The following is a 57,671-nucleotide window of genomic DNA, read 5'->3' on the forward strand; positions in this document are numbered from 1 at the left end:
CAGCCACACCGCGGCATACGGCAGGCGCCCGGGAAGGCGCTGCAGTGCGGGGCGCAATTTGCACAGCGCCACGCCGATGACCGTTGCCATCCATTCGGCGAACAGCATGCCCACGCAATAGCCGCGCCAGCCGCGGCTGCTGTCCGGCGCCAGCAACATCACCGTGACCGTCAGTGCGGCCACCACCAGCAGGGTAAACAGCACCGGCGGACTGCAGAAATCCGGCAGTGGGCTCTGGTCGAGGCGTCGGTGGGTGGCTACACGCATGGGCGCACAGTATGCCCAAGCGCACGGCCATCATGCCGTGATTCAAGGCCTGTCCCGGATCTAAGAGCCTGTTCTAAGCGCTCGTCAGCCCGCCAAACGGTGTCCCAGCCACCGGCTCATGTCGCCGATTTCTTCGGCGCAGACCGAGTGCGGCATGGGATAGGTATGCCAATCCACGTGATAACCCAGCGACTGCAGAGCGTCACGCGACTGCACGCCGCGCGTCAGCGGCACGATCGGGTCGCCCGTGCCGTGGCCCCAGAAGATCGGCGTATCCGCATTGGCCGCGCTGCGTTCGGCGGCGAACGAATTCTGCATGGGCAGGTAGGTGGACAGCGCGATCACACCGGCCAGCCGCCGCGGATGGCGCAGGGCGCCGGCCAGGGCGATGGCGCCGCCCTGCGAGAAACCGGCCAGCACGATGCGCTCATCCGGCACGCCGCGCTCGTTCTCGCGCGCGATCAGCGCTTCCACCGAGCTGATCGAGGCACGCATGCCGGTTTCGTCCTGGCGCGAGGTCAGATCCACGCCGACGATGTCGTACCACGCGCGCATCGGCATCCCGCCGTTCAAGGTCACCGGGCGCACCGGCGCATGGGGAAACACGAAGCGCAGGCCGGGCCATTCCGGCGCTACCAGCTCCGGCACGATGGGTGCGAAGTCATGACCATCCGCACCCAGGCCATGCAGCCAGATCACGCTATGGGACAGACGGGTGGCGGTTTCGTGCTCGACGGTAGGCAGGGGCATGCGGTGGACTGACAGATAGGGGAGGGGAGTGAAGCACCATGGCAGCGAACGCACCCGGTTGCTGAGTGTGGGAACGCGCCATGCCGCGCTCCGCTTACGGGAAGCGGACGACGCGTTGCCACGCGGCTAATGGGCCGGCGGCATCGTCTGATAGGTAACGAAACAGCCACCCGCCAAGGGTGTGAACAGCGGGCGGGCGAGCTCGCGCATGGTGCCTCCTGGCGATGCGGGTATGACGGGTGCGGGGAATAGATCAGAGCATCCTTAGCGTAGTCGTCAGTGTGCTTTGCGGATACAGGACCCTTGGCGCTTGCCAGCAAGGCGCGCTTGGCTATGCTGACCCGTTTCGATTGCGGAGCGCCCTATGCGCCGAATGATCCTCGCCGGGCTCGTCGCCCTCGCCGCTGTGCCGGCCGCCATGGCCCAAGCGCCAGCCACCGACAGCCTCGACCTGGAAACCATCATGGCCAATCCCGAGTGGATCGGCGCGGCGGTGGAATCTCCCTATTGGAGCGTGGACGGGCGCAGCCTGTACTACTCGCTCAAGCGCGACGGCAGCAAGGTGCGCGATCTTTACCGCGTCGACGCCGCCAGCGGGCAAAGCGTGAAGCTGGCGCCGGAAGCGGTGTCGCAGGCCGACGGTCCGGCCGTATTCGATCGCAACCATCGCCAGGCTGCCTATATCCGTCACGGCGATGTGTTCCTCGTCGAGCTGGCCAATGGTCGCCGCGTGCAGGTCACGCGCACACCGGAAATCGAGTCCGCGCCGCGCTTCTCCAGCGACGGCCGCAGCCTGCAATACCGCCAGGGCAACCAATGGTTCGTCTATGACATCGCCGCCGGTGTCGCCGCGCCGGCCGCCGTACTCCGCCTTGCCGACGACCCGCAGGACAAACAGCCCGACGCACTGGGCGCAGACCAGCTGCGCCTGTTCAAGACCCTGCGCAAGATCAAGTCGGATAAGGACGCCCAGCGTGCCGAAGACGACACCTTGGCCGCCACCGATCCCGGTCGCTCGCCCAAGACGTTGTGGCTGGGCGAAGTTGGCGACCTGGTCGACACCGAGCTTTCGCCCGACGGCCGCTGGATGCTGGTGGTCACTCAGCCCAAGGACTACAAGCCGGGCAAGGCACCCGAAGTCACCCATTACGTCACCGACTCGGGCTACTCCGAGCAGCAAGCCACACGCGTTTACGTGGGGCGCAAGGACCCGGCACCGCAGTCCTTGCTGCTGGTCGATCTGCAGGGTCGCAAATCCTATGCACTGAAGACCGACGCACTGCCTGGCATCAAGGACGACCCTTTGAAGGAGCTGCGCGCCGAGGCCGTCGCCGCCCTGCAGAAGGCCGGCAAGGCCGACGACGCCAAGGCATTGAAGGCGCCGGAGCTACGCGCCGTACGCATCATCTCCAGCGCCGATGATGGCGGTGGTGGCGGCATCGCATGGAGCGAGGACGGCCAGAACGTCGCCATCCAGCTGCGCGCCATCGACAACAAGGATCGCTGGATCGCCACCGTCGATTTCGACAAACACGCCCTGCTCAATCAGCATCGCCTCACCGACAAGGCGTGGATCAACTGGAACTTCAACGATTTCGGCTGGCTCAAGGACAACCGCACGCTGTGGTACCTCAGCGAAGAAACCGGCTGGTCGCAGCTCTACAGCAAAGCCCCCGGCGACAAGGCCAAAGCGCTCACCAGCGGCAGGTTCGAAGTCAGCCATCCGCTGCTGAGCGAGGATGGCCAGTGGTTCTACCTGCGCACCAACCAGGTCGCACCCTATAGCTATGACGTCTACCGTCTGCCAACCAACGGCGGCGAGCTGAGCCGCGTCACGCAGTTCCAGGGCATGGACGACTTCGTGCTCTCGCCCGACGGCAAGCAACTCGGGGTGCTGCATTCCTCACCCTATGTGCTGGCGCAGCTCGCCGTGCAGGACGCTGGCGGCGGCACACCGCGCGAACTCACCCAGACGATGAAGAGCGCCTTCAGCTCGCGCGCATGGATCGCGCCGCAGATCGTCGGCGTGCCTTCGGCGCATGGCGCCGGCACCATCTGGGCCAAGTATTACGGCCCGAATGATCCCGCAGCAGCGGCTTCGCGCCCCGCGGTGATCTTCGTGCACGGCGCCGGCTACTTGCAGAACGTCACGCTGAACTGGTCCAACTATTTCCGCGAGCAGATGTTCCACAACCTGCTCGTGCAGCAAGGCTACGTGGTGCTGGACATGGACTACCGCGCCTCCGAAGGCTACGGCCGCGACTGGCGCACCGCCATCTATCGCCAGATGGGCCACCCCGAGCTGGACGACCTGCTCGACGGCAAGGCCTGGCTGGTCAAGCACCACGGCGTCGATCCCGCGCGCGTGGGCATCTACGGCGGCAGCTACGGCGGTTTCATGACCATCATGGCCCTGCTGCGCGCACCGGGCGAATTCGCGGCCGGTTCCGCCTTGCGTCCGGTCACCGACTGGACCACCTACAACCACGAATACACCTCCAACATCCTCAACGACCCGCAGCTCGATCCAGCCGCCTATACGGCCAGCTCGCCGATCGAGTATGCCGACAAGTTGCGGGATGCCTTGCTCATCCAGCACGGCCTGATCGACGACAACGTGCTGGCCAGCGACTCCATCCGCCTGTATCAGCGCTTCATCGAGCTGCACAAGAAAAACTTCTGGATGTCGCTGTATCCGATGGAGCGACATGGTTTCGTCCATCCGGATTCTTGGTACGACGAATACCGCCGTATCGACGAACTGTTCGAGACGTATGTGAAACCCGTGCGGCAGCCGGCAGCGGTTATCGGCCAGTAACCGATCGTCCCAGCCTTAGAGCCTGTTCAAAGTCTCCGCGCAGAGCCGGCGCCATCGATGGCATCTCCCCGCGTACTCCCGAGGGGAGAAGGATTCAGCGTCTAACGCTATGACAAGGCGGACCCCGGGCGCTCATCAAAGACTTTGAACAGGCTGTTGGAGAGTACGAAGGCTGGCCCGCCAGGCAGGGCCGCATGCGACAATCATTCTTCCGATCGACCCACTTGACGTACATGACCATCCCCAAAGACGCATATCGGCGCTTTCAGGAAGAGCTCGCCGCACTGGATCGCAAGGAACCCGCGCCGGAGAAGCTCACTGGCCAGGCGCGGCTTGAACGCGCGAAGACGGAATTTCTTGCTCTGCAAAAGCGCTTCGGCCTGTCGATTGCCGATGTGGTCTCGTTCTTCCCCGAGGAAGAAGGTATCGGCTACTTGCAGCAGCTGATCGTGGCCAACGAAACCAAGCCGAAGCGCGGGCGGAAGCCCAAGTTGCCCTAAGCGATCAGTGCGTGGGCCGCTACGCCATCATCGCCGGCTTCGCAAAATACCTCCCCGGCGACTGCCCAAAGCTGCGCCGGAACATCGCCACGAAGGCACTCACGCTCGCATAGCCCAGCGCATCCGCCACGCTGGCCACGGCTTCGCCGCCGGCAAGGCGTTCCAGGGCGCGGCTGAGGCGTGCCTGCTGGCGCCATTGCGCGAAGCTGCTGCCGGTTTCATAGCGAAACAATCGGGTGACGGTGCGCGGCGAGAGGCCGGCCCAGCCGGCCCAATCCTCCAGAGTGCGACCATCGTCGGGGCGTTCCAGTACAGCATGGGCGATACGCAGCAGGCGGCGGTCGCTGGGCATGTTGAGGTGGAGTGGTTCCTGCGGCGCGCGGCGTATTTCGTCCATCAGCACGCTGAGTACGCGCTCCTGCTCCGCGTCCAGATCGTCCCGCATGGACCAGGTGCTGGCGCGATGGACCAGCGCGCGCATCAGGTCGTTGGCGCCCAGCACGCAGGTCGTGCCCGGCAAGCCTGTGGCCGCCTCGGGGGCGACGAACACGCCCCAGCCGCGCGTGGTTTCAGCGATGCGTACCGTGTGCAGTACGCCGGGCGGCAGCCAGCCCACGCGATGCGGCGGCAGTGTCCACGCGCCATCGCAGGTGCGCAGACTGAGCAAACCTTTCTCGACGTAGAAGAACTGGCCGCGCAAATGGCGATGCCAGTCCGACTCGACCGCGGGCATGGGTTCCGTGGCGTGGTCGTCATCGATCACAAAGGCGATCAGCGCCGGACCGGCGGCGCTTTCGATGCGGCGGAAGACTTCGCTATGGCTCACGGTTTGTCTCACTGATGGCATGTTCTAGATAAAAATTGTCCGGCTAACGCTATCAGGCCATGACCCGTCGCATCTAGGCTTTGAAAGCTGCCCCGTTCCCCGACGGGCGCCCCTCCCGTCCGCCAGCCACGAGCGGTCACGCCGAAGCCACCGCGGACGTCCTCCCATAAACAGGCAGGAGATTCGGCATGTCGTCCCCAGACTCGCCGTCCATTCCCATGGACGCCGTCGAGGCACTGACCCGCTTCGTCGTGAACGCCCAACTGATGCTCGACCCGGCGACCCCGGAGGCGCTGCGCTGCCAGGCCGAGCCTCGTTTAGTGGCGGTGTTGCCCACTTTGCACGCCCTGGGCGTGTTCGACCTGTTTGCCATCCGCGACCCCGCCCTGAAGGCGCTGGTGCAGGACGAACTGATCGCCGCACGCCAGCGACTGCGCGCACCGGGCGTGGCCGCTTGAGTCGTTGAGAAAGCAGATGTTGCCTGTCATATATTTGCCTTGACAAATATTCTCACGGCAATAGAATGCGCGTCCATGAACATGGACATATCCACCCAGAACACTCCCCGGGAGAGCCTCGGCGTGCTGCTAGGACTCGTGCGTTCCGAGATCGTCCGTGCGATGGAAGCGGAGATCGCCGCCAAAGGCATGGACCTGCGCTTCACTCAGTTCCTGATCCTCAAGCGGCTGGCGCGGATGGGGCCGATGTCCGCCACTGAGCTGGCCCGCGCCGTCGAGCTGGATGGCGGTGCGATGACCCGGCAGCTCGATCAACTGGAAGGCAAGGGCTATCTGCGCCGGTGCCCGCACGACCAGGACCGCCGTGCGCTGCGCATCAAGCTGACCCCGGAAGGCGATGCGCTGTGGCAGGAACTCACCAGTTGCAGCGATCGCGTGCTGGATGCCGCCCAGCGCTCGTTGAGCGAAACCGAACGGCAGCATTTGAACGACTACCTGACGCGCGTGTTGAGCGCATTGCGCGACAAGACCTGACACCTCTTTCCCCTTTTTCTTCTTCTCGGAATACGACCATGCGTCTGCACACAATGGCGGCGGCGATCGGACTGAGCCTGGCGTTGGCCGGCTGCGTCAGCAGCGGCGGCCTGCATCCGTCCGGTGCGCTGACGGATGCTTCTTCGCTCAAGAGCGAGCGCAGCCTCAATGGCATCGCCGTGTCACCGGCGGCCTGGCCCCAGCAGGATTGGTGGACCGCCTTGGGCGATGCCCAGCTGAGCGGCCTGATCGACGAAGCCTTGCGCGACAACCCCGGCCTGGCCGCCGCCGACGCGCGCGCGCAGCAAGCGCAGGCCGCGGCCGGCGTGGCCGATGCCGAGCGCGGGCCGACCGTCAACGCGGGTGCCAGCGTAGCCGGCGCGCGTCCGCCGGGTGCGCTGTTCGGTGGCCACAGCCATTTCTCCTGGGCCAAGTACGGCTATGCCAGCTTCAATTGGGGCCTGGATTTGTGGGGCGGCAAGCGCGCTGCGTGGGAGGCCGCCCTCGGCCAGGCCCGCGCTGCGGAGATCGATCGTCAGGCGGCGCGCATCGAGCTATCCACCAATGTCGGCCGCGCCTATACCCAGCTCGGCTACGCCTACGCACAGCAGGACGTGGCGAAGGCGGAACTGGAGCGCGCCAATCGCGCCCGCGATTTGACTCGCCAGCGCGCGTCCGCCGGTATCGACAGCCAGTTGCAGCTCAAGCAGAGCGACACGGAAGTGGCCACGGCGGAGCAACAACAAGCGGTGGCGAACCGCGCCATCGACGCGGCGCGTTCGTCGCTCTCGGTGCTGCTCGGCAAGGGCCCGGATCGCGGCCTCGACATCACCCGCCCGCAGGTACTCAAGCCGGTTGCGCTGGCCGTCCCCGGCAACCTGTCGATGGATCTGATCGGCCATCGCGCCGATCTGGTCGCTGCGCGCTGGCGCGTCGAGGCGGCCAGCAAGGACATCAAGGTCGCCAAGACCGAGTTCCTGCCCAATGTCAGTATCGGCGCCATGGCCGGTCTGCTGAATATGGGCGGCGGCAACTTGTTTAGCTTGAAGAACCGCTTCTATGAGCTGGGTCCGTCGCTGAGCTTGCCGATTTTCGACGGTGGTCGTCTGCGTGCGAACCTTGCCGGCAAGGATGCGCAATACGACCTCGCCGTGGCGCAGTACAACGAGACCCTGGTCGCGGCCACCAACCAGGTGGCGGACAACTACAACGCGCTGCAATCCATGCAGCAACAAATCGACGCCCAGCAGCGCGCGTTGGATGCCGCCACCGAGGCGTGGCAGCTCTCCGAGCAGCGCTACAAGGCTGGCATCGGCAACTACCTGGAAGCACTGATCGTGCGCCAGCAGTTGCTGCAGGCCCAGCAGCGCATGGCCGCGCTGCAGTCGCAGCAGGTCGATCTTTCAGTGCAGCTGATCCAGGCGCTCGGCGGCGGCTATCGCCCGCAGGCCGACGACGCGCATGAGGTCGCCGCCGCTTCCTCCTCTTCCGTTTCCGAACGCTCTCTCTGAAGGCTATCCCCCATGTCTAGCCAAACTCCCCTTGCGGCCGACAACACCTCCACTCCACCACCGCAAAAGAGCCGCCGCGGTTTCCTGTTGCGCCTGCTAGGCGTCGTGGTGGTGCTCGCCATTGTCGGTTGGACCGCGTGGTACTTCCTCGACGGCCGCTGGTATGAAAACACCGACGATGCCTACGTCAACGGCAATGTGGTGCAGATCACTCCGCAGGTGCCCGGCACCGTCGTCACCATCGGTGCCGACGACGGCGACCTGGTCCATGCCGGCGACGTGCTGGTGAAACTCGACCGCAGCAACACCGAAGTGGCGCTGGCGGAAGCCAGGGCGAACCTTGCCAGCACCGTGCGCAAGGTGCGCGGCCTGTACAGCAACGTGTCCGGTGCGCAAGCCGATGTCGCGGCACGCAAGGTAGCCGTGGACAAGGCGCGCCAGGACTTCAGCCGTCGCCGTGACCTGGCCACGTCCGGTGCGATCTCCGCCGAGGAGCTGTCGCACGCACAGGACACGCTGACCGTCGCCGAAAGCGCACTCACCGCCTCGCAGCAGCAGTACCAGACCAGCAAGGTGCTGGTGGACGACACCGTGGTCGCGTCCCATCCAGACGTCCAGACGGCCGCCGCCAAGTTGCGCCAGGCTTACCTGGACAACCTGCGCACCACTATCGTCGCGCCGGTCGACGGTTATGTCGCCAAGCGCTCGGTGCAGCTCGGTCAGCGCATCGCTCCCGGTGCGCCGCTGATGGCTGTGGTGCCGCTGCACCAGGTCTGGATCGACGCCAACTTCAAGGAAACCCAGCTGACCCATATGCGTATCGGCCAGCCGGTGGAAATCCGCACCGACGTGTACGGCGGCTCGGTGAAGTACAAGGGCACGGTGCAGAGTCTGGGCGTGGGCACCGGCAGCGCGTTCTCGCTGCTGCCGGCGCAGAACGCTACCGGCAACTGGATCAAGATCGTGCAGCGCGTACCGGTGCGCATCTTCTTCACCGACCCCAAGCAGCTTGATGAGCACCCGTTGCGCATCGGCCTGTCGACCGACGTGGAAGTGGGCCTGCACGACCAGAACGGTTCGATGCTGGCGAAGCAGTCACCGACGCAGCCGGCTTTCAGCACCGACGTATACGAGAAGCAGCTGGCCCAGGCCGATGGCGTCATCGGTCAGATCATCCACGCCAACATGCCTGGCAGCGACGCGACCAAGTCATCCGACTGACTCCCTCCCCTGCGTGTAGCAGGGGAGGGCTGGGGTGGGGTGAAGCCCCGCAAGACTCGTTGCGTCATCACAAGAGCTCACCCCCTCCCAACCTCCCCCTGCGAGCAGGGGGAGGGGCAACCCTCCTGGAGTGTCTCTAGTTCATGAACACCCAATTCCGTCCGCCCAATATGGTGCTGGCCACCATCGGCCTGTCGCTGGCGACCTTCATGCAGGTGCTGGACACCACCATCGCCAACGTGTCGCTGCCGACCATCGCCGGCAACCTCGGCGTGAGCGTGAACCAGAGCACCTGGGTCATCACCTCGTTCGCGGTGAGCATGGCGATCTCGCTGCCGCTCACCGGCTTCCTCACCCGCCGCTTCGGCGAGGTGAAGATGTTCATGTGGTCGACCCTGCTGTTTTCGATGGCCTCGTTCCTGTGCGGCGTCGCGCAGAGCATGCCGATGCTGATCCTGTTCCGCGCGATCCAGGGCGCGGTGGCCGGCCCGATGTATCCGGTGACACAGGCGCTTTTGATCTCGATCTATCCACCCGCCAAACGCGGCATGGCGCTGGCGCTGCTGGCGATGGTGACGGTGGTGGCGCCCATCGCTGGTCCGATCCTCGGCGGTTGGATCACCGACAACTATTCCTGGCCGTGGATCTTCTTCATCAACGTGCCCATCGGCATCTTCGCCAGCATGGTCATCGCCAACCAGATGAAGGGGCGTAACGACGTCACGCAGCGGCCGAAGATCGACTACGTCGGCCTGATCACCCTGATCATCGGCGTCGGTGCGTTGCAGATCGTGCTGGACAAGGGCAACGACGAGGACTGGTTCAACTCCACCTTCATCGTCATTACCAGTATCGTCGCAGCGCTCGGCATCATCGTGTTCCTGATCTGGGAACTGACCGACAAAGAGCCGATCGTCGATCTGCGCCTGTTCCGCTATCGCAATTTCCGCATGGGCACGCTGTCACTGGTGCTGGCGTACGCAGCGTTCTTCGCGATCGGTCTGCTAGTGCCGCAATGGATGCAGCGCAACCTCGGCTACACCTCCACCTGGGCCGGGTTCGCCAGTGCGCCGCTGGGCATCCTGCCAGTGTTGCTCACCTTTATCGTGGGCAAGTACTCCACGCGTTTCGATCTGCGACTGATCGCGTCGATCTCGTTTCTGGTGATGGGTACCACCAGCTTCCTGCGCTCTGAGTTCTTTCTCGATATCGACTTCATGCATATCGCGATGGTCCAGTTGCTGCAGGGTCTGGGCGTGGCACTGTTCTTCATGCCGGTGACCACCATCCTGCTGTCGGATCTGCAGCCGCATGAGATCGCTGCCGGTGGTGGCCTAGCCACGTTCCTGCGTACGCTGGGGGCGAGCTTCTCGGCATCGCTCACCACCTTCATGTGGGATCGCCGCGCGGTGGTGCACCACGCGCACCTGAGCGAACACATCACGCCGTATGACGCGACGTCGCAGCAAGCGATGAGCACGCTGGGTGGTGGCGATCCGCAGAAGGCGGCGATGGTGCTCAATCAGATGATTACCCAGCAGGGCTCCCAGATTTCGTTCAACGAAGTGTTCCACGTGCTCGGCTGGATCTTCATCAGCCTGATCGTCGTCGTGTGGATGACCAAGCCGCCGTTCATAGCCAAGAGCGGGCCATCCGCGGGCGGCGGGCATTGATGTCCGACCACGCATAAGACAACGGTCCCGAGCGGGACCGTTGTCTTTCAAACAGAGGAATAGCGTTTCAGAGATCGAGACCCACGCCAATCAACGCCAAGGTTTCGCCGCGGTTCGGCCCCTTCGTGCCGCCGTTGGAGATGTGGCGCACCTGGAAGCTGACGTATTTGCCCTGCCAGCCGACGGAGTTGATGAATTCGCCCACGCTGCTCAATGCCCTCGTGCGGCCGGTTTGCACCGCGCCTTGCAAGCTATAGAAGAAGCCGTGGTACCAGTCGCTCTCGCTGCCGTAATGAAGGCGAGCGCCGCCAGCGGCGAGCCATACATTGTCACGTGTGCTGTAGCGGGTGCCGTCAAACCGATGGATGCTGCGGCCGCCGACCCAGCCCACCGAGACTTCCGGGGACCAGGTAAAGCGGCTGGCGCCGATGGGGTGGGGCGTGCAGACAGCTTCGATGAAGGCGGTGTTGGTACCGTACGAGTCCATGTAGCTTCGGCCGCCCTCCACTTCGATGTGGACGGCGGAGGCTGCGGTGGCGAAGCCGACAAGGGCCAACGCGAGGGTGCTGCGGGCGAGGGTGCTGGAAAGCATAGGAATTGCCCTTAGGAAGCGCCTTCAGAACCGGGTTCTTTTAGTGCACCATATGGTTCAATAAGTGCCGTCGATGAGGGGTGAAGGCGTAAACCTCAAAGGCTGACAGCGTATTCACGATGGTGCTGAAAGGTGGTTTGGTCGTCTTCACGTTTATTTATCCGGGTTTTATTGACGACGCTCTTTAACCCGGGCAAAATTTGCCCTCACATTTTCTTCCGGGTTTAATCATGCATCCGAGTCAAAGCCAAACCTGCACGGCTTTCGATGGCTATCGCCTGATCGCCTCCGGTTCGCTGGCGGAAGTGGCCGTGGCTACCAAGCAGGCGATCGATGCCGGGGCGGTGGGCCCAGTGCTGGTGTTCGACGACCAGAGCAGCCTGCCGGTGGAGATCGATTTCCGCGGCACGGTCGACGACGTGCTGTCGCGGCTGGCATCGGAAGTGCCTGCCTTCCCGCAGGAACTTCCTTCGGCCGCGGACAAGCCAGCGCGCGGACCGGGCCGCCCGAAGCTCGGTGTGGTGGCGCGCGAAATCACCCTGCTGCCGCGGCACTGGGATTGGCTGGCCGCGCAGCCCGGTGGCGCATCCGCCACATTGCGCAGGCTTGTCGAGGAAGCGCGCCGCGACGATCGCCCCCGCGCACGCCGATCCAGCGAAGCGCTCGACCGCTTCATGCAGGCCATGGGCGGTGACTTGCCCCACTACGAAGAAGCCTCGCGCGCCTACTGGCGTGGCGAGCGCGACCGCTTCGCCGAACTCATCGAGCATTGGCCAGCCGATGTGCGCGAGCATGCGCGCCGTCTCGCCGCCGCCTCATGGGACGATGCCGTCGCATCGTCCTGACCCATTCCCCGCTCTCCCCGGAATTCCTTCATGTCATCCCCCGCTGCCCGTCAGCCGCTACTCACCGAAGGGCCGATCGCCCGTACCCTGTTGATGTTCGCGCTGCCGATTCTCGGCAGCACCGCACTGCAGTCACTCAATGCTTCCGTCAACGTGGTCTGGATCGGCCACTACCTCGGCGAGTCCGCGCTCAGCGCGATCAGCAACGCCAGCATCATCGTGTTCCTGTTGCTCACCGCCGTGTTCGGCGTGAGCATGGCCAGCACCATCCTGGTGGGGCAGAGCCTGGGTGCGCGCAACATGGTCGAGGCCAAGCGCGTGGTGGGCACCGGCGTGAGCTTCTTCGTCGCGCTGTCGATGCTGGTGGCGCTGCTCGGCTACTTCAACACGTCGTGGATGCTGCGCCAGCTCGGCACGCCAGTGGACGCGCTGCCCTTCGCCGTACCGTATCTGCGCACCATCTTCATCGCCATGCCGGCAATGTACTTCTACAACTTCGTGATGATGACCTTGCGCGGCGCGGGCGATGCGCGCACGCCGCTCATGTTCATGGCCATGTCGGTGGTGCTGGACATCGCACTCAACCCGCTCTTCATTTTCGGCGTCGGCCCGATCCCGGCGATGGGCACGGCCGGCTCGGCCACCGCCACGCTGATCTCGCAGAGCGTGGCGCTGGTGGCGTTGCTCACCACGCTGTATGCGCGCAAGCACTTCCTGTGCCTGACCCGCGAAGAGCTGATCTATCTCAAGCCGGACATGACCATCCTGCGCGCGCTGGTGTTCAAGGGCCTGCCGATGGGCCTGCAGATGATGGTGATCTCCACGTCCGGCATGCTGATGATGCGCCTGGTGAACGGCTACGGCTCGCAAACCGTTGCCGCCTATGGCGCTGCGACGCAGCTGTGGACCTATGTGCAGATGCCGGCGATGGCGATCGGCGCGGCCGTGTCGTCGATGGCCGCACAGAACGTCGGCGCACGCTTGTGGGATCGCGTGGATCGCATCGCCAAGGTCGGCGTGGCCTACAACTTCCTGCTCAGCGGATCGCTGATCGCGCTGATCTATCTATTCAACCGCGGCGCGCTGAACCTGTTCCTGCCCGGCGATGGTGAGGCGCTGGCGCTGGCCCAGCATTTGAACATGATCGCGGTGTGGTCCTTCATGTTCTTCGGTGTCACCTTCGTGCTGTTCGGCGTGGTGCGCTCCACCGGTGCCGTATGGCCGCCGCTGATCATCCTCACCATCTCGATGTGGTTGATCCGTCCACCCTTCGCGCTCTCGCTGATGCCGAGCATGGGCTCCGACGCCATCTGGTGGAGTTTCCCGCTTGGCTCGCTGGCCGCGATGCTGATGGCGATGAGCTACTACCGCTGGGGTGGCTGGCGTAAGGCGCGCATGTTGGCCGCGCCGGTGGCGAAGGGGCCGGAAAAGCTGCCGATGGAAGTGGCCGAGGCGGTTGAGTAAACGCCGCCAACTTGAGACAGCCTGCCCCTTCCCTGCCTGTGCCGAAAGAGGGACAGGCAGGGGGAGGGGCTAAACCTCTCTCGCGTGCGGAATTGCCACAGAACTGTCACCCAGCCTTTCTAAGTTGGGCCGCATGACCGGCCCACCTCGTTTCCGCAGGCCATCTCTCGTGCGGGTGCCCACGGGCCCACGCACATGAGTTTCACCCGCCGCCAATTCTTGCTCGGCGCAGGCAGCCTGCTGGGCTTTCCCATGCTGGCCGATGTACTGCGCGCCACCGCGGCGATGCCGATGCCAGCGGGTCGCATGAGCGTGCCACAGCTCGCCGAGCCCAAGGTTGCGCTAGTCAATCCAGCGACGCTGACGCGTTTCGTCGATGCGTTGCCGATCCCGCCGATCGCACGCATCACGGAACAACGTACGCATCCGCGCTATGCAGACCGCATGCTCCCCTATTACCGGATGGAGATGCGCGCCTTCCAGGCGCGCCTGCACCGCGATCTTCCGCCCACGCCGTTGTGGGGTTACCAGGGCAGCTCGCCGGGGCCTACCCTGGAAGCGATGCGCGGTGAGCCGCTGCTGGTCGAGTGGGTCAACGCCCTGCCCACGCGGCACTTCCTGCCGATCGACCACGCCATCCACGGCGCGGACCGATCGAAGCCGGAGGTGCGCACGGTCACCCACGTGCATGGCGCCCGCGTGCCCGCCGATAGCGACGGCTGGCCGGAGGATGGATACGCACCGGGTCACTCGGCGCTGTACCACTATCCCAACGCACAGGACGCGGCCACGCTCTGGTATCACGACCACGCCATGGGCGTCACCCGGCTCAACATCTACGCCGGCTTGTTCGGCGCCTTCCACCTTCGCGACCCGGAAGAACAGGCGCTGGGACTGCCCTCGGGCGAATGCGAGCTGCCGCTGATCCTGTGCGATCGCCTGATCGCGCAGGATGGCCAGCTCTACTATCCCGTTTCCGACGATCCCGCCGCGCCGTGGGTATCGGAGTGCTACGGCAACGCTACGCTGTGCAACGGCAAGCTCTACCCCTATCTGGAGGTGGAGCCGCGCCGCTATCGTTTACGCCTGGTCAACGTCGCCAACGCCCGGCACTTCAATCTCTCGCTGTCGAACCGTAAGCCATTCCAGCAGATCGGCAGCGACCAGGGCCTGTTGCCGGCGCCGGTCGAGCGCGAACAGATCGAACTGTATCCGGCCGAGCGCGCCGACGTGGTGGTGGACTTCGCGGATCTGGACGGCCAAACGGTGCAGCTTCGCCAGCAATCGGAAGCGATCCTGCAATTTCGGGTACGCGACCGCGGCCGCCGCGACAGCTCGATGCTGCCCAGCGTATTGCGTGCGGTGCCGCGCATCGATCCGGCTACCGCGGTACGCGATCGCATCCTCACCCTGGGCGAACGGGACGACACGGGCGGCAACGCCATGATGATGATGCTCGGTGGCCGGCACTGGTCGGCGCCGATCACCGAGAACCCGCGCCAGGACAGCGTGGAGATCTGGAGTTTGGTCAACCTTACCGGCGACGTGCATCCGATCCATCTGCATCTGGTGCGCTTCCAGGTGATCGAGCGGCGGCCATTCGACCTGTTCGCCTGGAACGCCCGGCGCGGGCTGAAATACACCGGCCCGGGCCAGGCGCCGCCGCCGCACGAGGCGGGATGGAAAGACACCGTGCGTGCCGACCCCGGCATGGTCACTCGCATCATCATGCGTTTCGAAGGCGAGCCCGGACGCTATGTCTGGCATTGCCACCTGCTCGAGCACGAAGACAACGAGATGATGCGACCCTTCAAGCTGTTGCCGCGAGCCTGAAACAGCGCAATTTTCCGCGTATGCGCAAGGCTTTGCGCCTGTAGCGGCGCTGTCATCCACGGCGTCTCCGTTGTCGTGAAGCTGCCAACGCAACGTCATACGTGGGGACCATGCTGCCGGGCGGCCAGCACACCACGCGATGTCGCCGGCCGAAATCAGGGGGGCCACTCGATTGCAGTTGCTGCAGTCTGCAGGAGTCCATGTTATGCCCATGCTCTTCGGCCGTAAGCGTTTCTTACCGTTGTTGCTTACCGCGCTTGCCACTGCCCTGGCCGGCGCGGCCAGCGCGCAGAACACTCCGCCTGACCAAGACGCGCCATTCCGCCACGGTATTCCGGGCGCCGGTACCAGTCCGCGCGGCGGCCTGCCCGGCGGCATCGCGGTGCTGCATCGGCCAGGCGATCCCGACGACCGCAGCGACCGCACGCGCACGCCGATCAAGCACGTCATCCTGCTGATCGGTGAGAACCGCACCTTCGATCATGTTTACGCTACCTACACGCCGCCGAAGGGACAGAGCGTGCGCAACCTGTTGTCGGAAGGCATCGTCAATGCCGATGGCACGCCCGGGCCGAATGTCGCCGCCGCACAGCAATGGAAGGCTACCGACACGGGTGCGTTCTCGATCGCACCCCAGCACACCGTGCCTTATGCCGTACTGCCGGCGATGAATACCGGTGGCGCGCCGACCCAGCCGTACTTCGCTTCCGCCGCCCAAGCGCAAGCGATCGAACCGGGCCTGCCGGTTGCTGACTATGCGCAGCTAGCCACGGGTGGTACCGGGTTGCCGCACAAGGTGATCGACACCCGCTTCCCCAGCCAGTTGCCGAATGCGCCGGTCGATATGAGCGCCTCGCTGAGCTATGACGACTACGCCAACAGTCCGGTGCATCGCTTCTTCCAGATGTGGCAACAGCTCGACTGCTCCAGCAGCGCCGCTACGCCGCACAATCCCAGCGGTTGCCGCAGCGACCTGTTCCCCTGGGTGGAGACCAGCGTCGGCGCCGGCAGCAACGGCAAGCCGTTGCCGGCCGGTTTCAACGAACAGAGCACCGGTGAAGGTGCCACCGCCATGCAGTTCCTCAACATGGCCAAGGGCGATGCGCCGTATTTCGCCGAGCTGGCGCGCGAGTATGCGTTGAGCGACAACTTCCACCAGTCGGTGATGGGCGGCACCGGCGCCAACCACATCATGCTTGGCTACGGCAGCCTGATTTACTACGCCGATGCCGACGGGCGCCCCGTCACACCACCGGCCAACCAGATCGAAAATCCCAACGCGCAACCCGGTACGGACAACTGGTACACGCAGGATGGCTATGGCGGCGGTTCCTACGTCAATTGCGCCGACGACAGCCAGCCTGGGGTGGATGCGGTCAAGGATTACCTGCACGGACTGCCCTACCGCAGCTTCCGCGGCGGCGACTGCCAGCGCGGCGCCTACTATCTGGTGAACAACTACAACCCGGGCTACCTCGGTGACGGCACGCCGGCCCCGCTGGGCGCCAATCAGTTCACCATCCCGCCGACGCGACAGGAAAACCTCGCCCTGCTGTTGAGCCGCCACCATGTGAGCTGGAAGTACTACGGCGAAGGCTGGGGCAACGGCAAGGAAAACGGCGAAGCCGGCACCTTCTGCAATATCTGCGACCCGTTCCTGTATTCCACCCAGGTCATGACCGATCCCAAGTTGCGCGCCAACAACCAGGATCTCAACGACCTGTACAACGATATCCAGCACAACACCCTGCCCGCGGTGGCCATCGCCAAGCCGGACGGCATCCTGGACGGCCACCCGGCCTCGTCCAAGCTCGGTCTGTTCGAGGGCTATGTGAAGAAGATCGTGGACATGGCCAAGGCGAATCCCGAGGTGTGGAAGGACACCGCGATCATGGTGACCTTCGACGAAGGCGGCGGCTATTGGGACTCAGGCTACATCCAGCCGATCGATTTCTTCGGCGACGGCACGCGCATCCCGCTGCTGGTGGTGTCGCGCTTCTCCACCGGCGGCCGCGTGGTGCACGCGTACTACGACCATGTGTCCTTCGACAAATTCGTCGAGGCCAACTGGCGCCTGCACGAAACCATTTCGCCGCGCGGTCGCGACAACCTGCCCAACCCGCGCACGCGCCCCGGCGACCCGTACGTGCCGGTCAATGCGCCGGCCATCGGTAATCTGATGAGCATGTTCAACTTCGGCCGCGCCGCCGAGTCGGACGATGAGGACGACGATACGCAGGGCTGAGCGTCCAGTGGATACGGCTTTACCCGCCGGCACCGCGCGATGCGGTGCCGGTTCCGCGTACCAGGCAGCCAGGAGCATCAGCACGATGACTTCACCCATCGTCCATCAGCGGTGGTTTCGCCACCCTCTTCTCTATCTGTCGGCAGGGCTGGTGGTGGCCATGGCGGCGACCGCCGTGCATGCCGATGCCGGCGACTTTCAGGCGATGCCCGGGTTGTGGAAGATCGTCACGCACGTCGTCCGGCAAGGCCATCCGGGGGCCGAACAAGTGGCATGGCATTGCGTGGACGAGGATGCCGATCCGTGGGCCGAGTTCGCTGCCCTGCCGTTGCCCGGCATCGAGGCGTGCCAGCGAGGCGACGAGCAGCGCAGCCGCACGTCGCTGGCGTGGACACTGAACTGCCCGGGGCATCCATCGATGCCCGCGCGTGGGCGGGTGGCCTTCGATTCGCCGGAGCACTACACGGGCAGCCTCGCCGCGCACGACGGCAGCGACTTGCTGCGGGTCGAAGGCCAGCGCTACGCGGCTTGCACCAGTCCCAAGGATTGAAGCGGAGACAGCGCGATCAGGCCGTCTGTCCCGTCGCCTTCAGGGCCCGCTTCGCCGCACGCCGCGCCTTGCGCGCAGCCTTGCGCTCCTTGCGGTCGTAGATGCGCAGATAGATCGCAGGCGTACTGAGCAGGGTCAGCAATTGCGACACCAAAAGCCCGCCGAGGATGGCCACGCCCAACGGCTGGCGCATTTCCGAGCCCGCGCCGAAGCCGATCGCCAGCGGCAGCGCCGCGCCCATCGCCACCAGCGTGGTCATGGTGATCGGACGGAAGCGCACCAGTGCCGCCTCGCGGATCGCTTCTGGCGGCGAGAGTCCGCGCTCGCGTTCGGCGACCAGGGCGAAGTCCACCATCAGGATCGCATTCTTCTTCACGATGCCGATCAGCATCAGGATCGCGATCACCGACATCAGCGTCAGCTGGGTGTGCGTCACCAGCATGGCCAGAAACGCGCCCATGCCCGCGGCCGGCAAGGTGGAAAGAATGGTCAGCGGATGGACCAGGCTTTCGTAGAGGACGCCCAGCACGATGTACATCGCCAGGATCACGGCGACGAACACAAAGATGCCGTTGGTGAGCGCCTCGATCAGTTGCTGGTTGTTGCCGCTGTACTCTTTCTGCACACCTGCTGGCAGATCGGCGGCGGCGATGGCCTGATCGACGAGCCGCAAGCCCTCGGCCTGCGATACGCCTTCCGCCAGGTTGTAGTTGATGGTGGTGGATTCCAGCTGGTTGAAATGCTTGATGGTCACCGGGGTGATGTTCCGCTCGATCTTCGCCACCGCGGACAAGGGGATCATCTTGCCCTGGCCGTTGCGCACGTAAATGTTGAGCAGGGCTTCCGGACTGATCGTCTCCGCGCCGGCCGCGGTCAGCACCACCCAGTACTGGTTGATATCCGAATAGATCAGCGAGACCGGTCGCTGGCCGAAGGCGTTGTACAGCGCCTCATCCACCTGGGCCACGTTCAGGTGCAGGCGGCCGGCTGCCTCGCGGTTCACCTTGAGCATCTGCTGTTTGCCGATGCTGTCGAAGCTGGTGGTGACGTCGCGGAACGCCTTCATGCCGCGCATGATGCGCGAGAGCTTCAGCGCAGGCGCCTGCAGGTCGGTGCTGGTGGTGCTGATGAGCTGGAACTGGTACTGGCCGCCGCCGCTGCCATCGCCGCCATTGTCGAGGAACTGGATGGGCGTGAGCGTCACCACCAGGTCGGGGATCGCCTTGTACTGCTTGTCCAGCCGCTCGATCACCGTCTTGACCGGGTCCCGGCGTTCGCCCGGCCCGTTGCCCAGCGGCTTGAGGTCCACGAACAGCGTGGTGCTGTTGCCTACCGCGCCGTTGGTGTTGTTGTTGCCGAGGATATTGGTGACGTCCTGCACCGCGGGGTCGGCCAGCATGATCTCGCCGATCTTCTGCGCGCGTTCGGCCAGCAGGATCGGCGAGATATTGGCGTCGGCGGTGACGTTGGCCTGCAGCATGCTGATGTCTTCCTGCGGCATCACCCCGCCGCCGGCAGTCTTCACCACCGCGAAGGCGAGTACACCGGTGAGTATCAGCAGGATCAGCGGCTGCCAGCGCATCAGACTGCGGTGGTGCATGGCCCAGTCCAGTCCGCGTTCGTAGATATGGTGCAGGCCGTGGTCGAAACGCTCCAGCGCCAGCGACAGCCGCGAAGGCGGCTTGCCCTCGGCGTGCGCAAGCGTCAGGTAGCGGCCGCATAGCGCTGGTGTGAGGGTGAGCGAGACCACGGCCGAGATCACCACGGCGGCGGTCAAGGTCACCGAGAACTCGCGCATCAATACGGTGAACATGTTGTTGCCGAACAGCATCGGCGCGAACACCGCGACCAGTGACAAGGTGATCGAGATCACCGTGAAGCCGATTTCGCGCACGCCGACCAGCGACGCCGGCAAGGCGGCCTCGCCGTGCTCCATATGGCGCACGATGTTCTCGATCACCACGATGGCGTCGTCCACCACGAAGCCGATGCACAGCACCAGGGCCACCAGCGACAGCGTGTTCAGGGTATAGCCGAGCGACCACATCAGCGTGAAGGCGCCGGCCAGCGACAACGGCACGCTGAGCATGGCGATCAGGGTGGGGCCGATGCGGCGCAGGAAGACCAGCATCACCACCGCCACCATCACGATGCTGAGCAGCAGGGCCAGCTGCACTTCATGCAGGGCCGACTTGGTGGTCTGGGTCAGATCGAAGATCGGGGTGATCTGCACGTCTGCCGGCACCAGTCGCTGGAACTCGGGCAGCTTCGCGCGGATGGCATCCGCGGTGGCCACGGCATTCGCATCGGCGCGCTTGCTGATCTGCATCGCCACGGTGCGGTTGCCGTTGAACCAGGCGGCCTGGTACTGATCCTGCTCGCCGCCGCTGATGGTGGCCACGTCGGACAGCCGCACCGGCGTGCCGTTCTTGACCGAGATCAGCAAGCGGCCGAATTCCTCCGGCGTCTGCAGCCCGTCGGTGGCGGTAACCGTCATCAGCGTGTGGCCGTCGCCGATAGTGCCCTGCGGCGAGGTGACGTTGGCCGCGATCAGGGCGTTGCTCACGTCGTCGGCGGTAAGTTGCTTGGCGGCCAGCGCGAACGGAATCAGTTCCACCCGCACCGCGTGCGGCGTGCCGCCGAATACCTGCACCTGGGCCACGCCGGGGATCTGCGCCACCGTCGGCCGGATCAAGTTGTCGGTAAGGTCGTACAGCTTGTCGGGCGGCAGACTGGTGGAGGTCAGCGAGACCAGCAGCACCGGGATCTGCGAGGTATCGAACTTGAAGTACTGCGGCGGGTTGGGCATGCCGCTCGGCAGGTCGGGCGCGGCCGCGTTGATCGCCGCCTGCACGTCGCGCGCGGCCTTGTCGGCGCTACGCCCAAAGTCGAACAGGATCTGGATCTGCGTGCCGCCGTCGTTGGTCAGCGACGTCATCTGCCGAATGCCGGGGATACGGCCGAAATGCCGTTCCAGCGGCGCCACCACCGTGCTGGCCATGGTTTGCGCGTTTGCGCCCGGCATCTGCGAGAACACCACCACGCCGGGAAACTCGATGGTCGGCAGCGCAGCCACGCCCAGCAGCAGATAGGCCCAGAAACCGGCCAGCACCAGACCCAGCGCGAGCAGCGAAGTGCCGATGGGGCGTCGGATAAGGGGTGCGAAGAGATTCACGGCATGTCCCAGCCAGGCCGGTGTCGCGGTCTACAGCCGACTATATGCGCCTGGAGCCCCGCGTCGCGAATGTGCCTGAAGTCCGCACCCTGTCAAAGGGCACGGGTACACACATTCCCTTCCTTGCGACCGTGGGAAGTCACTTTTTTGGGACAAGCTGGGGGTGGTTCCAGGAGCGCGTGTTGTCAGGCCGCCTGCTCGGCTGCCTTCAACGCCCGCTTCGCCGCACGCCGCGCCTGCCGTGCCGCCTTGCGTGCCTTGCGATCGAAGTTCCACAGATAGATCGCTGGTGTGCTGAGCAAGGTCAGCAGCTGCGACACCAGCAGGCCACCCACGATCGCCACGCCCAGCGGCTGGCGCATTTCCGAGCCCACGCCGAAGCCGATCGCCAGCGGCAGCGCCGCGCCCATCGCTACCAGCGTGGTCATGGTGATCGGACGGAAGCGCACCAGCGCCGCCTCGCGAATCGCCTCTGGCGGTGACAGGCCGCGTTCGCGCTGCGCCACCAAGGCGAAGTCCACCATCAGGATCGCGTTCTTCTTCACGATGCCGATCAGCATCAGGATCGCGATGATCGCCATCAGCGTGACCTGGGTCTGCGTCACCAGCATCGCCAGGAAGGCGCCCATGCCGGCGGCCGGCAGCGTGGAAAGAATGGTCAATGGATGGCCGAGGCTTTCGTAAAGAATGCCCAGCACGATGTACATCGCCAGGATCGAGGCCAGCAGCAACACCATGCCGTTCGACTTGGCCTGTTGCAGGCGCTGGTTGTCGCCGGTGAATTCGACTTTCACACCAGCCGGCAGACCCACGGCGATGGCGGCCTGCTCGACCAGCGCGACGCCGCGGTCCTGCTGCACGTTCTCGGCCAGGTTGTAGCGGATGGTGGAGGCTTCCAGCTGGTTGTGGTGGCGGATGCGCGTGGGGCTGATATTAGGTTGGATACGCGCCACGGCAGACAGCGGAATCATCAAGCCCTGACTGTTGCGCACGCGTACGTTGAGCAGCGACTCCGGGCTCAGCGATTGCGCGGCGGCTGAGGTCAGCACCACCCAGTACTGGTTGATGTCGGAATAGATCACCGACACCTGGCGCTGGCCGAAGGAGTTGAACAGCGCGGTGTCGATCGTGCCCATGCCCACGTGCAGGCGGCCGGCGGCTTCGCGGTCCACCTTCAGCAACTGTTGCTTGCCAGTGAGATCGAAGTTGCTGGTGACGTCGCGCAAATCCTTCAGCGTGCGCATGTAACGCACCATCTTCAGCGTCCACGGCTGCAGATCCTGGCCACCGGTGCCGATCAGCTGGAACTCGTACTTGCCGCCGCCATCGCCGCTGCCGCCGCCGCCGAGGAACTGCACCAGGCTCAGCGATACCTTTACGTCGGGCAGCGGGTCGTACTGTTTGCTGAGGCGCTCCATCACCTTCTTGGCGCTGTCGTGGCGATCGTTGGGGCCGTCGCCTAGCGGCTTGAGGTCGACGAACATGCTGCCCGCGTTGCCCACGGCGCCATTGCCGTCGTTGGAACCGAGCGTGGTCAGTACATCGAGCACGGCCGGATCGGCCTCCATGATCTCGGCGGCGCGCTTGGCGCGCGTCGCCATCATGGTGGGCGAGATATTGGCATCCGCGCGAATATCGCCCTGGATCATGCCGATGTCTTCCTCTGGCATGAAGTTGCCGCCTGCGGTCTTCGCCACGGCAAATGCGAGCACGCCCGTCAGGATCAACAGGATCAAGGGCTGCCAGCGCATGATCCGGCGATGGCGCATGGCCCAATCCAGCGCGCGCTCATAGGCACGATGCAGGCCGCGGTCGAAGCGCTCCAGTGCGCGCTCCATCCGGCCCGGCGTGCGGGTGCCTGGCTCGTCGTGGGTGAGGAAGTAACCGCATAGAGCCGGCGTGAGAGTCAGCGACACCAGCGCCGAGATCACTACCGCCACCGCCAGCGTCACTGAAAATTCGCGCAGCAACATGACCAGCATGTTGTTGCCGAACAGCAGCGGCGCGAACACCGCCACCAGCGACAAGGTGATCGATACCACCGTGAAACCGATCTCGCGCACGCCGACCAGCGCCGCCTGCAACGGCGGCTCACCGTGCTCCATATGACGCACGATGTTCTCGATCACCACGATGGCGTCGTCCACCACAAAGCCGATGCACAACACCAGCGCGACCAGCGACAACGTGTTGAGCGTATAGCCGAGGAAGTACATCACCACGAAGGCACCGGCTAGCGACAGCGGCACGCTGAGCGTGGCGATCAAGGTGGGTCGCAGCCGGCGCAAGAACACCAGCATCACCAACACCACCATCACGATGCTGATCAGCAGCGCCACCTGCACTTCGTGCAAGGCGGACTTGGTGGTCTGGGTAAGGTCGAAGATGGGCGTGATCACCACGTCCGCCGGCATCCATTGGCGGAACTCCGGCAGGCGCTTGCGGATTTCTTCCACCGTGGCGACGGCATTCGCCTCGGCACGCTTGCTGATCTGCATCGCCACCGTGGTTTTGCCGTTGAACCAGGCCGCCTGATAGATATCCTGCTGCCCGCTGGTGACCCGAGCCACATCGGACAAGCGCACCGGCGTGCCGTTCTTCACCGAGATCAGCAGCTTGGCGAAATCCTCTGGCGTGTGCAGCGAGTCGGTCGCCGTGACCGTGGTCTGCGTGTGACCATCGCTCAGCGTGCCCTGCGGCGAGGTGACGTTGGCCGCGCGCAGCGCATTGCTCACGTCGTCCGCGCTCAGCTTTTTGGCGGCCAGTGCATTGGTATCCAGCTCGATGCGCACTGCATGCGGCGTGCCGCCAAACACCTGCACCTGCGCCACGCCGGGCACCTGCGCCACCGCCGGTTTGAGCAGGGTGTCGGTGAGGTCGTACAGCTTGTCCGGCGGCAGGCTGGTCGAGGTCAGCGATACCAGCAGGATGGGAATTTGCGAGGTATCGAACTTGAAGTACTGCGGCAGCGACGGCATGCCCGAGGGCAGATCCACCGCGGCAGCATTGATGGCCGCCTGCACATCGCGCGCGGCCTTATCCGCGCTGCGCCCGAAGTTGAAGCGAACCTGCACCGTGGCCGAGCCCTCGGTGGCGTTGCCGTACATTTCCTCCACGCCAGGGATGCGGCCCAGGTGGCGCTCCAGCGGCGCCAGCACCGTGGTCGCCATCGTCTGCGCGCTGGCGCCCGGCATCGAGGACACCACGAACACACCTGGGAATTCCAGCGACGGCAGGGCGGCCACGCCCAGCAGGCGATAGGCGAACAGGCCGGCCAGAATCAGGCCCAGCGCGAGCAGTGAGGTGCCGACAGGGCGGCGGATCAGAGGCGCGAAGATGTTCACTAGGTTTCCGTACCGGGCTGTCTTTGTGCAGGCCGCGCCATACCGTCATGGCGCGGCAGCGGAGGGAGGGGCGCGCCAATGCGCGCGATACCGGAGGCGTGCGCAATCATATCGGCTATATGCGCACCTCGACGTGACAGATGGATGTGCCTTAAGTCGGGGCCGTGCCGAAAGGCACGGGGTTAACGGTGTCGCAAATGTTCACCCCCTCCCGGCCTCGCTCGCGACCGAAGGAAGTCCCTGTGGGACACGCAGGGGGCTAAGAGCTAGGCCGCTTGCGCGGCCGCTTTCAACGCCCGTTTCGCCGCGCGTCGTGCTTGACGAGCAGCCTTACGCTGCTGATGGTCGTAGTTCCACAAATAAATTGCCGGTGTGCTGAGCAAGGTCAGCAACTGCGAGACCAACAGGCCACCGACGATAGCCACACCCAGCGGCTGTCGCGTCTCCGAACCGATACCGAAACCGATCGCCAGCGGCAACGCGGCGCCGATCGCCACCAGGGTGGTCATGGTGATAGGACGGAAACGCACCAGCGCGGCCTCGCGAATAGCTTCCGGCGGCGACAGCCCGTGTTCGCGCTGCGCCACCAGGGCGAAGTCCACCATCAGGATCGCGTTCTTCTTCACGATGCCGATCAGCATCAGAATCGCGATCACGCCGATCAGCGACATCGGCGTCTGCGTCACCAGCATGGCCAGGAACGCGCCCATGCCCGCGGCCGGCAGGGTGGAAAGAATGGTCAGCGGCTGGCCGAGGCTCTCGTAGAGCATGCCCAGCACGATGTACATCGCCAGGATCGAGCCGGTCAGCAACAACCAGGTGTTGTTCTTGCTTTCGTCCAGCTGCTGGTTCTCGCCGGTGTAACCGAGCTTTACGCCGGCCGGAAGCTGGGCTTGTTCGACGATTTCCTCGATCAGCTTCATACCCTTGTCGCGCGGGAAGTCCTGCGGCAGGTTGTAATAGATCTGCGAGGCTTCGAGCTGGTTGTAGTGATTGACCAGCGAAGGCGTCACATTCGGCTCGATATGCGCCAGCGCCGACAGCGGCACCATGCCGCCTTTGCCGTTGCGCACGTAGGTATTGAGCAGGGTCTCCGGGCTGAGCGAGTGCTCCGCGGCCGAGGTCAGCACCACCCAATACTGGTTGATGTCGGAGTAGATGATCGACACCTGGTTCTGGCCGAACGCGTTGTACAGCGCTGTGTCGACCATGCCCATGCTCACTTGCAGGCGGCCGGCGGCCTTGCGGTCCACCTTCAGCATCTGCTGCTTGTCGATGCTGTCGTAGTCGCTGCTGACGTCGCGGAACTCCTTGCGCGCGCGCATCATCTTGGTGACCTTGAACACCCATGGCTGCAGGTCGATGTTGTTGCTGCTGATCAGCTGGAAGCTCTCGCTGCCGGTGCCGCCGCCACCGCCGCCGTTGAAGAAGCTCATCGAGTTGAGCGATACCTGCAGTTCGGGCAGCACTTCGTATTGTTTGCGCAGGCGCTCGATCACCGCGTCGATGTGCTCGCTGCGCTGGCCTGGGCCGTTGCCGCGCGGTTTGACGTCGACGAACATCGTGGCCTGGTTGCCCACCGCGCCGCCCGCGTTGTCGCTGCCGAGGAAGGTGGTGACATCGAGTACGGCCGGGTCGGCCTTCATGATGGCGGCGGCACGCTGGGCGCGCTCGGCCATCAACGTGGGCGAGATATTGGCGTCGGCGCGGATGCTGCCGCGGATCATGCCAATGTCTTCCTTCGGCATGAAATTGAAACCCGCGGTCTTGATCACCGCCATGGCCAGCATGATGGTCAGCACCAGCAGGATCAGCGGCTGCCAGCGCATCAGGCGCCGATGGTGCATCGCCCAGTCCAGTGCGCGCTCATAGGTGCGGTGCAGGCCGCGGTCGAAGCGCTCGATCGCGCGTTCCAGGCGGCTGGGTTTGCGCGCACCTGGCGCCTCGTGGATCAGCAGCCAGCCACACAGCGCGGGCGTCACCGTCAGCGAGATCACCGCCGAGATCACCACCGCCGCGGTCAAGGTCACCGAGAACTCGCGCATGATCAGCGTGAACTGGCTGTTGCCGAACAACAGCGGTACGAACACGGCCACCAGCGACAAGGTGATCGACACCACCGTGAAGCCGATCTCGCGCACGCCGACCAGCGCAGCCGGCAGTGCCTGTTCGCCATGTTCCATATGGCGCACGATGTTCTCGATCACCACGATGGCATCGTCAACCACGAAGCCGATGCACAGCACCAGGGCCACCAGCGAGAGTGTGTTCAAGGTGTAGCCGAGCGACCACATCACGACAAAGGCGCCGGCCAGCGACAGCGGCACGCTGAGCATGGCGATCAGGGTCGGCCGCAACCGGCGCAGGAAGACCAGCATCACCACCGCCACCATCAGGATGCTGAGCAGCAGCGCCACTTCCACTTCGTGCAGGGCCGACTTGGTGGTCAGGGTGAGATCGAAGATCGGCGTGATGGTCAGGTCCGCCGGCAGCCACGAGCGCATTTCCGGCAACTTGGCGCGCACCGCGTCGGCGGTCGCTACCGCATTAGCCTCCGGGCGCTTGCTGATGCGCAGGCTCACCGAACGTGAGCCGTTGAACCAGGCCGCTTGGTACTCGTCCTGCTGCCCGCTGGTGACCCGGGCCACGTCCGACAGCCGTACCGGCGTGCCGTTCCGCACCGCGATCAGCAGCGAGGCGAACTCTGCCGGCTCGTGCAAAGCGTCGTCGGCGGTGACGGTCAGCTGGGTCAAGCCATCGCTCAAGGTGCCTTGCGGCGAGGTGACATTCGCGGCTCGCAGCGCGTTGCGCACGTCGTTGGCGGTGAGGCCCATCGCCGCCAGGGCGGCATTGTTCAACTCCACCCGCACCGCCTTGGGGCGGCCGCCCATCACGCGCACCTGCGCCACCCCGGGGATCTGCGACAGGGCGGGCTTGATCAGCGTGTCGGCGAGATCGAACAGCTTGTCCGGCGGCAGCGTTCGCGAGGTCATCGACATCAGCAGCACCGGCATCTGCGCGGTACTGAATTTGAAGTAACGCGGCGGGATGGTCATGCTCGACGGCAGGTCGGCCGCCGAGGCATTGATCGCTGCTTGTACGTCGCGAGCCAGGCGGTCGGTAGACCTGCCCGGTTCGAACAGCAGGATGACCGAGGTCGAGCCGTCGTTGTTCTCTGAACTCATCTCCTTCACGCCGGGGATGCGGCCCAGATGGCGCTCCAGCGGGGCGGCGACGGTCGACGCCATGGTCTGCGCACTGGCGCCGGGCACCTCGGCGTAGATCGACATGCCTGGGAATTCCATCGACGGCAGCGCCGCGACGCCAAGCAACAGATAGGCCCAGAAGCCAGCCAGCGCGAGGCCCACCGCGAGCAGCGACGTGCCGATCGGTCGGCGAATCAGTGGTGCAAAGATATTCACGCGTTTCCCGGACCACATGAGTCATGCGCCACCCGTCAGCGGGTGCCGTACGGGTTCATGGACGCGTCCGGGCTGGACTTTATGCCGTTGGCCGTGGGAACGGATGTGCCGCAAGTCCGGCCCAGCAGCAGAGCCTGCTCCCTCTCCCCCGTTTACAAGTTGTGGACGGGAAGAGGGTTGGGGTGAGGGGCGGGTGCTCGCGATAACCTCCATTGTCGTCACCCCGGCGCAGGCAGGGGTCTAGAGGCGTATCGCTTCGATGTTCGCGTTGTCGCGACCTGGCTCGCCTGCCGCGGGCTTCCGTCCGCCTGCCGGCGGCCGGGTCACTTTCTCTTGTTTGGCCAAGAGAAAGTAACCAAAGAGAAGGCCACCCCTCTTCCGCGCTCTCCGGGCTTCGCCCTCCGAGTCCGTGAGGGCTGGCCGGGCTTTTCGACACGACGTCCCTGTCGTGTCGAAAAGGCATCGGCGTCCATGCCGATGCCCCCTTCGGGGCCTGATCGTCCATCCCTCACCGCTGCACAGGGGCCCCCAAGATCAAAAGCAAACCCTCGCTCATCTGGAGAGAGACAGTGTGTGCAGGGAGAGGAGCAGAGCCTTAGCGCGCGGGGCTATAACGCAAGGTCAGATAACCCGTGCGGCCCAGCTGGTTATAGAAACGCACCGTCTCGTAGTGATGATCGAACACGTTAGCCACACGCGCCTGCAGGCTCCAGCCCGGCTGGAAGTTCCAGCTGGCGCGCAGATCCACCGTGCCGTAGCCGCCCAGACGATGCAGGTTCGCCGCTTCGTCGTAGCGATAGCCTTCGCCGTTCACCGATCCGCCTACGCTGAAGGCGCCCAGGTCGCGGTCCAGATCCACGCGCGCGATGCGCTCCGGACGGCGGGCCAGCAGGTTGCCTTGCTGAGGACCGGCGCCGCGGTCCTCCGGCTTCTGGAAGGTCAGATAGCCGCGCACATGCCAGCCATCCACATCGGCGCCAAGCTGGCCTTCGATGCCGCGGATACGCGCCTTGCTGAGGTTGACCGGCACGAAGTTCGCGTCATAGCCGATCAGGTCGCTGATCTTCGTCTGGTACGCATTCACCGCCCAGTTCCACACGCCAGGGCGTGCGGACAAACCGATCTCCGCCGTGTGCGACTTCTCCGGACGCAGGTTCGGATTGGCCGTGGCGAAACCGAAGAACGGCGGGAAGTACAGGTCGTTGAAGGTCGGTGCGTGGAACGCGGTGCCGTACGACGCGGTGAGCTTCATGCCGTTGCCAAAGCCATAGCCGTATGCGGCCGCCCCGGTGTTGTGGTTGCCGAACTGCTGGTTGTGGTCGTGGCGGGCCGACAGCTGCAGCTCATGTGCGCCGAACTGACCCTGGTAAAGCGCGAACACGCCGGTGTTGTTGCGCGAGGTGCTCAGGTAACCGGTATCGCTGCGCAGATGTTCCTGCTGGTAGTCCACACCGGCGCTGAGCAGCTGACCCGGCGCAAACGTGACGTCGTTCTGCCAGGAAGCCTGGTTGCGGCGCGAATACAGATAACCCTCGCGCACCATGTTCGCACCCAGGTCGGCGCGGTTGAGGTAGTTGTCCGCGCGGTCCAGATTCTGGCCGGCGCTCAAGCTCATCTTCCAAGCTTCCAACACAGCGAAGCGCAGGTTGGTGCCGGCCACCTGCTGCGAGCGGCGCGTGTAGTTCTGGAAGTCGCCGTCGTACTTGATGTCGCCCTTGCTCTTGAGCAGGCTGGCGCTCAGTTCGGTGCCGTTGTCCCAGTGGTAGCCGCCGCTCAAGGCGCCGTTATAGGTGCGGTAGCCGTCCAGATCGGGCTCGTTGGTGAAGCAGCCGCCCACACCGGCCGCTTCTGCGCGGCAGGCATTGATGCCGCGTGTGTACTGGCCACCGACGCTGGCGTTGTACCAGGCATGCTGGGTGCCGCCGGAAAGACCGAACTGGCCATCGACCAGGCGATGGCTGCCAGCGGTCACGCTCATCGACGGCGTCAGGCTCTCGTTGGCCTGACCGTGGCGCGTGAAGATCTGGATCACGCCGCCGATCGCGTCGGAGCCGTAAAGGCTGGAGCGCGGCCCGCGCACGATTTCGATGTGATCGATCTGCTCCACCGGCAACTGCTCGAAGGCCGGAATGCCGGCACCAACGGTACCGATGCGCACGCCGTCCACCAGCACTAGCGTGTGCGAGGAATTGGTGCCGCGCATGAACAACGACGTCTGCTGGCCGATACCGCCGGCAACACCGAACGCCACGCCCGGCAGGCCGGTCAACAGATCCTGCACCGACTGCGGCTGCAGTCGCACGATGTCGTCATGCGTGATCAGGGTGACTGGCGCCAGCGTTTCATCCAGCGGCATCGCCGAGCGCGTGGCGGTCACCACCACCGGGGCGAGCTGTTCGGTACCGTTCTGGTCGGCGGCATGCGCCACGGCCATGCAGGACAGCAGCGCCGTCGCCAGCAAAGTCTTCTTCATCTTGTGTTCCTCGCCGCGCCACGCGCACGGCTCATGAGTTCATGAACTGACGGAACAACGCGTGAGGAGAAACGGAGCAACGGCAGGCGACAGACGCCGACGCGTGGCCCGACATCGCCCACCGCGAGTCGCCAGGTTATGGAGTCGGGCCGGTCTCCGGGCTCGCGAGTGCGCGCTGTTTACGCGCAACCCGTCGGTGGCCTTCCCGCGCCAAGGCGCAGTGGCATGTCACCGCAGGTGGAATCTCTCGCTTACCGTTGCGGGGGCAGCGCCGGCATTGCCCAAAAGCAAGGCGCACCGGCTTCCCGTTTCATCCCTTGGACACGAGCCCGCGGGACACCCGAACAAACGCAACTTTAACGGGCAGGTGGGTGCGTGGCAATGAAGATCACGTTCCTGCTCTGTGGAAACGTAATTTCCTTCGTTTTGTTTGGACGTCTATCCGTCCGTAACCTTACGTCTGGCTTACAGGCATGAGCGCCGTTAGCAAGTTTCAAGCAAGCTATGCGAAGGCTTATGGAAGGCTTTCGTAAAGCCTTATCTAGGGACTGTATGTAAGTTTCGCGCAAGCGTGAAATTATTGTTGACGCGCGTCACTTTTGGCGCTTATGTTCGGTACGCGATTCGCTTGAATCAGCGCGCTGACTTGGAGGCATGGGGATGCTTCCGCAACACAGAGTCCGCGGCCTACGAAGGATTCAACGCTTTCTTGCGATTCGCTGTTCGGCGCTCCGCGCCTATCGGCCTTAGGCCATTTTGGGGAGAAACAAATGAGCAAGTTCCAACACGCCGGCCTGGCGCCGTTGTGGCGTCAGACTGCGCTGGCTGTCGCATTGAGCATGAGCATCGGTGGCGTCGCGATGGCGCAGAGCACCACCGGCAGCATCTTTGGCCAGGCGCCTGCCGCCGCAGGCGAAACCGTGTCGGTCGTTTCGGATTCGACGGGCTTGACGCGTGAAGTCGCCGTGGACAGCGCCGGCCGTTACCGCGCGGACAGCCTGCCGCTGGGCACCTATACCGTCACCCTGAAGAAGGACGGTGCCGTCGTCAGCCAGCGCGAAAAGGTTGGCATTTCGGCGGGTGGCGCCACCGCCATCAATTTCGCTTCGGGTACGTCAGACACGAAGCAGCTGTCCGCGGTGACGGTCTCGGCGAACGCGCTGCCGGCCATCGACGTCAGCAGTGTGAGTTCCAGCACGACCATTACGGCGGCCGACCTGCGGAAGCTGCCGGTGGGCCGCAATGCCGAGTCCATCGCGCTGCTCGCTCCGGGTACCGTCCAGGGCAGTAGCTACTTCGGCAACGCCGTCTCCTTCGGTGGCTCGAGCGTGTCCGAGAACGCCTACTACGTAAACGGCTACACCACCGGCGAGCCGTACAAGAACATCGGTGGCTTCGCGCTGCCCTACGGCGCGATCGAGCAGCAGGAAACGCTGACCGGCGGCTACAACGCCAAGTACGGTCGTTCCGACGGTGGCGTGATCAACCAGATCGGCAAGCGCGGCAGCAACGAATGGCACTTCGGTGGCCAGGTGGTGTGGCAGCCGAGGTTCCTCGAGAGCACCCCGAGAAACAACTACTACGGGAATCCTGCCATCCCGGCACCGGTCGGCCCGGTCACTTACCAGCTGGAAAGCGCCACCAAGCCGGGTACGCTGAATCAGTACCGTAACAACAACAAGCAGTGGGAGACGGTCTACTCGGCTTACGTCGGTGGTCCGCTGATCAAAGATAAGCTGTTCATGTTCCTGGCGGCAGAGACCGACAAGACGGACTCCACCAACGTGGAGAACTCGGCCAATGGCAAAGTCCAGTACAACGCCGACAAGACCAACAAGTTCTACGGCAAGCTGGACTGGAACATCACCGACAGCAACATCCTGGAGCTGACGGCGCTGGATAACCACCAGCGTACCGGTGCAGGTAACACCTACAAGTTCGACTACAGCAGCCTGAAGGCGGGTGCGTTCAGCTCGGGCAACGATGTAACGAAGGACAACGCCCAGTTCTACGTTGGCCACTTCACCAGCTACATCACCGATGCTGCCACGTTGAGCATCTTGTACGGCAAGGCCCGCTTCCAGGACCCGGTCGTCTACAGCAACACCAGCCCACTGCCGTACATCTCGCGCCCGTACAACGAGAATCCGGCCTTGCTGCCGCCGGGGACGAATCCTGCTATCGGCATCAACAACGCCCAGACCAATACCAGCTGGACCTCGCCCAAGGCGACCAATGGCACCCATGGCCTGCGCGTCGATTTCGACTACAAGCTCGGTGACCACGACTTGGCCGTGGGTATCGACAACATGAGCTACAAGGCCAGCAACCAGGGCCCGGATCAGCAAAACCCGTTCAACCCGGCCGTTAACTACTTCTGGCGCTACGCCACTGGCAATCGGGTGCAGAAGCGCACGGTCGGCTGGGCAACCAGCATGACGATGACCCAGAAGGCGTTCTACCTGCAGGACACCTGGCAGGTCAGCTCCAACGTGCTGTTGAACGTCGGCGTCCGCAACGACCACTTCACCAATTACAACGATCTGGGCGTAGCCTTCGTCGACGAGAAGAATCAGTGGTCACCGCGTATCGGCGCCAGCTGGGACGTCAATGGCGACTCCTCGTTCAAGATCTACGGTAACGTGGGCCGCTATTACCTCGCGCTGCCAGACAACGCAGCCGAGCGTGCGGCGAACCGTTCGACCTACATCACGCAGTACTTCCACTATACGGGGATCGACCCGGTGACCGCCGTGCCGACCGGCCTGACCCCGATTGGCACGCCGACGTCGCCCGATGGCGAGTTCGGTCTGCCGAAGAATGCCAAGGAGGTCACCGCGCGGAACCTCAAGGCCGAGTACATGGATGAGTTCATTGTCGGTTTCGACAAGCAGCTCAATGACAAGTGGAACTACGGTGCCAAGGTGACGTGGCGCGACCTCAAGAGCGCCATCGACGACGAGTGCTCGCCCGACCGGATCGCGGCCAAGATGACCAGCATGGGGCTGGATCCGACCCTCTACAACAACTCGATCAACGGCGCGTCCTCCTGCCGCCTGATCAACCCCGGCATCACCAACGACATGCTGGTGAACGCGGACAACGGCAGCGGTAGCGTCATCGTGCCGATGAGCCAGAAGGACTGGGGCTTCACGCATGGCGTGCGGCGCAAGATCGGTTCGCTGGACCTGTACATGGAGCATCCGTTCGACGGCAAGTGGATGGCGCGCGTCGACTACACCTACAGCCGCGGCTGGGGTAACACGGAGGGCCAGGTGCGTTCCGACTTCGGTCAGTCCGACGTGTCCAAGACGGAAGACTGGGATTCCTGGCAGCTGATGGACGGCCAGGACGGCGAGCTGATCAACAACCGCAAGCACTCGATCCGCTTCCGCGGCGCTTACCAGATCACGTCGGAATGGCTGGTCTCCGGTACGCTGCTGGCTCAGTCCGGCACGCCCAAGGAGTGTCTGGGTTACTACGGCCCGAGTGGCACCGACGATCCGACCGGCTATAACAACGGCGGTTCCGGCAACTACCACTGGTGCCATGGCGTTCGTATCCCGCCGGGTTCCGCTGGCCACACGCCGTGGACCAAGAAGCTCAACCTCGGTGTGCACTACTCGCCGGAGTTCGCCCAGCACAAGCTGATGTTCAACCTGGATGTGCTGAATGCCTTGAATTCGCAGAAGCCCACGCAGACCGACCCGGTTGGCGAAAGCGGCTTAGCCGGCAACACCGTTTCTATCAACAACAGCTATGGCGATGCGTTGTTCTACCAGCCACCGCGCATGGTGCGCCTGTCGGTCTCCTACGACTACTGATAGTCGCAAGCGACTTGCCATCGGAAACCGCCGGTCGCAAGACCGGTGGGTTTTCAGGGTCGCGTGCTGAGCTACTCAGCTCCGCGTTCGATCCGTCTTGGCGCCCGTTCCGAATTCTCGCTGTAAACAAGAAAGTAACGCCGGGGTAACCCGGCGTGATCTCCCCTTGCGCCGCCAGAGGAACTGGCGGCCTTTTTTTTTGAGAGATATCGAAAGCAAGAAGCCAACGATTCGAGCCAAGCCGCACGCAACGTTCGTTGCGTGCGGCTCGACCGATCAAGCAGTGCGGCTTACAGGAACGTGTACTTCGCACCGATCGTGTAGTACCGGCCGATGGCGCCGCTGGAATGCAGCGGGTTGTAGTTCACGGCGCCGTAGGTCAGCGGATCCAGCGGGGCGGTCTTGTCGGTCACGTTCTGGACCGAGCCGAAGATTTCCCAATTGTCCGCGGGCTTCCAGCGGCCCGACAGGTCGATGGTGTAGAACGAGGGAATACGGCAATGGCGTGGTGCATCCGTGCCGTCGGCAAACGAGTTGGCGCAGACATCGCCCTTGAAGGCAACGTTCTTGAAGGCACCGATGTAGTTCACCACCGCGCTGAAACTGAAGGCGTTGATGTCCCAGCTGGTGCCGAAGTTGATGCGGTTCTTCGGCGTACCAATGCAGTTGGTGGTGTCGCAGTTACCGTGGGTGCCGGCGTATTGCAGAGTGACACCCTTATCCTTGCGCGCGAAGGAGACGGTGCGGCTCCACTGCAGATCCAATCGCAGCTTGCCGTAGTCGCCCAGTTCGAAGCGCTGGCGTACGTCGAGGTCGTAACCGCGCACTGAGGTGGAGGCGGAGTTGATATAACCGACGCTGGTGGCAAGCAGCGTGCCGCTGTTTGGAATACCCGGCAGGTTGTTGTCGCTGCGCACCACGTTGCCGGCCAAGATCGCCGCTTGCGTATTGCCCTGGTTGATTTCGTTGGTGCGCTTGATCTTCCACGCATCAAGGGTCAGCGAGGTGGTCTTGGTGGGATCGAGCACCAGACCCAAGGTATAGCTCTTGGAGTCTTCCGGCTTCAGATTTGGATTGGGCGAGGTGATGAGGGCGATGGCCGCGGCGCAATCGGCCTGTGTGGCGCCCGGGGCCGGCGTGCCGCCAGGGCAGCGCACCGGGTCGCGTGCGGTGGTGAAGGCGGCCAGGCCGCCCTTGCCCGACTCGGCCGGGTTTGGCGCGCGGAAGCCTTCCGCGTAGGTAGCGCGCAAGGCGACCCAATCGAACGGCGTCCACTTGATACCGACCTTGGGCGTAGTGGAGGTGTCGCCGTGGCGGTAGGCGTCGACGCGGGCCGCGGCGGATAGCTCCACGGTCTTCAGCACCGGCGCTACCAATTCGACATAACCCGCGGCGACTTGTTGCACGCCCCTATAGGCGGAGTAACCCAGGCCAATGATGTCGCCGATATCGGTATAGGTCTGCGGCGTCAGGCTGACCGACTGACGCCGGTATTCGACGCCCATCGACAGACCCAGCGAGCCGCCAGGCAGATCCATCAGCGAGCGCGACGCCTTCGCGTCGATCAAGTCGAGTTTGCTGGTGGCATCGGCCTGGATATCCGGCGCGATGTAGTCGTACAGCGCCCGGCTGTTGAGATAGGCGTTCTGCCCGATGCGCCAGTAGCCGACCGGGCTGTTCGGATCGCTCAACGCGGTCCTGACATGGCTGTAGCGCAGGAAGCCATGACGCTTGTTGGTCATGCTGGTTTCCGAGTGCAGGTAGCCGACGTCGTAATCCCAATCGGCGAACGTGCCCTTGGCGCCGACCAGGAAACGATAGAAATCGTTGTCGGTGAGGATGGTGCGCGGGCCCACGTCCCAGGCGGAATAGCGCAGCCGGGCCGGCGCACCGAATGGATTGTCGGGATGGCCGGCACCGAGCACGACGGCGCCCGGGCCGCTGCTGGCATTCACCGGGCCGCCCGGGTAGCCCCACGCGCCGGACACGCCAGAGGGCGTGGTGTGGAACTTGGTCTGCTTGTTCGAGTAACCGAACTCGCCATACAGCTCGGCGTGATCGGAGAGCGCGTAGGTGCCGCGAGTGAAGAAGTTGATGGTGCGGTCGTTCGGCGTCAGCGTGCGGAACCGGCCGGCTTCCCACAGGCAGCCGCCGCCCGGATCGGCTGGCGTGAGAACTGGAGTGAACTGCGAGCAACCCGGCAGCGATTGATACAGCCCCGTAGCCGGATTGCGTACCGATCCCGTCGGCGAACTGCTCGCGACAGCGCCGCCGCCGGTGATCGCGCCGGCCAGATTCGAGCTGCCGGCGATGCTGTAACCCCATGGGCGGATGTCGCCCGTGCCGATCCACTCGCGATCATGGCGGTCGTGCACGAAGATCTCTTCAGTCTTGGTGGCTTCCAGGTTGAAGAACACGTTGTAACGGTCCTTCGCCATGCTGCCCATGCCCGCGGTCAGCGAACCCTTCCACTGGTTGCCGTCGCCGTTGTTGGACACGCCATAGGAGGCCTTCGCCACCGCGCCGGTGAAATCCTTGCGCAGGATGATATTGACCACGCCGGCGATCGCGTCCGAACCGTAGATGGCGGAGGCGCCGTCCTTCAGCACTTCGACGCGGTCGACCGCTTCCATCGGGATGGTGCTGAGATCGGTGAATACTTTCTGTCCGTCGTCAGCGAGGCCGAACGGCGCCATGCGGCGGCCATTCAACAGCACCAGGGTGGAGCCGGCGCCCAGGCCGCGCAGCGAGATGCCCGCGCCGCCGCCAGCGAAGCCGTTGCCGAAGGTCTTGGGAACCGAGCCTGCGCCGTCGGACGTCAGCGTTTGCAGATACTCGGCGATGGTCGCCTTGCCGGTGCGTTCGATTTCCTGCCGCGAGATCACCTGCACCGGCGAAGCGGTTTCAGTGTCGATGCGTGGAATGTTGGAGCCGGTAACGACAATGCGTTCCAGCGTTTTCGTTTCTTCGTCTTTCGGGCCTTGCTGTGCCGCAGCGGCGCTTGCAAAAACCGTGGTGCTAGCCAGCAGCGCAAGGACAATGGAATCGCGCAATAACGTGGTCTTGAAGCGCATGGTGCTTTACCTCCCCAGAAAAAGATAATCAGGAACCTGCGTCTTTAAGTCGTCCGCGATGGGTTTGTGCGGAAAGGGCATAAACTTTCGCCCGCACGGATGGTAAGCACTGGTTAAGAACTATTCCTAGTGCCTGTGACGTAAATTTTATTATTAGCAACAGACAGTTATGCGTAAGTTTCGCAGAATCAGGCAGTCGCCGTGAAAACATGCGATGTATTCGATTTGTGAACACACAGGCCGTATGGCCGGTTAGATCGGGATAATTTTTCCAGCGCCGCAAGTAATTGCGAAGTCGATTTTTGGTGCATGCATTTCTCCGGCGACGTCATCGTCCGGATCGTGCAATGCGCGGATTAAAAAATAGTGCGACTGAAAATCGACGAATTAACCATCAACGCCCTTGCGGCGTCAGTCGGTCTGTAATTCCGCCACGAAGTCGTAAATGTCGCCGCGATACCACGAGGTGGTGAACTCCACGACGCGGCCGTCATCGAGAAAACTGCGACGCTCGATGTTCAGCCCGGCGCTACCGGTGGGCACATGCAGCAGGCGCGCCTGCTGCGCGCCCAGCGAAACGGCGCGTAGCCGTTGCAACGCGCGGCGCGGACGGCAACCCAGGCTTTCCAGTACTTCGTACAACGAGTCGTGCACCAGCAAAGGATCGGACAGCACACTGGCTGGCACCACGCTGCGCTCGATGGCGAGTGGCTCGTCCTTGGCATAACGCACGCGGTGCAAGCGCGCCACCAGCACGCCGGGCGAGAGGTTCATCGCCATCGATTCTTCCGGCGTCACTTCGCCGATGCCGCGTTCGAAGAATTCCGAACGCGGATTGAGTCCGCGCGCGCGCAAATCCTCGGTGAAACTGGTGAGGCGCGACATCGGCTTGATGATGCGTTCGGCCACGAAGGTGCCGGCGCCGTGGCGCTGGGTAAGGATGCCTTCCTCCACCAAACCGGCGATGGCTTTGCGCACGGTAACGCGGGATAGATGGAGCGCGCGCGACAGGTCGCGTTCGCTGGGCAGCGCCTGGCCCGGTTCGATGTCGCGGTGCTCCACCACATTGCGGATGGCCCGGCGCAAGCGCAGGTAGGCCAGCGGTTGGTGGATGGCCGCATCGCGGCTGAGGCGGAGGTATTCGTTGGCCAGGGCGGTTTCCATGGCGGCCACGATACCAATGACCATACCAATCCCACAAGCATGGGCAAAAACGGGGCCGTGCGAGGGGTACCACTTGCCGGAAAACCTGCTGGCAAGTGCCGTCATGACTAAGTTTCACCCAAGTGGTGTTGTCTGGTATTTCAGTGGTACGGTACGATCAAGTAACAAATCCGATAGACCAAATCCGATAGACGCCCCCCGGCCACAGGCCACGCAATACGTCGAGGTGATTGAAGTGACGGCTTCTCCCCAGCCGGTCGAACCGTTCGACCTGGTGATTTTCGGCGGCACCGGCGATCTCGCCGTGCGCAAACTGCTGCCCGCCTTGTTCCATCGTTTTCTCGACGGCCAGATCCCGGCCGGCAGCCGCATCATCGGCATCGCCCGCGAGGCACTGGACGATGACGGCTACCGTGGCAGCCTGCGTTCCGCTTTGGTCGAAGCCGGCGGCGCCCAGGCCAAGGTGGAGGAATTCCTGGGCCAGGTCGGCTATCGGCCGCTGGATGCGCGCAAGGACGAGGGCTGGGACTCCTTCGCCGCGCTGATCAGCGAGCAGCCCGAGCACGTGCGCGTGTTCTATCTCTCCACCTCACCCGAACTGTTCGTCGACATCTGCAATCGTCTTGGCAGCTACGGCCTCAACCGTGGCCAGTCGCGAGTGGTGCTGGAGAAGCCGATCGGCCGCGACTTGGCCAGCGCCAACCAGATCAACGATGCCGTGGGCCGCGTGTTCGACGAATCGCAGACCTTCCGCATCGATCACTACCTCGGCAAGGAAACGGTGCAGAACCTGCTGGCGCTGCGCTTCGGCAACGCGCTGTTCGAGCCGCTGTGGAATGCCGGTCACATCGACCACGTGCAGATCACCGTCGCCGAAACGCTCGGCGTAGGGCGTCGCGGTGCGTACTACGATCGCGCCGGTGCACTGCGCGACATGGTGCAGAACCACATCCTGCAGCTGCTATGCATGGTGGCGATGGAGCCGCCGGCGTCACTGACGCCCGACGCGGTGCGCGACGAAAAGCTCAAGGTGCTGCGCTCGCTCAGGCCGATCGACGAAAGCAATGCCGCGCAGTTCACCGTGCGCGGCCAGTACCGCGCGGGTGCCGCCGAAGGGCAGGGCGTGCCGGGTTACCTGGAAGAGCTCGAAGGTGGCAAGTCCCATACCGAGACCTTCGTGGCGCTGAAAGCCGAGATCGAAAACTGGCGCTGGGCCGGCGTGCCGTTCTATCTGCGCACCGGCAAGCGCCTGCCCGAACGCGTGTCCGAGATCGTGGTGGTGTTCAAGGCGGTGCCGCACTCCATCTTCGGCGCCTCAGCCGGCCCGCTCGCGCAAAACCGCCTGGTGCTGCGCCTGCAGCCGGACGAGGGCGTGAAGCTGTGGCTGACCATCAAGCATCCCGGCCCGGGCGGATTGCGCCTGCGTCATGTGCCGCTGGACATGAGCTTCGCCGAAGCCTTCGGCGTGTCGCAGCCGGATGCGTACGAGCGTCTGCTGCTCGACGTGGTGCGCGGCAATCCCACCTTGTTCATGCGCCGCGACGAAGTCGAGGCGGCATGGCAGTGGGCCGATCCGATCCTGGCGGCCTGGGCCGCCAGCGGCGAGGCACCGCGTCCGTACACCGCCGGCACCTGGGGGCCAAGCGCCGCCGTGGCGTTGATCGAGCGCGATGGCCGCACCTGGGACGAGGACAGCGAGTAGTCGCGGCCATGACCATCGCAACGCGCGGTCAGCCTGCTTCACCGCTGCGTTGCAGGGTCGTTCCTAGACTTGGTGCTTCTCCATCAATGAGCTGTCGTCCACTTCAAACCACATTGCTGTCATGCCTTCTACGTTGAACGTCACCACCCATAGTTTCACCGACGGCGACGCGCTGGCCCGCGCACTCGCGGAACGCGTTGCCGAGCGGTTGCGCAGCGGCATCGCCGAACGCGGTGCTGCGCTGCTGGCCGTATCCGGCGGCAGCACGCCGGTGCGCTTCTTTCAGCAACTGTCGCGCGCCGAACTCGACTGGTCGAAGGTGCAAGTGGCGCTGGTCGACGAACGCTGGGTGCCGGAAACCCATGAGCGTTCCAACGCCCGCATGGTGAAAACCGAGCTGCTGCAGCACGCCGCCACCGTGGCGCATTTCGTGCCGCTCTACGCCGGCGCACCTACGCCGGAGGCCGGCATGGTCGCGGTGCGCGCACGCGTAGCGGCACTGCCGTATCCATTCGATGCGGTGGTTCTTGGCATGGGCAACGACGGACACACCGCATCGTTCTTCCCCGGCGGTGACCGACTCGCCGAGGCGCTGGACCTGGCCGGTACCGCACGTGTGTTGCCCATGCGTGCCGCCGGTGCCGGCGAACCGCGCATCACCTTCACCCTGCCCGCGCTGCTCGACACGCAGGCGCTGTATCTGCACATCGAAGGCGACACCAAGCGCCAGCTGCTGGCCGATGCCCAGCTTGGGCTGGGTGCCGCCAAGGAATACCCGGTGCGTACCGTGCTGACCCAGACGCGTGTGCCCGTTGCCGTGTACTGGTGCCCCTAAGCACCAGGCAACAGGAGTGGGAAACGAGCGGCCCTCAACGCTCGTTTCCCACTTCCCCCTCTTCTAGTAATGAAAGTCCTGGATTGAAGTCATGACCACCCTGCATCCCGTCGTCGCCGAAGTCACCGAGCGCTTGCGCGAGCGCAGCCGCGAAACGCGCGCTGCCTACCTGCGGCGTATCGATGCGGCCGGCAGCGCGGGCACGCATCGCGAGCGCCTCTCCTGCGGCAACCTCGCTCACGGTTTTGCCGCCTGCGGCCCGGACGACAAGGCAGCGCTGCGCGAAGGCCATGCGCCGAACTTGGGCATCCTCACCTCGTACAACGACATGCTCTCCGCGCATCAGCCGTACGAGCGCTACCCGGAACTGATTCGCGAGATCGCACGCAAAGCGGGCGTCACCGCGCAAGTGGCCGGCGGTGTGCCAGCGATGTGCGACGGCGTGACCCAGGGCCGTGCCGGTATGGAGCTGTCGCTGTTCTCTCGCGATCTGATCGCCATGGCCACGGCGGTATCGCTGTCGCACGACATGTTCGACGGCGCGCTGTACCTGGGCATCTGCGACAAGATCGTGCCCGGCCTGTTGATCGGCGCGCTCAGCTTCGGCCACTTGCCCGGCATCTTCGTGCCCAGCGGGCCAATGCCCAGCGGTATCACCAACGAACAGAAATCCAAAGTGCGCCAGGCCTATGCCGAAGGCAAGGTCGGTCGCACTGAACTGTTGGAAGCGGAAGCCGCTGCTTACCACGCGCCCGGCACCTGCACCTTCTACGGCACCGCCAACTCCAACCAGATGCTGATGGAGATCATGGGCCTGCATCTGCCCGGCTCCAGTTTCGTCGCGCCGGACACGCCGCTGCGCGACGCGCTCACCGCGGAAGCCGTACACCGCGTGGCCAAACTGAGTGTGCAGGGTTCCTCGCATCTGCCACTGGGCCACATCATCGATGAGCACGCCATCATCAACGGCGTGATCGGCCTCCATGCCACCGGCGGTTCCACCAACCACCTGCTGCATCTCGTCGCCATCGCGCGCGCCGCCGGCATCCAGCTGCGCTGGGACGATTTCGATGCACTGTCCTCGGCCGTGCCACTGCTGGCGCGCGTGTATCCCAATGGCTATGCCGACGTGAACCAGTTCCACGAAGCCGGCGGCATGGCCTTCCTGATCGATCAATTGCTGAGCGCCGGCCTGCTGCATGGCGACGTGCGCACGGTGTTCGGTACCGGTATGGACGGCTATACGCAGGTGCCATCGCTGGATGCGGCCGGCGAACTTGCCTGGCATCCGGTGGCGAAAGAGAGCGGCAATCGCGGCGTGCTGCGCAGCATGGCCGAGCCGTTCCGCGCCGACGGCGGCCTGCGCATGCTAGCCGGCAACCTTGGCCGCGCGGTCATCAAGGTGTCGTCGGTGCCGGACGATCGTCTGGTGATCGAAGCGCCCGCCATCGTGTTCCACGATCAGGACGACGTACGCAAAGCCTTCGAACGCGGCGAACTCAATCGCGACTTCATTGCCGTCGTGCGCTTCCAGGGGCCGCAAGCGATCGGCATGCCTGAGCTGCACAAGCTCACGCCGACCTTGGGGGTGCTTCAGGATCGCGGCCATCGCATCGCCCTGCTTACTGACGGCCGTATGTCGGGCGCCTCCGGTCGCGTACCGGCGGCGATCCACGTGACGCCGGAGGCCTCGGCGCACGGTTCGATCGCCAAGATCCGCGATGGCGACATGATCCGTCTCGATGCGGTGCATGGCACCGTCGATGTGCTGGTCGAGGCAGGGGAATTCGCCGCGCGCATCCCGGCAACAGCCGACCTGAGCGGCCACCACAGCGGCATGGGCCGCGAACTGTTCGCTCTGTTCCGGCAGGCGGCCGTCGAGGCTGATTTGGGCGCCGGCGTTCTGTAATTCCTAGTAGGAGCGCACCCTGTGCGCGAACAGCGTTTCGATATCACCGGCCGTAGTGCCGGTCGCGCACAGGGTGCGCTCCTACATTCACGCAAACCACCGCAGGACTACTCATGAGCAACATCGAATCCAAGCAGCAGCAAGTCGAAGCCACCCTGCGCCTGGCGCCCGTGGTGCCCGTGGTGATCATCGACGATGCGAAAGCTGCCGTGCCGATGGCGCGCGCTCTGGTGGCCGGCGGTATTCCGGCGATCGAAGTAACACTTCGTACACCGGCCGCGCTGGATGCGATTCGTGCCATTGCCGCCGAAGTCGAAGGTGCGGTGGTCGGCGTAGGCACCGTACTCACGGCCAAGGATCTGCACGCCGCGCAGCAGGCCGGCGCGCGCTTCGCCGTATCACCGGGTATCTCACCGAACTTACTTGCCGCCGCCGATGACAGTTCCCTGCCGCTGTTGCCCGGTGTGGCGACGGCCTCGGAGGCGATGAGCTTGCTTGAGCGTGGCTACCGTCACCTGAAGTTCTTTCCTGCGGTGCCTGCCGGTGGCTACAAGTTGCTGGGTGCCTGGGCTAGCCCGTTGCCGCAGATTCGTTTCTGTCCGACGGGGGGTATCAGCCTCGCTTCAGCGCCCGAGTTTTTGTCGCTGCCGAACGTGTTGTGTGTGGGTGGGTCGTGGCTTACGCCTGCGAACATGCTCAAGGCGGGGGACTGGGCGGGGATTGAGGCGCTGGCGCGCGAGGCGAAGGCGCTTCGCTAACGCCTGCTCCCTCTCCCCCGTTCACCGATTTGTGCACGGGGGAGAGGGTTGGGGTGAGGGGTGGGTGCTCGCGACACCGTTTCTATCTCGTCATTCCGGTGTAGGCCGGAGGCGCTTTACAACAGCGAAGCTGGTCATCCAGTGGCATTGACGCTTCGATGTTCGCGTTATCGCGACCAGGCTCGCCTGCCGCGGGCTTTCGAACCGCTGCCGCGGTCCGAGTCACTTTTCTCTGTTTGGCCAGAGAAAAGTAACCAAAAGAGAGGCCACCCCGGTTACGCGCCCTCCGGCTTCGCCTGCGGGTTCGTGAGGGCTGGCCGGGCTTTTCGACACGACGTCCCTGCCGTGTCGAAAAGGCGCAGGCATCCATGCCTGCGCCCCCTTCGGGGCCTGATCGTCCAGCCCTCACCGCTGCACAGGGGACCCTGAAGGTCAAAAGCAAAAGCCAAGAGCAAAAGCCAAGAGCAAAAGCCAAGAGCAAAAGCCAAGAGCAAAAGCCAAGAGCAAAAGCCAAGAGCAAAAGCCAAGAGCAAAAGCCAAGAGCAAAAGCCAAGAGCAAAAACCAAGAGCAGCGCTCTCAAGGCAAACGGATGCTGCCTTCGATCATGGTGACGGCTCTTCCGCCGATCCATGTTGTGCCGTCTTCGTCATAGCGGACGCTCACGCGGCCGTCGCGTTTCAGTGCGGTGCCCTGTCGCACGGTGTAGGTGTCGCCGGGGCGTCGGCCTTGTTCCGTCAGCAAGCAAGCGATGCCAGCGTTGGCGCTGCCGGTGACGGGGTCTTCCTCGATGCCTATGTCGCCGCCTGTGATCAGGCAGCGCACTTCGAATGTTGCTGGGCCGTCTTCGGCGTGTGGGCCGTAGAAGGCGAAGTTACGGATGCCGGTGTCCTGTGCGAAACGCTCGAGTTGTGTCAGGTCGGGTCGTAACGCAAGGCAGGCTTTGGCAGACGATACGCGCGTGACGAGCCACGCTGGGCCGTTGTCGACCAGGCAAGGGGGTGCGTTGAAGTCGAGCGCGTCGGTGTGCCACGCCTGCGCCAGTGCGGTGTGGTGCGCGGTGGCCAATGGCGTGAATGCAGTGGGCGGTGCGGCGAATGCCCAATGGCCTTCGTTCTGTTCGGCGAGCTGCACCAGGCCGATAGGGCACTGTTGCACCAACCGCCCTTTGCGTTTGGGCGAATAGCCACTGCTCAGCAAGGCATGTGCGCTACCGAGCGTGGGATGACCGGCGAATGGCATTTCGTAGGCGGTAGTGAAAATGCGCACGCGATAGTCGGCATCCGGATCGGTTGGGCGCAACAGGAAGGCGGTTTCGGACAAGTTGGTCCAGCGTGCGATGGTCTGCATCTGGTCGGTGTCGAGATCGTCGGCGTCGAACACGACAGCCAGCGGATTGCCTTTGTACGGCGACGAGGTGAATACGTCGACCTGCATGAAACGAACACTGCGGGTGGAAGGCATAGTGAGGCGCCTGGCGAGTGGGTTAGCGATCTTCGGGCGCTACACCTTTCAAGCTGCTTGCGAACGATGCATGCGCAACCAGATCGATGGGCTTGTGCGTCATCGTGCGCGTCGCAGGATGCTTGCCGAGGAAGGCGCCGCTTCGCCACTCATTCACGGGACGAATGGGCCGTGCCGTGAAACCGCCGCCGCAGTTGGGGCAGACGTTGTATAGCTGCTCGACGCAGTCGCGACAGAAGGTGCATTCGAAGGAGCAGATCATCGCTTCGGTGGAAGCGGGTGGCAGGGGCTTGTTGCAGTGTTCGCAGGTGGGGCGTAGGTCGAGCATGGAAGAGCTCCGGAGGGGCAATGAGTGGGAGTTTGCCGCAAGGGCCTACCCCTCCCCAACCCTCCCCTGCAAGCAAGGGAGGGAGCAGGGTGTCGCGAGCTTTAGCTCCTCCCCTTGCTTGCAGGGGGAGGTTGGGAGGGGGTACGCCCTTGCGACAGCGCCTCACGTCACAACCAACGTAAACCGCCGCTTGCTCAGCTCCGACGCCCCAAGCCGCCGATAAAACCTCGCCGCATCCTCATTCCACTGCGGCGTCTGCCACTGCATGTTGCGGCAACCGTGAGCGCGAGCGAAGTCATACACCTCCCGCCACAGACGCCACCCGATCGCCCGCCCGCGCCAGCCCTCCCGCACGTACAGACAATCCATATGCAGGAACACAGCGCGATCGAGTGTGGAGAAATCCAGTGTCGCTGTGACGTAGCCCACCGCACTATCGCCAGCCTCGGCGATCCATGCATGCAGGTGCGCCGGTGAACTATCGAGCGCGTGGATGAGCGCATCGATGCGCTGATCTCCCGCATGCGATATCCGCTCATAGGCAGCATGCTCGGCGCATAGTGGCACCAGCCGATCGACATCGGCGCCGTAGGCACGGCGCACGGTGATATCGGTCGTCACGTCAATTCCCGCGCTCCAGGCCAAAGCCCTCGTCGATCCATCCGGTGAGCCCACCGATCATCTCTTTCACCGGCCGGCCCAGTTGGGCCAGCTTCACTGCCGCCTTGTTGGCGCCATTGCAATGCGGGCCGGCGCAGTAGACGACGAACAAAGTATCGGCCGGATATTCAGCCAAGCGCTGCTCGCTGATGGTGCGGGTAGGAACGTTGAGCGCGCCCGGCACGTGACCAGCGGCGAACAGCGTGGGCGTGCGTACGTCGAGCAGCACGAAGTCCTTCACCTCGTGATTCGTTGCGTAGAAAACGTCGGCGCAATCGGTTTCGTAGGTCAGGCGCGCCTGGAAGTGGGCGAGGGCCTGGCTGCTGGCGGCGGCGGGAACGCGCTGGACGACACTGTTCATGGGTTGCTCCGGGTGGGTGGCGATGTGTGTAGTTTGGGCACTGGCACCCCAACCGGACATTGGCGAGAATGCCAGTCATCATGAAGAAACCGCCAAAGCGTTCCGGCCCCGCCAACCGCTCCGTCGTCGCTCTTGTCTACGACGGCCTGTGCACCTTCGAATACGGCATCGCCGTGGAGATGTTCGGCCTGGCGCGCCCGGAGTTCAGCAGCTGGTACGAGTTCGCTTCCTGCGCGGTGGACCGCGGCCCGATGCGCGCGGCCGGCGGCCTCCGCGTGCAAGCCGATGGCGGCATGGCGCTGTTGGCGAAAGCCGGCACCATCATCGTGCCGGGCTGGCGCGGTGCGGATGCGGCGCCACCGCCAGCGTTGCTGGATGCGCTGCGTGCCGCCCATAAGCGTGGTGCACGCCTGCTCTCGTTCTGTTCCGGCGTGTTCGTGTTGGCGGCGGCGGGTCTGCTGGATGGCCATACGGCCACCACGCATTGGCGCTATGCCGAGGCGCTGGCGGCGCGCTATCCGCGTATCCGCATCGCGCCGGACGTGCTGTATGTCGACGAGGGTAGCGTGATGACCTCAGCCGGCAGCGCCGCCGCTATCGATCTTTCCTTGCACCTGATCCGCCGCGACTATGGTCCGCAGATGGCTAACCAGGTGGCCCGCCGCGCCGTGGTGCCGACCCATCGCGATGGTGGCCAGGCCCAATTCATTCCGGCGCCCCTGCCCGAACAGGGCGCAGCGCTGGGCAAGTTGCTGGAGTGGATGCGCCGTCACCTCGACGAGCCCCTGCCGCTGAGCCTGCTCGCCGAACGCGCTCGCATGAGCGAACGCACCCTGCTGCGCCGTTTCGAGGAAGCCACCGGTTGCTCGCCCAAGCAGTGGTTGACCCACGAGCGATTGGCCCGTGCACGCGAGCTGCTGGAAGGCAGCGACCTGGCCGTCGAACAGGTCGCCGATGCCTGCGGCTTCGGCAGTGCGGATACCCTGCGCCATCATTTCCGCCGGACGTTGAAACTGAGCCCGGCACGCTATCGCGAGCGCTTCGCGCATTGAGGCGGCGTAGCGAGCGCTTGCTACGCTTTCCTCTCACTTCTCACTTCTCACTCACCAAATGACCTACGTTCTTCTAAGCGTTCTCTGCAGCGTGCTTGTCTCTGTGCTGCTCAAGCTGGCGCGCCGGCAACACGTGGACGTAGGGCAGGCCATCGCCTGGAACTACGTAGCGACGAGTGCGCTCACCGCGTGGATCTTCCATCCCGCACTGGATGCGCTGCATGGACCGGGCGTCCCCTGGGTGGGGTTGATTGGCCTGGGCGTGCTGCTACCGACCATCTTCCTCGCCCTCGCGGCCTCGGTGCGGCATGCCGGCATTGTGCGCAGCGATGCGGCGCAGCGGCTTTCCTTGTTGATCTCGTTGCTGGCGGCTTTCCTGCTGTTCGGCGAGCAGCCGACCGCGTTGAAGGGAGCAGGCATCGCGCTCGGTCTGCTGGCTTTGTTGTGCATGGTGTGGCGTGGCCGACATGCCCCTGCAAGCAACGGCGCGGGCGCGTGGTATTGGCCGCTGGCGGTGTTCATCGGTTTCGGCGTGATCGACATCCTGTTCAAGCGGGTGGCGCAGGCGGGCGTGCCGTTTGCGGTATCGCTGCAGGGCATGTTCGCGCTGGCGCTGATCGTGGCCTTTGCCGTGGTGGCCTGGCGCTGCCTGCGTGGACATGCACGACTGACGGTGCGCGACATGCTGGCCGGCCTGCTGCTGGGCCTGGTCAACTTCGGCAACATCGTGTTCTACGTGCGCGGTCATCAAGCCCTGCCGCAACATCCTGCGCTGGTGTTCGCCAGCATGAACCTCGGTGTGGTCGCGCTCGGCGCGCTGGTGGGCACGCTGGCGTTCCGGGAGAAGCTGAGCACGGTGAATGTGGTGGGGCTGGTTTCCGCCCTGGCGGCGATCCTGCTGATTGCCCGCGCTTCCTATGGCCTGTAGGGCCAGGCAATGACTTATGGCGTATGAAACCGAGAACCGGTGGCATCTAAGCTGATCGTTCGGGTACCCGCCAACCAAGGACGCATCCATGCGCAAGCTCTCCCTCGCCGCGGCCATCGCCGCGCTTCTGCTTTGCACCACCAGCTATGCAGCGGAAAAGAAGGACAAGGAGAGCAAGCCGGAAGACAAGCCGGACGCCGCGCTGGTGCAGCCGCAGTCGTCGGAGAGCGCCGGTTCGGTGCGGGTCGAGGGCAAGAGCATCGACTACAAGGCGGTGGCCGGCACCTTGGTACTGCACGGCAAGGGTGATAAGGAGCACGAGCCGCAGGTCAGCATGTTCTACGTCGCCTATCTCAAGAAAGGCGCTGATGCAGGGAAGCGGCCAGTCACCTTCATCTACAACGGCGGACCGGGTTCGGCCACCGTGTGGCTGCATATGGGCGCCTTCGGGCCGAGGCGGGTGGTGACCTCCGACGACAGCCACACGCCGGCTGCGCCGTACGGTCTGGTCAACAACGACTACAGCCTGCTCGACGCTTCCGACCTGGTGTTCATCGACGCACCCGGCGCCGGCTTCAGCCGCCTGATCGCAGCCGATGAAGACAAAAGCAAGCGCGAAGAGCAGATGAAGGAGCGCAGCAAGGCCACCTACAGTGTGGACGGCGACGGTCATGCTTTCGCGCAGTTCATCACCCAGTTCCTGTCCAAGTACGGCCGCTGGAACTCGCCCAAGTACCTGTTCGGTGAGAGCTACGGCACCACGCGTTCGGCGGTGCTGGCGAACATCCTGGAGAACGAGTCCAGCGTCGATCTCAATGGCGTGGTCCTGCTTTCGCAGATACTCAACTTCGACACCGGTATCGACGGCCCGCAGTTCAATCCTGGCGTCGACCTGCCCTACGTGGTGGCATTGCCCACCTTCGCCGCTACCGCGTTCTACCACCACAAGCTGCCGGAGCAGCCTGCCGCGCTGGAGCCGTTCCTGCGCGAGGTGGAGCAGTACGCGCTGGGCGATTACGCGCAGGCGCTGATGGCCGGCTCGCGGCTCGATGCCGGCCGCAAACAGGCCGTGGCCGAGAAGCTGCACCAGTACACCGGCTTGCCGGTGGCCTATCTGATGAAGGCGGACCTGCGTGTCACCGGCGGCATGTTCGAGCATGAGCTGCAGGGCGATGGTGACCTCACCACGGGCCGCCTCGACAGCCGCTTCTCCGGCCCCTCGCTCGATCCACTGAGCAAGGATTCCGAATACGACCCGCAGTCCTCCGCGATCAGCTCCGCCTACGTCGCCGCCTTCAACGACTATGTGCGCAAGCAGCTGAAGTACGGCGAAGGCCAGCAGTACCGCCTGTTCGCCAGCGTCGATCATTGGGATTTTGCGCACAAGGCACCGGGTGTCAACGGCGAGGCCCTGCAGCAGTCCACCAACGTCATGCCCGACCTGGCCATGGCGATGAAGACCAACCCCAACCTCAAGGTGGCCCTGCACGGCGGCTACTACGACCTGGCCACGCCCTACTTCGCCGCCGACTACGAGATGCATCACCTGCCGGTCCCGGCCGCGCTGCAGAAGAACATCTCCTACGACTGGTACCCCTCGGGCCACATGGTCTACGCGCACGAGGATTCGCTGAAGAAGCTGCACGACAATGTGGCCCGCTTCATCGAACAGACCGATAACGTTAAGCGCTAGAAGAGAGGTCAGGAGTGAGAAGTAAGGGGAGCTGCTGCTAGGCTTCCTCTCTCTCGTTTCTCACTCCTCTCCACTCACCACTCCATCCAGGCCCCCATGCGCGACCTCATCAACCGCTACATCGACGCCTACAACCGCATGGACGTGCCAGCCATGCTGGCCACCATGCACCGCGAAGTGGTGTTTGAGAATTACACGGCCGGCGTGTTGAGCGTGAGTACGCGAGGCGTCGATGAGCTGCGCCACCTGGCGGAAAGCTCATTGCATCTGTTCGCCGCGCGGCGGCAGATCATCACGGCCTTCCGCGAGCACGGTGATGCGGCTGCCACCGCGGACATCCTGTTCGACGGCACGTTTGCCATCGATCTGCCCAACGGCGTGCGTGCGGGGCAAAGCATGTCCATGACGGGGCGCAGTGAGTATCGCGTGCGGGATGGGTTGCTTATCTACATCGCCGACTACAGCGAATGAGTTCTTTGTAGGAGCCCACCCCCGGATCGAGTCCGGGGCAGGCTCTGTGGGCGACCGGCGATGACGTAACGTTTAGCCTTGAACCATCGCGCACAGGGTGCGCTCCTACAGGTGCGTTGCGGCTATTTCGTGATCCACCCGCCGTAGCAAGGCGTTCTTCCACCGCTGCTTCTGCGCCGGCTCGGCTTCCACCAGCCATTGCGGCTTGTTCGCTACCAGCGCCGCGACGGGTACGCCGTCTTCATACAGCACGCGCGTGCCGATCAATGCAGGCAAGCGATTGCCGCTCAGCACCGTGCCGACCAGGTTCAATGGATCGCAGCCACTCAGGCAGATGTGCTGGCCATCGTTCGGTTGCTGACGCACCTGGCGCAGTTTGCCGATGGCTTCCGGCAGCGCGAACTGTTCACCGACCAGCCCTTCCACGAAACGGCCGCCACGGATTTCCCCGCGCGCTTCCAGTCGATGGAAGACGCGCAGCAACTCGCGCCACGACGGCAACCACGACGCCTCGCGTTCCAGCAGTTTCCAGAACACCACGCCGTAGCGTCGCAGCAAGGCGCGTGCGATATGTTCGATCGCCTCCGCCTTCGCTCCCTCTCCCCCGCGGGGAGAGGGTTGGGGTGAGGGGGCACGTTGGGATGACGTTTCCAACGAAGCGGATGTTGCCTGCGAGGTTGTCGCGAGCACCCGCCCCTCATCCGCCCTGCCGGGCACCTTCTCCCCGGAGGGGAGAAGGGAAATGGGCTTAGGCTCCCCAGGGGGGAGAAGGTTTTTTACTAGGGACCACCGTCCCGCATCCTCAATCCCACTCAACATATGTCGCCGCAAACGCTTATGCCGATGCGCATCGCGCTTGGCTGCCGGCAGCAACAAGGCGCGCAGGCCGGCGAAGCTGTCGGCGGTAACGCGGCCAGCGGCGACCAGCTCGCCCAGCGCATCTTCCAGTTCCGTGCGCAGCAAGTGGGCCGCGCTCATCAGCTCATCGAAGAACAGCGCGCCATGTTCGCGCAACGCATCGGCTACCGCCTGGGCGCGCGAGGAAAGCAGCACGTCCTGCGGGTTGCTGGTACCGGCGATCGCTGTCCATAGCGGCATGCTCTTGCGCGGCAACAGCACGATCGGCGTGGCGCGCACCGGGCCGCCGCCACCGCCGGTGCCGCCGCGCAGGCGGTTCCAACCGATGCGGCCGGCACGGCACAGATCATCCAGCCAGCTGATGGCGTAGTCGTCGATGCGTGCGGGCAGGATCTCCGCCTCCCACGCACCCGCAGCCGCCTCATAGCCTTCGAGCTGGGTCAGTGCGGCCGGCAGCGCATCCGGGCCGCTAAGGCGGGTGCCGGGGGTTACGTGCTGCCATTCGAACAGGAAGCGCATCAGGTCACGGCGGCTCACCGGTTCGATTTCGCGGCGCAGGCGGCCGATGGTGTAGCGATGGATGCGTGCCAGCAGATGCCGCTCGCACCATTCGGTGTCGATGGCGTCCGGCGTGAAGCGGCCCTGCATCACATAGCCTTCCGATTGCAGGCGCAGCAGCGAGAGATCGACATCCGCCGCATCCACCGCAAGCGAACCGGCGAGCTGAACCACGGTGACCGGGCCGAGACCGACTAGGCGGCCGCGCACCAGTTCCAGCAAGGCGTCTTCGCGGGTCCATGTTGGCGCGGCGTACTCGGCCGGTGCCTCGATGGCCGGCTGCATGGCGGCTCCGGGGTGGATCGCCTGTAGCAGCGGCAGTTTTTCCGCACAGACCCAGACGCGCTGCGGCGTGAGCAAGGTGACGCGGCGGGCCTTCGCCAGCGCCTGCAGCCAGCCCTCCCAGCCTTGGTTGTCTCCGGCCTCGGTCGCCGTGATGAAACCCAGCACGTTCAACGCCTCGTGCATTTCATCCGCGCTGCGCACCTGCGGCCAGGCTTCCTCACGCACGGCGTCGATCGCCTCCGGATCGAGCCGGCCCAGGTCGTCGGCACTCTCCGCGTCGTTCCAGCGCCGCGTCTGCACCGCCTGGGTACGACGCTCCTCCAGCGGGGCATCGTCGAGGAAGGCATACGGCGCGGCGCTCAGCACTTCGCTGGCGAGCGGGCTGGGCGACGTGAGGTCGCGCGCGACGACGTCGATCTCGCCGTTCTCCAGGCCGCGCAGGATGCGCAGTAGTCCGTCGACGTCCATCGCCTCACGCAGGCAGTCGTACAAGGTCTGGTTGACCAGCGGGTGATCGGGGATCTGCCGCTCGCCGACGATGTTCTCCAGGCAGGCGACCTGGTCCGGGAATACCGTGGCGAGCAGATCCTCGCTCTTCATGCGCTGCAACTGCGGCGGCACCTTGCGGCCACCCTGGAAGCGCGGCAGCGCCAGCGCGGTGGTGGCGTTCCAGCGCCAGCGCACCGGGAACAGCGGCGCATCGAGCAGCGCTTGCACCAGCACGTGTTCGGCGGTGTTGGAGTGCAGATAGCGCGCCACCTCCTCCAGCGGGAAGCTGTGGCTGGTCGATAGCGACAGCACGATGGCGTCTTCCGTCGCCGCCGCCTGCAACTCGAAATTGAACTGGCGGCAGAAGCGTTTGCGCAGCGCCAGGCCCCAGGCGCGGTTGATGCGGCTGCCCCAGGGCGTGTGGATCACCAGCTGGGTGCCGCCGGATTCGTCGAAGAAGCGCTCGAACACCAGCGTGTGCTGCGTCGGCAACACGCCGAGCGCGGCCTTGGCCTTGGCCAGGTAATCGGCCAGCTGCTGTGCGGCGGATTCGTTCAAACCCAGCGCCTGCGTCAGCCATTCGAAGGCGGCTGATGCGCCGCCCTCATCCAGCCGCGCGGAGACTTCTTCGCGCAGCCGTGACACACCAAACGACAATTCATCCGTGCGACCCGGCGCCTCGCCCAGCCAGAACGGAATGCTTGGTGGCACGCCATGTGCGTCTTCCACACGCAGGCGGTCGCGCTCCACGCGCAGGATGCGATAGCTGGTGTTGCCGAGCTGGAAGATGTCGCCAGCGAGGCTTTCCACCGCGAAATCCTCGTGCACCGAGCCGATCACCGTGGCCTGCGGCTCCAGCACCACCAGGTAATCGGCGGTATCGGGAATCGCGCCGCCGGAGGTGACGGCCGTTAGCCGCGCACCACGCCGCGCGCGCAGTTGCTTGTGCACGGCATCGCGATGGATATACGCCGCACGCGCACCGCGCCGTGTCGTGAAGCCGTCGGCCAGCATGCGCACGATGGCGTCGAATTGTTCGCGCGGAAGATCGCGGTAGGGATGCGCACGCCGCACCATGGCGAATAGCGCATCTTCGTCCCATTCGCGGCAGGCCACCTCGGCCACGATCTGTTGAGCGAGCACGTCCAGCGGTTTCGGTGGCAATACCAGCGCATCCAACTCGCCACGGCGCACGCAGTCGAGCAAGGCCGTGCATTCGATCAGATCATCGCGCGTGGCCGGAAACAGTCGCGCCTTGGGGGTGCCATCCACCGCATGGCCGGAACGGCCGGCGCGTTGCAGGAACGCGGCGATGGAGCGCGGCGAGCCGAGCTGGCAGACCAGATCCACATCGCCGATGTCGATACCCAGCTCCAGCGACGCAGTGGCGACCAGCACCTTCAGATCGCCGCGCTTGAGCCGCTGCTCGGCATCCAGGCGTTGTTCGCGCGCGAGGCTGCCGTGATGCGCGGCCACCACTTCCTTGCCCATGCGCTCCGAGAGATGACGCGCCACGCGTTCGGCCATGCGCCGCGTGTTGACGAACACCAGCGTCGTGCGATGTCCCTGTACCAATGCAGCCAGCCGGTTGTAGACCAGCTCCCAGCTGTCGTTCGACATCACCGCTTCGAGCGGTACTGGAGGGACTTCGATAGCGAGATCGCGCGCACGGGTATGGCCGACGTCGACGATGGCGCAGAGTGAACTTCCTCCCTTGCTTGCAGGGGGAGGGGCAAGCGCGGCAAGCGCTGCATCTTCCCCTGCACCCACTAAAAACCTCGCCACCTCCTCAATCGGCTTCTGCGTTGCCGACAACCCGATCCGCAACAACGGCCGCTGACACAACGCCTCCAGCCGCTCCAGCGACAAAGCCAAATGCGACCCGCGCTTGCTCGCCGCAATGGCATGGATTTCATCCACGATCACCGTGCGCGCGCCGGCCAGCATCGTGCGGCCGGATTCCGAGCCCAGCAGGATGTACAGCGACTCCGGTGTGGTGACGAGGATGTGCGGTGGCCGTTTGCGCATCAGTGTGCGCTCCACCTGCGGCGTATCGCCGGTGCGCACGGCGGTGCGGATGGCTACGTCGGGCAGGCCCATCGCTTCCAGTTCGGCGCGGATGCCTTCCAGCGGCGCTTCGAGGTTGATATGGATGTCGTTGGACAGCGCCTTCAACGGCGACACGTAAACCACCGATGTCACGTCCGGCAACACACCGCCACGCGCCACGCCTTCGCGCACCAAACCATCGATGGCGGCGAGGAAGGCGGTCAGGGTTTTACCCGAGCCGGTCGGTGCGGCCACCAGGGTGTGGCGGCCCTCGCGTATGGATGGCCAGGCGGCCAGCTGCGCCACGGTGGGTGCAGGAAAAGTGCGCTGGAACCACTGGCGAACGGCGGGATGAAAGTCGAGCAGGGACATGGGCTAAGAGCCTGTTCAAGGCCTCCGCGTGGCCCGCGCCGGGAGCTGTTTGCGCGCTAGCCAAGGAAGAGTGAGGGAGTGTACGTCCGTACACGACCGAGTGATGACGCCGGCTGGTGCGCAAACAGACCCGGCCCGAAGGGTGGCTTGTCAGTGGCCGCCATGCGGCAGCGCGCGGCTTAACCTGGCAGCCAGCCAGGCCTGCGCCACGCGCTACCACCTGACGGCCACTGACAAACCACGCGGGTCACGCGGAGGCCTTGAACAGGCTCTTAAACCCGCATCGAACGAGGCTGGAGAAGCATTCTAGATGGGGTTGTGCCGCGCCTGCGCCAAGGCGTCGCAAGAATATGCGGCTTTCGTCGTTAGCAGCTTTGCATGACAATATCGCGGCACAGCAATGCGCCACCGTATGTGCGTCGTTGCGACACCGTTGCCTTCACTTCCAGGGAAAACCCATGAGCGTCGCCCACCCGTCGCGGTTCGCCGTGCTTGCCGTTTCCATTGCCCTTGCCTTGTCGGCCGCTGCCGCGCAGGCGCAGGATGCCAACGCCCAGCAGGGCACCGCTCCCGCCAAGAAGAAGCCGGTGGAGCTGCAGGCGGTGAACGTCACCGCTGAAAAGCGCGTGGAGAACCTGCAGAAGGTGCCGATCTCCATGACCGTGCTGCCGTCGGAGAAGCTCGAATCCTTCGGCCAGTCGGGCGACACCGTGCTGCAGCTCGCTTCGCGCGCGCCGAGTGTGTACGCCGAAACCTCGTACGGCCGTGAGTTCCCGCGCTTCTACATCCGCGGCCTCGGCAACAGCGACTTCGATCTGAACGCGTCGCAGCCGGTGTCGATGGTGTACGACGACATCGTGCAGGAGAACCCGGTCCTCAAGGGCTTCCCGCTGTTCGATCTGGAGCAGGTGGAAGTATTGCGCGGCCCGCAGGGCACGCTGTTCGGCCGTAACTCGCCGGCAGGCGTAATCAAGTTCGAATCGCGCAAGCCGAGCCAGGACACCAGCGGCTATGCACGCGTCTCCTACGGCACCCTGGGCACGGCCAATGCAGAAGCCGCCTTGGGCGGCGCGCTCAGTTCGCATTGGTCGGGCCGCGTCTCTGCGCTGGCGCAGCATCGCGACGGCTGGATCGACAACGACTACACCGGCAAGAAGGACGCGCTGGGCGGCTACAACGACCGCGCTGTGCGCTTGCAGGCGCTGTACGAGGACGGTGACTTCAACGCGCTGATCAACGCGCATGCGCGCTGGCTCCAGGGCACCGCCACGGTCAATCGCGCCAACGCGATCCCGCTCGGCGAGAACAGCTTCGTGCCGGGCTTCGACCGCTACAAGGTGCTCCAGGACGGCGGCAACAAGCAGCATCTCTTCAGCTGGGGCAGCAACCTGCACCTCAACTGGAAGCTGGGTGACTACACCTTCACCTCGATCACCGGTTTCGAGAAGGCCACCTCCTACAGCCTGGGCGACGTTGATGGCGGTATCGCCATTCCGCATAACCCTAGCCAGCAGTCCGCGGTGACGCCGTTCCCCGCCGAGACCGCCGACGCGTTGCCGCACGATCGCCAGATCACGCAGGAATTCCGCCTGGCCAGCGATCCCAAGGAGCGCCTGAACTGGCAGGTCGGCACCTATTACTTCTACGAAAACATCGCGATCAGCAACTTCGACTACGCGACCCTCAACAACCACGCCCTCGACGGCTACGCCAAGCAGACCCAGCGCACCAACGCCTGGGCGGTGTTCGCCTCCAGCGACTACAAGATCACCGACGACTTCGACGTGCGCGCCGGCGCGCGCTACTCGCACGACTCGCGCACCTTCCGCGTGGATCGCCTGTTGTCGCCGATCGGCGGCGGCCCGCTGACGCTCGGCGCCGATCCGCACGACTCGCGCTGGAGCGGTGACCTCACCGGCACCTGGACGCTCAACCCCAACATCAACGTGTACGGCCGTATCTCCAACGGCTTCCGCGCACCGAGCGTGCAGGGTCGCGTGCTGTTCTCCAACAGCATCTCGCAGGCCAAGCCGGAAACCATCACCTCGTATGAGATGGGCATCAAGACCACCGGCATGGACAATCGCGTGCGCTTCAACGCGGACGTCTACGCCTACAACATGCACAACCAGCAGCTCACCGCGGTGGGCGGCGACATCAACATCACCCGCCTGATCAACGCCCGCAAGACCAAGGGCTACGGTGGTGAGTTCGATCTCGAGGCCTACCTCACCCCGAACTTCATCGTCACCGCCGGCGGCAGCTACAACCACACCGAGCTGAAGGACCGCACCCTGGCGGTAGCGCCGTGCGGTTCCGGCTGCACCTTGCTGAACCC

The 57,671-nt window shown here is 64.4% G+C and carries 37 protein-coding genes and 1 riboswitch (2 of these 38 running past the window's edge); of the genes, 22 read left to right on the plus strand and 15 right to left on the minus strand.

All coding sequences use genetic code 11. The features are described from left to right. Together OUZ45_RS04450 and OUZ45_RS04455 are read right to left on the minus strand one after the other, a co-directional pair. Positions 1-267, minus strand: partial view of a sensor histidine kinase gene (locus tag OUZ45_RS04450; RefSeq protein ID WP_266168715.1) — the beginning only. Its footprint begins 786 nt before the window's first position; only the first 267 of its 1,053 coding nucleotides appear in the window; the start codon lies at positions 265-267; its stop codon lies off the left edge, out of view. Between the two features lie 84 nt (positions 268-351). Further along, positions 352-1,017 (minus strand): alpha/beta hydrolase, encoded by a 666-nt coding sequence (locus OUZ45_RS04455; RefSeq protein WP_266168716.1) that lies wholly within the window; start codon positions 1,015-1,017, stop codon positions 352-354. Between the two features lie 364 nt (positions 1,018-1,381). On the opposite strand from OUZ45_RS04455, the gene OUZ45_RS04460 reads away from it, so the two are divergent. Continuing rightward, the gene (locus OUZ45_RS04460; RefSeq protein ID WP_266168717.1) at positions 1,382-3,835 is read left to right on the plus strand and encodes a S9 family peptidase; all 2,454 of its coding nucleotides are present in this window, start codon (positions 1,382-1,384) and stop codon (positions 3,833-3,835) included. A gap of 233 nt (positions 3,836-4,068) precedes the next feature. After that, the gene (locus OUZ45_RS04465) at positions 4,069-4,335 is read left to right on the plus strand and encodes a 2-hydroxyacyl-CoA dehydratase (protein ID WP_266168718.1); all 267 of its coding nucleotides are present in this window, start codon (positions 4,069-4,071) and stop codon (positions 4,333-4,335) included. 19 nt (positions 4,336-4,354) lie between these two features. Here OUZ45_RS04465 and OUZ45_RS04470 read toward each other — a convergent pair whose 3' ends face one another. Beyond that, complete coding sequence (locus OUZ45_RS04470; RefSeq protein WP_266168719.1) at positions 4,355-5,161, minus strand: AraC family transcriptional regulator; 807 nt, start codon at positions 5,159-5,161, stop codon at positions 4,355-4,357. A 188-nt stretch (positions 5,162-5,349) separates the two neighbouring features. Here OUZ45_RS04470 and OUZ45_RS04475 point away from each other — a divergent pair, with 188 nt between their 5' ends. The 5 genes from OUZ45_RS04475 (at position 5,350) to OUZ45_RS04495 (ending at position 10,558) form a co-directional block, all read left to right on the plus strand. Next, complete coding sequence (locus OUZ45_RS04475; RefSeq protein WP_266168720.1) at positions 5,350-5,619, plus strand: hypothetical protein; 270 nt, start codon at positions 5,350-5,352, stop codon at positions 5,617-5,619. Positions 5,620-5,694: 75 nt separating this feature from the next. Continuing rightward, the gene (locus OUZ45_RS04480; RefSeq protein WP_425601668.1) at positions 5,695-6,153 is read left to right on the plus strand and encodes a MarR family winged helix-turn-helix transcriptional regulator; all 459 of its coding nucleotides are present in this window, start codon (positions 5,695-5,697) and stop codon (positions 6,151-6,153) included. Positions 6,154-6,191: 38 nt separating this feature from the next. Beyond that, positions 6,192-7,664, plus strand: coding sequence for an efflux transporter outer membrane subunit (locus tag OUZ45_RS04485; RefSeq protein WP_266168721.1), 1,473 nt, complete (start codon positions 6,192-6,194; stop codon positions 7,662-7,664). A 12-nt stretch (positions 7,665-7,676) separates the two neighbouring features. After that, positions 7,677-8,885 (plus strand): HlyD/EmrA/EmrK family protein, encoded by a 1,209-nt coding sequence (locus tag OUZ45_RS04490; RefSeq protein ID WP_266168722.1) that lies wholly within the window; start codon positions 7,677-7,679, stop codon positions 8,883-8,885. 143 nt (positions 8,886-9,028) lie between these two features. After that, the gene (locus tag OUZ45_RS04495) at positions 9,029-10,558 is read left to right on the plus strand and encodes a DHA2 family efflux MFS transporter permease subunit (protein ID WP_266168723.1); all 1,530 of its coding nucleotides are present in this window, start codon (positions 9,029-9,031) and stop codon (positions 10,556-10,558) included. A 67-nt stretch (positions 10,559-10,625) separates the two neighbouring features. Here the strand turns inward: OUZ45_RS04495 and OUZ45_RS04500 are convergent, their stop codons facing one another. Beyond that, positions 10,626-11,150 (minus strand): lipid A 3-O-deacylase, encoded by a 525-nt coding sequence (locus OUZ45_RS04500; RefSeq protein ID WP_266168724.1) that lies wholly within the window; start codon positions 11,148-11,150, stop codon positions 10,626-10,628. 230 nt (positions 11,151-11,380) lie between these two features. Between OUZ45_RS04500 and OUZ45_RS04505 the strand changes: the two genes are divergently transcribed. The 5 genes from OUZ45_RS04505 to OUZ45_RS04525 all read left to right on the plus strand — a co-directional run bounded on the left by OUZ45_RS04505 (position 11,381) and on the right by OUZ45_RS04525 (position 18,087). Continuing rightward, entirely contained in the window at positions 11,381-11,995 is a 615-nt protein-coding gene (locus tag OUZ45_RS04505) for a DUF2239 family protein (protein ID WP_266168725.1), read from the plus strand. A gap of 30 nt (positions 11,996-12,025) precedes the next feature. Next, a complete protein-coding gene (locus tag OUZ45_RS04510) occupies positions 12,026-13,459 on the plus strand; it encodes an MATE family efflux transporter (RefSeq protein ID WP_266168726.1) in 1,434 nt (477 codons plus the stop codon). Positions 13,460-13,654: 195 nt separating this feature from the next. After that, positions 13,655-15,292: a multicopper oxidase family protein gene (locus tag OUZ45_RS04515; RefSeq protein WP_266168727.1), complete on the plus strand. Its 1,638-nt coding sequence runs from the start codon at positions 13,655-13,657 to the stop codon at positions 15,290-15,292. A gap of 205 nt (positions 15,293-15,497) precedes the next feature. Continuing rightward, a complete protein-coding gene (locus OUZ45_RS04520; protein WP_266168728.1) occupies positions 15,498-17,537 on the plus strand; it encodes an alkaline phosphatase family protein in 2,040 nt (679 codons plus the stop codon). Between the two features lie 85 nt (positions 17,538-17,622). Continuing rightward, complete coding sequence (locus OUZ45_RS04525) at positions 17,623-18,087, plus strand: DUF3617 domain-containing protein (RefSeq protein ID WP_266168729.1); 465 nt, start codon at positions 17,623-17,625, stop codon at positions 18,085-18,087. A 16-nt stretch (positions 18,088-18,103) separates the two neighbouring features. Here the strand turns inward: OUZ45_RS04525 and OUZ45_RS04530 are convergent, their stop codons facing one another. The 4 genes from OUZ45_RS04530 to OUZ45_RS04545 all read right to left on the minus strand — a co-directional run bounded on the left by OUZ45_RS04530 (position 18,104) and on the right by OUZ45_RS04545 (position 30,501). Beyond that, complete coding sequence (locus tag OUZ45_RS04530) at positions 18,104-21,262, minus strand: efflux RND transporter permease subunit (protein ID WP_266168730.1); 3,159 nt, start codon at positions 21,260-21,262, stop codon at positions 18,104-18,106. A gap of 185 nt (positions 21,263-21,447) precedes the next feature. Further along, positions 21,448-24,606 (minus strand): efflux RND transporter permease subunit, encoded by a 3,159-nt coding sequence (locus tag OUZ45_RS04535; RefSeq protein ID WP_266168731.1) that lies wholly within the window; start codon positions 24,604-24,606, stop codon positions 21,448-21,450. Positions 24,607-24,872: 266 nt separating this feature from the next. Beyond that, on the minus strand, positions 24,873-28,028 hold the full coding sequence (locus OUZ45_RS04540; RefSeq protein ID WP_266168732.1) for an efflux RND transporter permease subunit: 3,156 nt from the start codon (positions 28,026-28,028) through the stop codon (positions 24,873-24,875). Positions 28,029-28,623: 595 nt separating this feature from the next. After that, positions 28,624-30,501: a TonB-dependent receptor domain-containing protein gene (locus tag OUZ45_RS04545; protein ID WP_266168733.1), complete on the minus strand. Its 1,878-nt coding sequence runs from the start codon at positions 30,499-30,501 to the stop codon at positions 28,624-28,626. A gap of 130 nt (positions 30,502-30,631) precedes the next feature. Next, a riboswitch (cobalamin riboswitch) is annotated at positions 30,632-30,860 on the minus strand. Positions 30,861-31,271: 411 nt separating this feature from the next. Here OUZ45_RS04545 and OUZ45_RS04550 point away from each other — a divergent pair. After that, positions 31,272-34,325: a TonB-dependent receptor gene (locus OUZ45_RS04550; RefSeq protein WP_266168734.1), complete on the plus strand. Its 3,054-nt coding sequence runs from the start codon at positions 31,272-31,274 to the stop codon at positions 34,323-34,325. A 290-nt stretch (positions 34,326-34,615) separates the two neighbouring features. Here the strand turns inward: OUZ45_RS04550 and OUZ45_RS04555 are convergent, their stop codons facing one another. Next, the gene (locus OUZ45_RS04555) at positions 34,616-37,399 is read right to left on the minus strand and encodes a TonB-dependent receptor (protein WP_266168735.1); all 2,784 of its coding nucleotides are present in this window, start codon (positions 37,397-37,399) and stop codon (positions 34,616-34,618) included. Between the two features lie 411 nt (positions 37,400-37,810). Next, a complete protein-coding gene (locus OUZ45_RS04560) occupies positions 37,811-38,563 on the minus strand; it encodes a GntR family transcriptional regulator (protein ID WP_266168794.1) in 753 nt (250 codons plus the stop codon). 235 nt (positions 38,564-38,798) lie between these two features. Between OUZ45_RS04560 and zwf the strand changes: the two genes are divergently transcribed. The 4 genes from zwf to OUZ45_RS04580 all read left to right on the plus strand — a co-directional run bounded on the left by zwf (position 38,799) and on the right by OUZ45_RS04580 (position 43,767). After that, a complete protein-coding gene (zwf, locus tag OUZ45_RS04565; protein WP_266168736.1) occupies positions 38,799-40,265 on the plus strand; it encodes a glucose-6-phosphate dehydrogenase in 1,467 nt (488 codons plus the stop codon). 121 nt (positions 40,266-40,386) lie between these two features. Then, positions 40,387-41,100: a 6-phosphogluconolactonase gene (gene pgl / locus OUZ45_RS04570; RefSeq protein WP_266168737.1), complete on the plus strand. Its 714-nt coding sequence runs from the start codon at positions 40,387-40,389 to the stop codon at positions 41,098-41,100. 91 nt (positions 41,101-41,191) lie between these two features. Next, the gene (edd, locus tag OUZ45_RS04575) at positions 41,192-43,009 is read left to right on the plus strand and encodes a phosphogluconate dehydratase (protein WP_266168738.1); all 1,818 of its coding nucleotides are present in this window, start codon (positions 41,192-41,194) and stop codon (positions 43,007-43,009) included. Between the two features lie 113 nt (positions 43,010-43,122). Next, entirely contained in the window at positions 43,123-43,767 is a 645-nt protein-coding gene (locus OUZ45_RS04580) for a bifunctional 4-hydroxy-2-oxoglutarate aldolase/2-dehydro-3-deoxy-phosphogluconate aldolase (protein WP_266168739.1), read from the plus strand. Between the two features lie 577 nt (positions 43,768-44,344). On the opposite strand, the gene OUZ45_RS04585 is transcribed toward OUZ45_RS04580, so the two are convergent. The 4 genes from OUZ45_RS04585 to OUZ45_RS04600 all read right to left on the minus strand — a co-directional run bounded on the left by OUZ45_RS04585 (position 44,345) and on the right by OUZ45_RS04600 (position 46,578). Beyond that, positions 44,345-45,229 carry a PhzF family phenazine biosynthesis protein gene (locus OUZ45_RS04585; protein ID WP_266168740.1) on the minus strand — a complete coding sequence of 295 codons (885 nt, stop codon included), beginning with the start codon at positions 45,227-45,229 and terminating at the stop codon, positions 44,345-44,347. A gap of 22 nt (positions 45,230-45,251) precedes the next feature. Further along, complete coding sequence (locus OUZ45_RS04590; protein ID WP_266168741.1) at positions 45,252-45,557, minus strand: DUF1272 domain-containing protein; 306 nt, start codon at positions 45,555-45,557, stop codon at positions 45,252-45,254. Between the two features lie 162 nt (positions 45,558-45,719). Continuing rightward, a complete protein-coding gene (locus tag OUZ45_RS04595; protein WP_266168742.1) occupies positions 45,720-46,178 on the minus strand; it encodes a GNAT family N-acetyltransferase in 459 nt (152 codons plus the stop codon). A 1-nt stretch (position 46,179) separates the two neighbouring features. Continuing rightward, positions 46,180-46,578 carry a rhodanese-like domain-containing protein gene (locus tag OUZ45_RS04600; RefSeq protein WP_266168743.1) on the minus strand — a complete coding sequence of 133 codons (399 nt, stop codon included), beginning with the start codon at positions 46,576-46,578 and terminating at the stop codon, positions 46,180-46,182. 80 nt (positions 46,579-46,658) lie between these two features. Between OUZ45_RS04600 and ftrA the strand changes: the two genes are divergently transcribed. The 4 genes from ftrA to OUZ45_RS04620 all read left to right on the plus strand — a co-directional run bounded on the left by ftrA (position 46,659) and on the right by OUZ45_RS04620 (position 50,722). Beyond that, a complete protein-coding gene (gene ftrA, locus OUZ45_RS04605; protein ID WP_266168744.1) occupies positions 46,659-47,630 on the plus strand; it encodes a transcriptional regulator FtrA in 972 nt (323 codons plus the stop codon). A 58-nt stretch (positions 47,631-47,688) separates the two neighbouring features. Further along, positions 47,689-48,558 carry an EamA family transporter gene (locus OUZ45_RS04610; protein WP_266168745.1) on the plus strand — a complete coding sequence of 290 codons (870 nt, stop codon included), beginning with the start codon at positions 47,689-47,691 and terminating at the stop codon, positions 48,556-48,558. A gap of 88 nt (positions 48,559-48,646) precedes the next feature. Beyond that, positions 48,647-50,251 (plus strand): S10 family peptidase, encoded by a 1,605-nt coding sequence (locus OUZ45_RS04615; RefSeq protein WP_266168746.1) that lies wholly within the window; start codon positions 48,647-48,649, stop codon positions 50,249-50,251. Positions 50,252-50,347: 96 nt separating this feature from the next. After that, the gene (locus OUZ45_RS04620) at positions 50,348-50,722 is read left to right on the plus strand and encodes a nuclear transport factor 2 family protein (RefSeq protein WP_266168747.1); all 375 of its coding nucleotides are present in this window, start codon (positions 50,348-50,350) and stop codon (positions 50,720-50,722) included. A 105-nt stretch (positions 50,723-50,827) separates the two neighbouring features. Here the strand turns inward: OUZ45_RS04620 and OUZ45_RS04625 are convergent, their stop codons facing one another. Further along, positions 50,828-55,333, minus strand: coding sequence for a DEAD/DEAH box helicase (locus OUZ45_RS04625; RefSeq protein ID WP_266168748.1), 4,506 nt, complete (start codon positions 55,331-55,333; stop codon positions 50,828-50,830). Positions 55,334-55,791: 458 nt separating this feature from the next. On the opposite strand from OUZ45_RS04625, the gene OUZ45_RS04630 reads away from it, so the two are divergent. Further along, positions 55,792-57,671 carry the 5' portion of a TonB-dependent receptor gene (locus OUZ45_RS04630; RefSeq protein WP_266168749.1) on the plus strand. The gene runs 373 nt beyond the window's last position, so only the first 1,880 of its 2,253 coding nucleotides appear in the window; it begins with the start codon at positions 55,792-55,794; its stop codon lies beyond the right edge, outside the window.

The sequence above is a fragment of the Dyella subtropica genome, assembly GCF_026283965.1.
Taxonomy (GTDB): domain Bacteria; phylum Pseudomonadota; class Gammaproteobacteria; order Xanthomonadales; family Rhodanobacteraceae; genus Dyella_D; species Dyella_D subtropica.

Excerpts from the sequence above, each read along its gene's own strand:
- OUZ45_RS04455 (WP_266168716.1), bottom strand. The coding sequence starts at position 1,017 with ATGCCCCTGCCTACCGTCGAGCACGAAACCGCCACCCGTCTGTCCCAT.
- OUZ45_RS04460 (WP_266168717.1), top strand. The coding sequence starts at position 1,382 with ATGCGCCGAATGATCCTCGCCGGGCTCGTCGCCCTCGCCGCTGTGCCG.
- OUZ45_RS04465 (WP_266168718.1), top strand. The coding sequence starts at position 4,069 with ATGACCATCCCCAAAGACGCATATCGGCGCTTTCAGGAAGAGCTCGCC.
- OUZ45_RS04475 (WP_266168720.1), top strand. The coding sequence starts at position 5,350 with ATGTCGTCCCCAGACTCGCCGTCCATTCCCATGGACGCCGTCGAGGCA.
- OUZ45_RS04480 (WP_425601668.1), top strand. The coding sequence starts at position 5,695 with ATGAACATGGACATATCCACCCAGAACACTCCCCGGGAGAGCCTCGGC.
- OUZ45_RS04485 (WP_266168721.1), top strand. The coding sequence starts at position 6,192 with ATGCGTCTGCACACAATGGCGGCGGCGATCGGACTGAGCCTGGCGTTG.
- OUZ45_RS04490 (WP_266168722.1), top strand. The coding sequence starts at position 7,677 with ATGTCTAGCCAAACTCCCCTTGCGGCCGACAACACCTCCACTCCACCA.
- OUZ45_RS04495 (WP_266168723.1), top strand. The coding sequence starts at position 9,029 with ATGAACACCCAATTCCGTCCGCCCAATATGGTGCTGGCCACCATCGGC.
- OUZ45_RS04500 (WP_266168724.1), bottom strand. The coding sequence starts at position 11,150 with ATGCTTTCCAGCACCCTCGCCCGCAGCACCCTCGCGTTGGCCCTTGTC.
- OUZ45_RS04505 (WP_266168725.1), top strand. The coding sequence starts at position 11,381 with ATGCATCCGAGTCAAAGCCAAACCTGCACGGCTTTCGATGGCTATCGC.
- OUZ45_RS04510 (WP_266168726.1), top strand. The coding sequence starts at position 12,026 with ATGTCATCCCCCGCTGCCCGTCAGCCGCTACTCACCGAAGGGCCGATC.
- OUZ45_RS04515 (WP_266168727.1), top strand. The coding sequence starts at position 13,655 with ATGAGTTTCACCCGCCGCCAATTCTTGCTCGGCGCAGGCAGCCTGCTG.
- OUZ45_RS04520 (WP_266168728.1), top strand. The coding sequence starts at position 15,498 with ATGCCCATGCTCTTCGGCCGTAAGCGTTTCTTACCGTTGTTGCTTACC.
- OUZ45_RS04525 (WP_266168729.1), top strand. The coding sequence starts at position 17,623 with ATGACTTCACCCATCGTCCATCAGCGGTGGTTTCGCCACCCTCTTCTC.
- OUZ45_RS04545 (WP_266168733.1), bottom strand. The coding sequence starts at position 30,501 with ATGAAGAAGACTTTGCTGGCGACGGCGCTGCTGTCCTGCATGGCCGTG.
- OUZ45_RS04550 (WP_266168734.1), top strand. The coding sequence starts at position 31,272 with ATGAGCAAGTTCCAACACGCCGGCCTGGCGCCGTTGTGGCGTCAGACT.
- OUZ45_RS04555 (WP_266168735.1), bottom strand. The coding sequence starts at position 37,399 with ATGCGCTTCAAGACCACGTTATTGCGCGATTCCATTGTCCTTGCGCTG.
- OUZ45_RS04560 (WP_266168794.1), bottom strand. The coding sequence starts at position 38,563 with ATGGAAACCGCCCTGGCCAACGAATACCTCCGCCTCAGCCGCGATGCG.
- pgl (WP_266168737.1), top strand. The coding sequence starts at position 40,387 with ATGCCTTCTACGTTGAACGTCACCACCCATAGTTTCACCGACGGCGAC.
- edd (WP_266168738.1), top strand. The coding sequence starts at position 41,192 with ATGACCACCCTGCATCCCGTCGTCGCCGAAGTCACCGAGCGCTTGCGC.
- OUZ45_RS04580 (WP_266168739.1), top strand. The coding sequence starts at position 43,123 with ATGAGCAACATCGAATCCAAGCAGCAGCAAGTCGAAGCCACCCTGCGC.
- OUZ45_RS04585 (WP_266168740.1), bottom strand. The coding sequence starts at position 45,229 with ATGCCTTCCACCCGCAGTGTTCGTTTCATGCAGGTCGACGTATTCACC.
- OUZ45_RS04590 (WP_266168741.1), bottom strand. The coding sequence starts at position 45,557 with ATGCTCGACCTACGCCCCACCTGCGAACACTGCAACAAGCCCCTGCCA.
- OUZ45_RS04600 (WP_266168743.1), bottom strand. The coding sequence starts at position 46,578 with ATGAACAGTGTCGTCCAGCGCGTTCCCGCCGCCGCCAGCAGCCAGGCC.
- ftrA (WP_266168744.1), top strand. The coding sequence starts at position 46,659 with ATGAAGAAACCGCCAAAGCGTTCCGGCCCCGCCAACCGCTCCGTCGTC.
- OUZ45_RS04610 (WP_266168745.1), top strand. The coding sequence starts at position 47,689 with ATGACCTACGTTCTTCTAAGCGTTCTCTGCAGCGTGCTTGTCTCTGTG.
- OUZ45_RS04615 (WP_266168746.1), top strand. The coding sequence starts at position 48,647 with ATGCGCAAGCTCTCCCTCGCCGCGGCCATCGCCGCGCTTCTGCTTTGC.
- OUZ45_RS04620 (WP_266168747.1), top strand. The coding sequence starts at position 50,348 with ATGCGCGACCTCATCAACCGCTACATCGACGCCTACAACCGCATGGAC.
- OUZ45_RS04625 (WP_266168748.1), bottom strand. The coding sequence starts at position 55,333 with ATGTCCCTGCTCGACTTTCATCCCGCCGTTCGCCAGTGGTTCCAGCGC.